52 protein-coding genes (1 of these 52 running past the window's edge) are annotated in these 56,834 nt (G+C 65.4%); 38 read left to right on the forward strand and 14 right to left on the reverse strand.

Features of this window, described 5'->3' with window-relative positions; all coding sequences use genetic code 11:
• Nucleotides 1–2: 2 nt before the first annotated feature.
• A complete protein-coding gene (locus tag E4K64_RS11095) occupies nt 3–1,397 on the forward strand; it encodes an MATE family efflux transporter (RefSeq protein WP_135163542.1) in 1,395 nt (464 codons plus the stop codon).
• Nucleotides 1,394–1,882, forward strand: coding sequence for a DUF2867 domain-containing protein (locus E4K64_RS11100; RefSeq protein ID WP_135163543.1), 489 nt, complete (start codon nt 1,394–1,396; stop codon nt 1,880–1,882). Before E4K64_RS11095 ends, E4K64_RS11100 begins: the two co-directional genes overlap by 4 nt.
• Nucleotides 1,883–1,916: 34 nt before the next feature.
• On the opposite strand, the gene E4K64_RS11105 is transcribed toward E4K64_RS11100, so the two are convergent.
• Both E4K64_RS11105 and E4K64_RS11110 read right to left on the reverse strand, forming a co-directional pair.
• Nucleotides 1,917–2,411: a septal ring lytic transglycosylase RlpA family protein gene (locus E4K64_RS11105; protein WP_209311958.1), complete on the reverse strand. Its 495-nt coding sequence runs from the start codon at nt 2,409–2,411 to the stop codon at nt 1,917–1,919.
• 310 nt (nt 2,412–2,721) lie between these two features.
• Entirely contained in the window at nt 2,722–3,837 is a 1,116-nt protein-coding gene (locus tag E4K64_RS11110) for an FUSC family protein (RefSeq protein WP_135163545.1), read from the reverse strand.
• A 119-nt stretch (nt 3,838–3,956) separates the two neighbouring features.
• On the opposite strand from E4K64_RS11110, the gene E4K64_RS11115 reads away from it, so the two are divergent.
• The gene (locus E4K64_RS11115) at nt 3,957–5,324 is read left to right on the forward strand and encodes an MmgE/PrpD family protein (RefSeq protein ID WP_135163546.1); all 1,368 of its coding nucleotides are present in this window, start codon (nt 3,957–3,959) and stop codon (nt 5,322–5,324) included.
• Nucleotides 5,325–5,418: 94 nt separating this feature from the next.
• Here the strand turns inward: E4K64_RS11115 and E4K64_RS11120 are convergent, their stop codons facing one another.
• On the reverse strand, nt 5,419–6,888 hold the full coding sequence (locus E4K64_RS11120; protein ID WP_135163547.1) for a serine hydrolase domain-containing protein: 1,470 nt from the start codon (nt 6,886–6,888) through the stop codon (nt 5,419–5,421).
• A gap of 145 nt (nt 6,889–7,033) precedes the next feature.
• Nucleotides 7,034–8,092, reverse strand: a complete 1,059-nt coding sequence (locus tag E4K64_RS11125) for an AraC family transcriptional regulator (RefSeq protein WP_135163548.1) — start codon at nt 8,090–8,092, stop codon at nt 7,034–7,036.
• Between the two features lie 314 nt (nt 8,093–8,406).
• Here E4K64_RS11125 and E4K64_RS11130 point away from each other — a divergent pair, with 314 nt between their 5' ends.
• Together E4K64_RS11130 and E4K64_RS11135 are read left to right on the forward strand one after the other, a co-directional pair.
• Complete coding sequence (locus tag E4K64_RS11130) at nt 8,407–9,324, forward strand: pirin family protein (protein WP_135163549.1); 918 nt, start codon at nt 8,407–8,409, stop codon at nt 9,322–9,324.
• A 77-nt stretch (nt 9,325–9,401) separates the two neighbouring features.
• Complete coding sequence (locus tag E4K64_RS11135) at nt 9,402–10,316, forward strand: phosphoribosylaminoimidazolesuccinocarboxamide synthase (protein ID WP_135163550.1); 915 nt, start codon at nt 9,402–9,404, stop codon at nt 10,314–10,316.
• A gap of 136 nt (nt 10,317–10,452) precedes the next feature.
• Here the strand turns inward: E4K64_RS11135 and E4K64_RS11140 are convergent, their stop codons facing one another.
• Both E4K64_RS11140 and E4K64_RS11145 read right to left on the reverse strand, forming a co-directional pair.
• Nucleotides 10,453–11,946: an NAD-dependent succinate-semialdehyde dehydrogenase gene (locus E4K64_RS11140; RefSeq protein WP_135163551.1), complete on the reverse strand. Its 1,494-nt coding sequence runs from the start codon at nt 11,944–11,946 to the stop codon at nt 10,453–10,455.
• A 154-nt stretch (nt 11,947–12,100) separates the two neighbouring features.
• The gene (locus tag E4K64_RS11145; protein WP_135163552.1) at nt 12,101–12,421 is read right to left on the reverse strand and encodes a hypothetical protein; all 321 of its coding nucleotides are present in this window, start codon (nt 12,419–12,421) and stop codon (nt 12,101–12,103) included.
• Nucleotides 12,422–12,764: 343 nt separating this feature from the next.
• Here E4K64_RS11145 and E4K64_RS11150 point away from each other — a divergent pair, with 343 nt between their 5' ends.
• Both E4K64_RS11150 and E4K64_RS11155 read left to right on the forward strand, forming a co-directional pair.
• Complete coding sequence (locus E4K64_RS11150; RefSeq protein ID WP_135163553.1) at nt 12,765–13,958, forward strand: serine hydrolase domain-containing protein; 1,194 nt, start codon at nt 12,765–12,767, stop codon at nt 13,956–13,958.
• Between the two features lie 197 nt (nt 13,959–14,155).
• Complete coding sequence (locus tag E4K64_RS11155; RefSeq protein ID WP_135163631.1) at nt 14,156–15,850, forward strand: AMP-binding protein; 1,695 nt, start codon at nt 14,156–14,158, stop codon at nt 15,848–15,850.
• 241 nt (nt 15,851–16,091) lie between these two features.
• Here E4K64_RS11155 and E4K64_RS11160 read toward each other — a convergent pair whose 3' ends face one another.
• A complete protein-coding gene (locus tag E4K64_RS11160; protein ID WP_135163554.1) occupies nt 16,092–17,093 on the reverse strand; it encodes an adenosine kinase in 1,002 nt (333 codons plus the stop codon).
• A 125-nt stretch (nt 17,094–17,218) separates the two neighbouring features.
• Here E4K64_RS11160 and murJ point away from each other — a divergent pair, with 125 nt between their 5' ends.
• The 17 genes from murJ to trmB all read left to right on the forward strand — a co-directional run bounded on the left by murJ (nt 17,219) and on the right by trmB (nt 32,916).
• A complete protein-coding gene (gene murJ / locus E4K64_RS11165; protein WP_135163555.1) occupies nt 17,219–18,754 on the forward strand; it encodes a murein biosynthesis integral membrane protein MurJ in 1,536 nt (511 codons plus the stop codon).
• A gap of 110 nt (nt 18,755–18,864) precedes the next feature.
• Nucleotides 18,865–19,917 (forward strand): tryptophan--tRNA ligase, encoded by a 1,053-nt coding sequence (gene trpS, locus E4K64_RS11170; RefSeq protein WP_135163556.1) that lies wholly within the window; start codon nt 18,865–18,867, stop codon nt 19,915–19,917.
• 93 nt (nt 19,918–20,010) lie between these two features.
• Nucleotides 20,011–20,505: a universal stress protein gene (locus E4K64_RS11175; RefSeq protein WP_164718524.1), complete on the forward strand. Its 495-nt coding sequence runs from the start codon at nt 20,011–20,013 to the stop codon at nt 20,503–20,505.
• A gap of 249 nt (nt 20,506–20,754) precedes the next feature.
• On the forward strand, nt 20,755–21,324 hold the full coding sequence (locus E4K64_RS11180) for a NifU family protein (protein WP_135163557.1): 570 nt from the start codon (nt 20,755–20,757) through the stop codon (nt 21,322–21,324).
• Between the two features lie 202 nt (nt 21,325–21,526).
• Nucleotides 21,527–22,222, forward strand: coding sequence for a tRNA (adenosine(37)-N6)-threonylcarbamoyltransferase complex dimerization subunit type 1 TsaB (gene tsaB, locus E4K64_RS11185; protein WP_135163558.1), 696 nt, complete (start codon nt 21,527–21,529; stop codon nt 22,220–22,222).
• Entirely contained in the window at nt 22,219–22,704 is a 486-nt protein-coding gene (rimI, locus tag E4K64_RS11190) for a ribosomal protein S18-alanine N-acetyltransferase (protein ID WP_135163559.1), read from the forward strand. Before tsaB ends, rimI begins: the two co-directional genes overlap by 4 nt.
• 39 nt (nt 22,705–22,743) lie before the next feature.
• A complete protein-coding gene (locus E4K64_RS11195; RefSeq protein ID WP_126257018.1) occupies nt 22,744–23,199 on the forward strand; it encodes a Fur family transcriptional regulator in 456 nt (151 codons plus the stop codon).
• A gap of 106 nt (nt 23,200–23,305) precedes the next feature.
• Complete coding sequence (locus E4K64_RS11200) at nt 23,306–23,983, forward strand: HAD family hydrolase (RefSeq protein ID WP_135163560.1); 678 nt, start codon at nt 23,306–23,308, stop codon at nt 23,981–23,983.
• A 22-nt stretch (nt 23,984–24,005) separates the two neighbouring features.
• Entirely contained in the window at nt 24,006–24,410 is a 405-nt protein-coding gene (locus E4K64_RS11205) for a hypothetical protein (protein WP_135163561.1), read from the forward strand.
• Nucleotides 24,411–24,574: 164 nt separating this feature from the next.
• The gene (gene miaB / locus E4K64_RS11210; RefSeq protein WP_135163562.1) at nt 24,575–25,969 is read left to right on the forward strand and encodes a tRNA (N6-isopentenyl adenosine(37)-C2)-methylthiotransferase MiaB; all 1,395 of its coding nucleotides are present in this window, start codon (nt 24,575–24,577) and stop codon (nt 25,967–25,969) included.
• Nucleotides 25,970–26,033: 64 nt separating this feature from the next.
• Entirely contained in the window at nt 26,034–27,029 is a 996-nt protein-coding gene (locus E4K64_RS11215; RefSeq protein WP_126257015.1) for a PhoH family protein, read from the forward strand.
• Between the two features lie 61 nt (nt 27,030–27,090).
• Complete coding sequence (ybeY, locus tag E4K64_RS11220) at nt 27,091–27,600, forward strand: rRNA maturation RNase YbeY (protein ID WP_135163563.1); 510 nt, start codon at nt 27,091–27,093, stop codon at nt 27,598–27,600.
• Nucleotide 27,601: 1 nt separating this feature from the next.
• On the forward strand, nt 27,602–28,720 hold the full coding sequence (locus E4K64_RS11225; RefSeq protein WP_167771942.1) for a hemolysin family protein: 1,119 nt from the start codon (nt 27,602–27,604) through the stop codon (nt 28,718–28,720).
• A complete protein-coding gene (gene lnt, locus E4K64_RS11230; protein ID WP_135163565.1) occupies nt 28,717–30,324 on the forward strand; it encodes an apolipoprotein N-acyltransferase in 1,608 nt (535 codons plus the stop codon). The genes E4K64_RS11225 and lnt overlap by 4 nt, the downstream gene beginning before the upstream one ends.
• A gap of 228 nt (nt 30,325–30,552) precedes the next feature.
• A complete protein-coding gene (locus E4K64_RS11235; RefSeq protein ID WP_028133651.1) occupies nt 30,553–30,966 on the forward strand; it encodes a helix-turn-helix domain-containing protein in 414 nt (137 codons plus the stop codon).
• 115 nt (nt 30,967–31,081) lie between these two features.
• Entirely contained in the window at nt 31,082–32,209 is a 1,128-nt protein-coding gene (locus tag E4K64_RS11240; protein WP_135163566.1) for a M20 family metallopeptidase, read from the forward strand.
• On the forward strand, nt 32,206–32,916 hold the full coding sequence (trmB, locus tag E4K64_RS11245; RefSeq protein WP_135163567.1) for a tRNA (guanosine(46)-N7)-methyltransferase TrmB: 711 nt from the start codon (nt 32,206–32,208) through the stop codon (nt 32,914–32,916). The genes E4K64_RS11240 and trmB overlap by 4 nt, the downstream gene beginning before the upstream one ends.
• Before the next feature lie 119 nt (nt 32,917–33,035).
• Here the strand turns inward: trmB and E4K64_RS11250 are convergent, their stop codons facing one another.
• Complete coding sequence (locus E4K64_RS11250; RefSeq protein ID WP_135163568.1) at nt 33,036–34,118, reverse strand: DUF2336 domain-containing protein; 1,083 nt, start codon at nt 34,116–34,118, stop codon at nt 33,036–33,038.
• Nucleotides 34,119–34,477: 359 nt separating this feature from the next.
• On the opposite strand from E4K64_RS11250, the gene rimP reads away from it, so the two are divergent.
• The 8 genes from rimP (at nt 34,478) to pnp (ending at nt 44,902) form a co-directional block, all read left to right on the forward strand.
• Nucleotides 34,478–35,233: a ribosome maturation factor RimP gene (gene rimP / locus E4K64_RS11255; protein WP_126257008.1), complete on the forward strand. Its 756-nt coding sequence runs from the start codon at nt 34,478–34,480 to the stop codon at nt 35,231–35,233.
• 2 nt (nt 35,234–35,235) lie between these two features.
• On the forward strand, nt 35,236–36,846 hold the full coding sequence (gene nusA, locus E4K64_RS11260; protein ID WP_126257007.1) for a transcription termination factor NusA: 1,611 nt from the start codon (nt 35,236–35,238) through the stop codon (nt 36,844–36,846).
• A gap of 77 nt (nt 36,847–36,923) precedes the next feature.
• Nucleotides 36,924–37,607: an RNA-binding protein gene (locus E4K64_RS11265; protein ID WP_135163569.1), complete on the forward strand. Its 684-nt coding sequence runs from the start codon at nt 36,924–36,926 to the stop codon at nt 37,605–37,607.
• 70 nt (nt 37,608–37,677) lie between these two features.
• Complete coding sequence (infB, locus tag E4K64_RS11270; protein ID WP_135163570.1) at nt 37,678–40,377, forward strand: translation initiation factor IF-2; 2,700 nt, start codon at nt 37,678–37,680, stop codon at nt 40,375–40,377.
• Between the two features lie 154 nt (nt 40,378–40,531).
• Nucleotides 40,532–40,978, forward strand: a complete 447-nt coding sequence (rbfA, locus tag E4K64_RS11275) for a 30S ribosome-binding factor RbfA (protein ID WP_135163571.1) — start codon at nt 40,532–40,534, stop codon at nt 40,976–40,978.
• On the forward strand, nt 40,975–42,093 hold the full coding sequence (gene truB, locus E4K64_RS11280; protein WP_167771943.1) for a tRNA pseudouridine(55) synthase TruB: 1,119 nt from the start codon (nt 40,975–40,977) through the stop codon (nt 42,091–42,093). The genes rbfA and truB overlap by 4 nt, the downstream gene beginning before the upstream one ends.
• A gap of 2 nt (nt 42,094–42,095) precedes the next feature.
• Nucleotides 42,096–42,365: a 30S ribosomal protein S15 gene (rpsO, locus tag E4K64_RS11285; RefSeq protein ID WP_028133641.1), complete on the forward strand. Its 270-nt coding sequence runs from the start codon at nt 42,096–42,098 to the stop codon at nt 42,363–42,365.
• A 380-nt stretch (nt 42,366–42,745) separates the two neighbouring features.
• Nucleotides 42,746–44,902, forward strand: coding sequence for a polyribonucleotide nucleotidyltransferase (gene pnp, locus E4K64_RS11290; RefSeq protein ID WP_126257003.1), 2,157 nt, complete (start codon nt 42,746–42,748; stop codon nt 44,900–44,902).
• 213 nt (nt 44,903–45,115) lie between these two features.
• On the opposite strand, the gene katG is transcribed toward pnp, so the two are convergent.
• Complete coding sequence (katG, locus tag E4K64_RS11295; RefSeq protein ID WP_167771944.1) at nt 45,116–47,281, reverse strand: catalase/peroxidase HPI; 2,166 nt, start codon at nt 47,279–47,281, stop codon at nt 45,116–45,118.
• A gap of 114 nt (nt 47,282–47,395) precedes the next feature.
• Here katG and E4K64_RS11300 point away from each other — a divergent pair, with 114 nt between their 5' ends.
• The 4 genes from E4K64_RS11300 (at nt 47,396) to E4K64_RS11315 (ending at nt 50,430) form a co-directional block, all read left to right on the forward strand.
• A complete protein-coding gene (locus E4K64_RS11300; protein WP_135163573.1) occupies nt 47,396–48,322 on the forward strand; it encodes a hydrogen peroxide-inducible genes activator in 927 nt (308 codons plus the stop codon).
• A gap of 6 nt (nt 48,323–48,328) precedes the next feature.
• Entirely contained in the window at nt 48,329–48,784 is a 456-nt protein-coding gene (locus E4K64_RS11305; RefSeq protein ID WP_135163574.1) for a GNAT family N-acetyltransferase, read from the forward strand.
• Between the two features lie 81 nt (nt 48,785–48,865).
• Nucleotides 48,866–49,699 carry a hypothetical protein gene (locus E4K64_RS11310; RefSeq protein WP_135163575.1) on the forward strand — a complete coding sequence of 278 codons (834 nt, stop codon included), beginning with the start codon at nt 48,866–48,868 and terminating at the stop codon, nt 49,697–49,699.
• Between the two features lie 134 nt (nt 49,700–49,833).
• A complete protein-coding gene (locus tag E4K64_RS11315) occupies nt 49,834–50,430 on the forward strand; it encodes a glutathione S-transferase family protein (RefSeq protein ID WP_135163576.1) in 597 nt (198 codons plus the stop codon).
• Nucleotides 50,431–50,481: 51 nt separating this feature from the next.
• Here the strand turns inward: E4K64_RS11315 and fabI are convergent, their stop codons facing one another.
• From fabI to fabA, 3 genes are all read right to left on the reverse strand, one after another.
• The gene (gene fabI / locus E4K64_RS11320) at nt 50,482–51,282 is read right to left on the reverse strand and encodes an enoyl-ACP reductase FabI (protein ID WP_135163577.1); all 801 of its coding nucleotides are present in this window, start codon (nt 51,280–51,282) and stop codon (nt 50,482–50,484) included.
• A 137-nt stretch (nt 51,283–51,419) separates the two neighbouring features.
• A complete protein-coding gene (fabB, locus tag E4K64_RS11325; RefSeq protein WP_126256997.1) occupies nt 51,420–52,643 on the reverse strand; it encodes a beta-ketoacyl-ACP synthase I in 1,224 nt (407 codons plus the stop codon).
• 50 nt (nt 52,644–52,693) lie between these two features.
• Nucleotides 52,694–53,215, reverse strand: a complete 522-nt coding sequence (gene fabA, locus E4K64_RS11330; protein ID WP_135163633.1) for a bifunctional 3-hydroxydecanoyl-ACP dehydratase/trans-2-decenoyl-ACP isomerase — start codon at nt 53,213–53,215, stop codon at nt 52,694–52,696.
• A gap of 350 nt (nt 53,216–53,565) precedes the next feature.
• Here fabA and irrA point away from each other — a divergent pair, with 350 nt between their 5' ends.
• Nucleotides 53,566–54,057, forward strand: a complete 492-nt coding sequence (gene irrA / locus E4K64_RS11335) for an iron response transcriptional regulator IrrA (RefSeq protein ID WP_135163578.1) — start codon at nt 53,566–53,568, stop codon at nt 54,055–54,057.
• A gap of 134 nt (nt 54,058–54,191) precedes the next feature.
• Here irrA and E4K64_RS11340 read toward each other — a convergent pair whose 3' ends face one another.
• Nucleotides 54,192–54,722 carry an SH3 domain-containing protein gene (locus tag E4K64_RS11340; protein WP_135163579.1) on the reverse strand — a complete coding sequence of 177 codons (531 nt, stop codon included), beginning with the start codon at nt 54,720–54,722 and terminating at the stop codon, nt 54,192–54,194.
• 326 nt (nt 54,723–55,048) lie between these two features.
• Here E4K64_RS11340 and E4K64_RS11345 point away from each other — a divergent pair, with 326 nt between their 5' ends.
• Entirely contained in the window at nt 55,049–56,050 is a 1,002-nt protein-coding gene (locus E4K64_RS11345; protein WP_135163580.1) for a 2-hydroxyacid dehydrogenase, read from the forward strand.
• Nucleotides 56,051–56,053: 3 nt separating this feature from the next.
• Here E4K64_RS11345 and E4K64_RS11350 read toward each other — a convergent pair whose 3' ends face one another.
• On the reverse strand, nt 56,054–56,834 hold the 3' portion of the coding sequence (locus E4K64_RS11350) for a LysR family transcriptional regulator (protein ID WP_135163581.1). It continues 131 nt past the right edge of the window; the window shows 781 of its 912 coding nt (coding positions 132–912); its start codon lies beyond the right edge, outside the window; its stop codon occupies nt 56,054–56,056.

The raw sequence follows: 56,834 nt of genomic DNA on the forward strand, positions 1-56,834 counted from the left end.
TCATGCTCGACACCGTGCAACATCATGCGCAGCCGCAAGCCGGCGTGCCGCCAAACCATCTCGCGCAGGAATTCGTCGAGACGCTGCGGCTGGCCGTGCCGCTGATGCTGACGCAGCTCGGGCAGATCGCGATGATCACCACTGATCTTGCGCTGATCGGGCGGCTCGGCGAGGCTGCGGTGGCCGCGGCGGCGCTGGCGCATACGGTCTATTTCGTCAGCTTCACCTTCGGGCTCGGATTGATGGCTGCGGTGTCGCCGCTGGCGGCGCAGGCATTCGGTGCCGGCGACGTCAGGCTGATCCGGCGCTCCCTGCGTGTCGGATTGTGGGCCGCGTTCCTGATCTCGCTGCCGATGATGGCCTCGCCGATCTATGGCGAGCAGATCCTGCTCGCGCTCGGCCAGGTGCCGCAATCGGCCGCGCTGGCGCAGCGCTATCTCAACGGCCTCGCCTGGGGCATCGCGCCGGCGCTCGGTTTCATCGCGCTGCGCGGCATGATGAGCGCGGTGAACCGGCCGCAGGCGCCGCTGTGGATCACGGTGGCGGCGATCCCGGTCAATGCCGTCCTCGTCTACGTCCTGATCCACGGCCTGTTCGGCCTGCCGGAGCTCGGCCTGTTCGGCGCGGGGCTTGCGACCACGCTGGTCAATCTCGGTACCTTCATCGCCGCGCTCGCGATTGCCGCATGGCGGAAGCCGTTCGCGGACTATCATCCGCTCGCCCGTCTGTGGCGGATCGACTGGCCGCTGATGCGCCAGCTGATTGCGATCGGCGCGCCGATCTCGTTCTCATTGCTGATGGAGTACGGCCTGTTCTCCTCGGCGGCGCTGCTGATGGGACTGATCTCGACAACCGCGATTGCCGCGCACCAGATCGCGCTCCAGGTCACGGCCGTGCTGTTCATGGTGCCGCTCGGCATCGGCATGGCGGCGACGGTGCGGGTCGGCCATGCCTTCGGCCGCAACGATCCGGCGGCGGTGAGGCGCGCAGGACTCGCCGCGGGCGTGCTCGGAGCAGCTCTCGTCTCGGCCCTGACCGTCGCGATCATCCTCGGTCGCTACGAACTGGGCCGACTGTTCTTCGGCAGCAGCGGGGCGAGCGCAGCGACCGTCGAGCTGACAGCGACGCTGCTGGTGGTCGGCGCCACCTTCTTCATCGCCGACGGCCTCCAGACCATCGTGGGCGGTGCGCTGCGCGGCCTCAACGACACCAGGATGACGCTGGTGTTCGCGGTGATCGGCTATTGGTGCGTCGCCTTTCCCGTCGGTTGGCTGCTGGCATTCCACACGGAGCTGGGCGCGACCGGCGTCTGGGTCGGGTTCTCGGTCGGCACCTTCGTCTATGCCGGCCTCCTGATCTTGCGCTTCCGCATGCTGGCGCGCAGACTGATGGCATGACCAGCACGGTCCGCGCAGTCACTCCCAATGTCGATGCCGGCAAGCTGCTGACCGGAGCGCAGTTCGCCGACGCATTTCGCGTGGAGATCGGAGCTATGGCGATGAACGCCCGCGAGGCCTGCGTCCGGATGGTGCTGAACGGGCCGCGCTGGATCGACGCCCTGCTACGCCTGCGCAACATTCTGGTGAGGCCGTTCGGGCTGAAGACATCCGGCCAGGGCGCGCCGGCGCCGGGCGGCATGATCGGCCTGTTTCCGGTGCTGAGCGAGACGCCCGAGCGGCTGGTCGCCGGCTTCGACGATTCCCACCTCGACTTTCGCATCGTGGTCGACGTTTCAGGCGATGCCGCGAGCCGTCAGGTGACCTCGACGACGCTGGTGCGCACCCACAACCTGCTCGGCCGCACCTATCTCGCGCTGATCATGCCCTTCCACAAGCTCGTGGTGCGCAACATGATGGGACGCATCGTGGAGCCTGTCCGATGAACCATGCGGGCCGACACTGACGAACACGCCGTATTCAGCCCACCGGCCCTGGAGTCCAATTGTCCCCTGCGAGCGGACTGACTTTCACGTCAGGAATGACACCGAGGTCCATGCTCGGATCGAAATGGCGCATCGTCCGCTCATTGAGGTCGATGATGCGGCCAGGTCTTAGTGGCCCCACGTCGTTTATCTTGACGATGACCTTCTTGCCCACGGCCTCGACGAGAGCATATTTCGGCCTCGCGCCAAATTCGACCCCACCAAACTTCCGGCGCAGACCCGTCTTGATGGCGGCCGTCCAGGCAGAGGGATCATAACGCTCGCCGGAGGCCGTCTTCGGACCGCCCTCCTCCTTGCCGGGCTTGAACGGATTGTAGGTGGATGCCGCGCCAATGATCGCATCGCCGGAGGCGGCATCGACGACGGCACTTGAGTGATCCCCACGCGTTTCACTTCGAGCAATGGCAACCGAAATTGCGAGCGCAACCAGGGCGCCGCAAATTGCGGCGCTCGAGCGGAATAGCATCATAAGTCCTGTGATTTTTTAGATTGCCGGTTCCAGAACTGCAAACGTGGTCAAGCGAACGCAGCAGCGTTCATCAACTTGCGCCGATCGTTTTGCGGATTCGACCCAGCCCTGGGTACGGAACCGTTGTGTGAACCGGAGTGGTCCTCACGTCGTGTTTAGCTTCTCGCCGATTAAGACAGAGATTGCGTCAGCAACATGACCCGATGGAACCTTGCGCGTGCAGCGTCAGAACACGCAGGCAGCGATCACGGTTGAGCTGTGCGATGTATGCATCGCTGCCGAAACGGGCGTTTACGATGACGCTCCCGACTCACTCCGCCACACGCACCGACTTGTCGGTTGCGATTTCCGACCATTCGCCGACGACACGGTCGAGATCGCAGAGATTCTGATGCATCTGCTCCAGCGAGAAGCCGAGCGCGAAGAAGCGTTCGGCGGTGTCGCTGGCGTGGCCGCGGATCAGGCCGTCCTGGCGCACGGCGGCAACGGCTTCGGAATAATGCTGGAGCGCGACGTGCACCGGATGGATCGGCGGCGCGCCGGCGCCTTCGCGCAAGGCGCTGGCTGCCGAACGCAGGAAACGGGCGATCGCGGTCGACACCTCCGTCAGCGGAGCAGCTAACCGCATCTGCACCTCGACCGGCAGCGGCACTACGGTGGCGCGGCCGATCATCACGACGTCATGGCGCAGCCGCAGGACGGTGCGTAGCAGCGGACCGGTGTCAGGCCCGCTCGACAGCCGCGCGGCGCGCTCGCGTTCGGCTTCGGTGCCGATCGCATTCATGCCGACCATCGCGGTGCCGATGCCGTCCTGGATCCGGTGCAGCGCGTCGTTGTCGCGGCCGCGGGTGAGGCCCGCGAGCAGCTCGGTGAAGGCGTCCGCAATCAGCTCGAGCAATTGTGCCGCCGCGGCACGGATCTGGCGCACCGCGCGCGAGGGCAGCACCAGGAACGACACCAGCAATCCCGTGACCGCGCCGACCCCGACCTCGCTGACGCGGTCGATCGCCGAGGTCAAGGGATCGGCATGATGCATGGTCGGAACCAGCAGCACGATCACGGCCGTCACCGTGGCCGCGCTGAGGCTCGGATTGATCGCAGCGATGAAGGCGAGCGGGGCGACCGAGAGCACCAGGAGCCCCAACAGTCCCGCCTCGCTGGAATAGGGGATCAGGATCGCGATGGCGCCGCCATAGATCGCGCCGCCGATGGTGCCGAGCATGTAGTCGCGCGTCGCCTTCAGCGAGCGGCCGACGCTCATCTGGGTCACGATCAGCGAGGTCAGCACCGCCCAGAGCGGCAGCAACAGATGCAGCGCGGTGGCGAGCGCATAGGCCGCGGTCGCGGCGACGGTGACCCGGATCGCCAAACCCAGTTGCGTTCGCCGCGACCTGATCCGGTCGAGCAGCTCCCTTGCGAATGCCATCGTCTGAAGTCCCGATCCTCTCGAGGGCAGGCAAAAGCATGGCTGATGCCCGCGGCCGCAAGGCCGCTTGAAAGGCCAAATCAGCCCGCCTAACTTGCCGGCCAAAACGAGGAAACACGATGGCTCACGAAACCGCAACGCTCGCCGCCTATGTCTTCAATCTGAAATACCAGGATATTCCGGCGGAGGTGCTGGATCGCGCCAAGGTGCTGACGCTGGACTTCCTCGGCAGCGCGATCCGGGCACGGCGCGAGGCGGAATCGACCCCGTCGATGCTGAAAATGCTGGAGGCGCTGGCACTCGACACCAAGGGCGAATCCACCGTGTTCGGCGACAGCAAGACCTGGACGCCGGCGGTCGCAGCCCTGCTCAACGGCGCGCTCGGCCATTCCCTCGATTTCGACGACACCCACGCCGATTCCTCGCTGCATCCGAGCGCGCCGGTGGTCCCGGCCGCCTTCGCCGTCGGCGAGATGGTCGGCGCGTCGGGCCGCGACGTGCTGACCGCGATCGTCGCGGGCTATGAGGTCTGCTGCCGGCTCGGCAACGCGCTCGACCCGACCTCGCATTATGCGCGCGGCTTCCACCCGACCGCGACCGCCGGCACCTATGGCGCCGCCGCGGCGGCCGGCAAGCTGTTCGGCCTCAGCGAGAAGCAGCTCATCGCTGCGTTCGGCGTCTCCGGCAGCCAGGCCGCGGGCTCGCTGCAATTTCTTGTCAACGGCGCCTGGAACAAGCGCTACCAGGTCGGCGCCGCCGCGATGAACGGCGTGATCGCCGCGACGCTGGCGCGCAACGATTTCGTCGGCGCGACGGAATCGGTCGAGGGCAAGCACGGCCTGCTCGCCGGCTACACCGACGCCGCGCATCCGGACAAGGCGGTGGCCGAGCTTGGCAAGACCTACGAGACCATGAAGATCGGCGTGAAGCCGTATCCGAGCTGCCGCTACACCCATGCCGCGATCGACGCGCTGATCGCGATGCGGCGCGAGCACAATCTGACGCCTGACCAGGTCAAGCGCGTCGAGATCGGCCTGCATCGCAACGGCATCACCTTGACCGGCGATGCCGCGACCAAGCGGCATCCGCGCTCGATCGTCGGCGGCCAGTTCTCGATGTTCTTCACCGGCGCGCTCGCACTCGACCAAGGCTCGTTCGGCTGGGACGATTACAACCGTCTGGGCGATGCCGCGATCGACGCCCTCGCCGACAAGTTCGACGTGGTGCAGGACGACCGGCTCGAGATCGGCCGCACCCATCCGTTCGGCGCCCGAGTCAGCATCACCACCGACGACGGTGTGCACGAGCGGCTCTATGCGGATCCCTCGGGCGAGCCGACCTCGTTCCCGGATACGCAGGCGATGCAGCAGAAATTCCTGACGCTGGCGCGCCCCGTGCTGAACGCGCGCGCGGAGAAATTCGCGGACGCGATCATGACGCTGGAGCGGTTCGACCGCGTCGCGCAGGCGACGGAATTGGGGAGGTAGTGGATCTCTTCGCCTCTCCCCGCTTGCGGCGAGAGGCCGGAATCCGAGCGCCGCTTGGATTCCGGGTGCGGGGGACTCTCCGCGAGTCCAACTTTCACCTCCCTTGCGGAGACTCCCCCTCACCCCAACCCTCTCCCCGCAAGCGGGGAGAGGGAGAAGGGACGGGGCGCGTTGCCGCCACCACATCGCGCACGAGGTCGAACACGCCGTCCGCTTCGGGCGGCCCATTCGGCGATCGTCCCATGCGCACGATCACCAGCTGCTCCGACGGGATCACGATGGTATATTGCCCGATCGTGCCCTTGGCGAAGAAGGCATCGCGCGGCCAGCCATGGGTGACGCGGAAGTTCGCACCCAAGCTGTCGCCCTGGTTGGTCCAGAAGCCGGCGCCGATGCCGACCCAGGCATTTGGCGTGGCCGTCGCCGAATAATTCACCCAGCCTTCCGGCAAGATGCGTTTGCCGCCGGCGACGCCGTCATTGAGATAGAGCTGGCCGAAGCGCGCCCAGTCGCGCGCGGATGCGAGCATCTCGCTCGACCCTTCGATCGTGCCCGAGCCATCGAGCTGAAGCGTGACTTGGCGCATGCCGAGCGGGGCGAACAATTCGCGGCGCGCAAAGCGGAGCGCGCCTTCCGCTGTGCCGCCGGCCGCATCGCGGATCAGATGCGAGAGGATGAGAAGGTTGCCGTCGTGATAATTCCACGCCGTACCTGGCGCGGTGGCGAGCGGGATGCTCTCGGCATAGGCCGCCATGTCCGATTCCATGAACTTCATCCGGTTGACCGGCTCGAAGGCGGAGCCGAGCGAGGCCTGCAGCGAGCTGCCGAGCGCAAGGCCGGCGGTGTGGCGCAGCAGCTGATCGACCGAGATGGCGTGGCGCGGATCATCGGCATCTTTCCAGGCCGCGACCGGCGCGGGCCCGTCGAGCTTCAGCTTGCCCTGGCGCACCAGCACGCCGATCAGGGCCGAGATAACCGATTTCGTCATGGAGAAGCCGAGCAGCGGCGTCTCCGGTCCAATGCCGTCCGCATAACGCTCCGCGATGACGCGGCCCGACTTCATCACGACCAAAGCGCGGGTGCGCCGGTAAGGCGGCTGCACGGGCTCGGTGAAGGCGCGGTCGAGCGCGGCGGCAAGCAAGGGGCTTTGCGGCGGCACGATCGCTGGGCCGGCGATCTCGGGCAGCAGCGCGGGCTGCCTGTCGGTCGCGGGCGGCTCGACGGGAGCAATTCCAGCGCCATGGTCGAGCGTGCAGCCGAGCCCCTCGCGATAGACGGCGTGGCTGCGGCCGATGCCGAACAACGTCACCGTGACATCCCTGCGGACGCGGTCGACCCGGTAGTCCATCGCCCAGGTGATCAGGCCGGTCCCGGGCATGGCATCGTTGGTCTCGGCAAAGTTGCGCTCCGGATCGAGTCCGGAGACGAACGTCTCCGCGCAGAGGATGTCGGCGACGAAGCCGGTGGCGACCTTCGGGACATCGCGGGCCCGCGCGGCGCCGAGCGCGATACCGGCAGCGGCGATGGTGGTGGCGAGGAGGACGATCTTGCGGCGGCGGGTCACAGGCTTTCTCTCCGGCTTGGGGGCATGCAGGGAAGAAGCCGGAGCCGGCTGAGGCGCGCTCGCCGAATTTGGAAAATGGCCTGCCGGGAACTGTATCGCGGCTCGCCGATTCTGAAATTACTTCGATATTTAAATAACCTATGAATCAGATCGCATTTACCTTCAGCCGCCGATATTCCGTCGGCGTCACGCCCGTGACCGCCTTGAAGGCGCGGTTGAACGGACCGAGCGACTGGAAGCCGGTGTCCATGGCGATGGTGATGACGGGGACCTCGGCCTGGGCGGGATCGGCGAGCGCGGCCTTGGCCTCCTCGATGCGGTGATTGTTCAGGAACACATTGAAGTTGCGGTAGCCGAGGCGCTGATTGATCAGCCGGCGCAGCCGGTATTCCGGGATCTTCAGCCGCCCTGCCAACACGCCGATGGTGATATTCTCCTGGCGATAGACCCGCTCGTCCGCCATCAGCCGCATCAGGGCATCGATCAGCTTCTGGTCGGCGGATTCATCGACCGGTGCGGGCCGGGCCAGAATCGCCGGCGCGGCCGCCGACGCCGGAAACAGATCGGCGCCATCGACGCGCATCATCGCACAGGCAATGGCCGCGACGACGCAGGCAAGCACGCCCGTATTGATCGTGTCGGCGACACCGCCGACCTCGCTGCCGGCGACGGCAATCTGGAGAACCGCATTCAACCCGCCATAGAGCGCGGCTGCGCAGACGATGAAGACGCGAACGCGCCGGCGGCGCTCGACCAGATCAGCCGGCCACGAGGCGATCGTCTGCCCGATCGCAACCGCGATGAAACCGAGGACGAGCAGATTGACTGCGGTCACGGAGAATCGCGCGTAGCCGCCCGGCGCGATCCAGACGCAGCCCGCGAAGCTGAAGGCCGTCACCAGCGCCCAGACCAATCCGTGCCACCTGCGCAGGCGAAATTCGTCGTCGAACAGCGCGCGCGTGAACAACCAGAATACCACGATGTTGCCGGTCGACAGCGCGATCAGCGGCGCGTGCCAGCCCGCAACCAGGGAAGAGACGCCAACCGAATAGCTCGCCGCATGCGCGGCCGAGCCGAGTGCGAAGGCCGCGCCGAGCCGGGCTGCGAGCACGTTGCGGAAGTCGGAGAGCAATGACGCCGCCAGCACCAGCAGCAGCGCGACGCTGGCGGCGCGAAAGGCGAGCTCGGTTGCGGCAAGGGTCATCGGGTGGTGCGATCGGTCGCGTTTGAAGGCCGCCAAACATCGTTGGTTGCGCCAGGTTTTTCAAGGACCATCCGCATGCCACGCCTAGAGTCACCTCCAGCGCTGTCATCCCCCGGCCTGACCGGGCGATCCAGTAATCCGAGACGGCAGTGATGAATCGAGAGGCTGCGACGTACTGGGTCGCCCGCCTTCGCGGGCGATGACAGCGGAGTATGAGGCCTCATTGCGACACGACGTCTTGTCCGGGCTTTGTCGCGACGACGCCGCAGATTCCTGCTAGGCTCGCGTCCAAGAAAGTCAAAAAGGAGTCCACCATGAGCTGGCAGCCCTCTAACGATCCCGTGCTCGGCGATCCCATGTCCTGCGATGCGCTCGATCTCGTCATCGTGCCGCGCACGCGCGATCTCGGCGACGGCTTCGCGGTCCGGCGCGCGCTGCCGCACGGCAAGCGGCAGATGGTCGGGCCGTTCATCTTCTTCGACCATTTCGGGCCGGTGCAGTTCGTCTCCGGCAAGGGCATGGACGTGCGGCCGCATCCGCATATCGGCCTTGCCACCGTCACCTACCTGTTCGACGGCGCGATCATGCATCGCGACAGCGAGGGCAATGTCCAGGAGATCGCGCCCGGCGCGATGAACCTGATGACCGCCGGACGCGGCATCGCGCATTCCGAGCGCACGCCGGATGCGCAGCGCGCCTCGGGCCAGAAGATGCTGGGCCTGCAGAGCTGGATCGCGCTGCCGGCCGGGTCGGAAGAGATCGCGCCGTCGTTCCAGCACTACGGCGCGGGCGATCTGCCCATGATCTCGGAACGCGATTTCACCGCACGCGTGATCGCGGGCTCCGCCTTCGGCATTGCCTCGCCGGTGTCGATGGTCTCGCCCTGGTTCTACACCGAGGTCACGGCCGCGCAAGGCGCCAGCGTGCCGCTCGACCCCGACCACGAGGAGCGCGCGATCTATGTCGTCGATGGCGAGGTCGAGATCGCGAACGAGCGCTATGAGGGGCCGCGGCTCCTGATCTTCCGGCCCGGCGACCGCATCACCGTGAAGGCGCTCAAGGCGACGCGGATGATGTTTCTCGGCGGCGATGCGCTGGAAGGCCCGCGCCACATCTGGTGGAATTTCGTCTCCTCCAGCAAGGAGCGGATCGAGCAGGCCAAGCAGGACTGGAAAACCGGCCGCTTCGCCGCAGTTCCGCAGGAACACGAGTTCATTCCGCTGCCGGAATAGGCTAATCGGGTTTCCGGCTGCGCCATCCGGCGCGGCCGGTTCATTGCCTGAAGGCCCTGCCTGCGAAAGCCATACCGATGTCCACCATGCTCTCCAGCGACCTGCCCCTGCCCAAGATCGGACGCGGCAAGGTGCGCGATATCTACGCCGTCGACGACGACCGCCTGCTGCTCGTCACCACCGACCGCATCAGCGCCTTCGACGTGGTGATGGGCGAGACCATCCCGATGAAGGGCGCGGTGCTGACGCAGATCAGCGCGTTCTGGTTCAACGAGCTCGAGGGCGTGGTGCCGCATCACATGATCAGCGCCGACACCGACGAGATCGTCGCCGCCGTGCCGGCGCTGAAACCGCACCGCGCCGAGATTCTCGGCCGCGCCATGCTGTGCAAGCGCACCACCGTGTTCCCGATCGAATGCGTGATCCGCGGTTATCTCTCAGGCTCGGCCTGGAAGGAGTACGCGGCCAGCGGTACGCTCGCCGGCGAGAAGCTGAAGGCCGGCCTGGTCGAGAGCGAGAAGCTGGAGCCGGCGATCTTCAGTCCGGCGACCAAGGCTGAGACCGGCCACGACGAGAACATCACCATCGCCAAGATGCGCGCGGTGGTCGGCGACGGGGTCGCCTACACGCTGGAGAGCATGACGCGCGCGATCTACACGCTGGGCGAGGAGCTGGCGCGCGAGCAGGGCATCATCATCGCCGACACCAAGTTCGAGTTCGGCCGCGACAAGGACGGCCGCATCATCCTGATCGACGAAGTCATGACGCCGGATTCGTCGCGCTTCTGGGCGGTCGATTCCTACAAGCCCGGCCAGCCGCAGGCGAGCTTCGACAAGCAACCCTTGCGCGACTATCTCGACGTCGAGCGCCGCGCCGGCCGTTGGAACGGCGACGCCCCGCCGCCGCCGCTGCCGGCGAGCGTGGTGGAAGCGACGAGCAAGCGGTATCTGGAAGCTTATCGGCGCGTGACGGGGACGGAGCTGAAGATTTAGGCTGATATGCTGCCGCCGCGCGCTCCGTCATTGCGAGGAGCTCTTGCGACGAAGCAATCCAGTCTGGCTGTGCGGAAAGATTCTGGATTGCTTTGCTTCGCTTCGCTCGCAATGACGTGGAGAGAGAACGGCGGCCTCACACCCCAGCCATCATCACGTATTTGATCTCGACATATTCTTCCATGCCGTGGCGGGATCCTTCACGGCCGAGGCCGCTTTCCTTGACGCCGCCGAAGGGCGCGACTTCGGTGGTGATCAGGCCGGTGTTGACGCCGACCATGCCTGACTCCAGCGCCTCGGCGACGCGCCAGACGCGGCCGAGATCGCGGGAGTAGAAATACGAGGCCAGGCCGAACGGCGAGGCATTGCACATCGCGATGACGTCGGCCTCGTCCTTGAAGCGGATCACCGCCGCGAGCGGACCGAAGGTTTCCTCCTGCGACACAAGTGAATCCGGCTTGACCTCGGCCAGCACCGTCGGCTCGAAGAACGAGCGGCCGAGCTCGCTGCGCTTGCCGCCGGTCACGACCTTGGCGCCGCGCTTCACGGCGTCGGCGATGTGGCGCTCGACCTTGTCGACCGCCTTCATGTTGATCAGCGGGCCCTGCGTGACACCGCTCTCGGTGCCATCGCCGATCTTCATCGCCGCGACCTTTGCCGACAGCTTCTTCACGAACTCGTCGTAGATCTTGTCCTGGGCGTAGATGCGGTTGGCGCAGACGCAGGTCTGGCCCATGTTGCGGTATTTCGAGACGATCGCCCCCTCGACCGCGGCGTCGATGTCGGCGTCGTCGAACACCACGAAGGGTGCGTTGCCGCCGAGCTCGAGGCCGAGCCGCTTCACGCCGACGGAAGCCTGCTGGTAGAGGATCTTGCCGACCGCGGTCGAGCCGGTGAAGCCGACGAAGCGCACCGCCGGATGCTCGCACAGCACCTTGCCGATCGGCGGCGCATCGCCGGTGACGATGTTGAGCACACCCTTGGGGATGCCGGCCTTCTCGGCCAGCACGGCCAGTGCCAGCGCCGACAGCGGCGTCTCGTTGGCAGGCTTGAGCACCACGGTGCAGCCGGCCGCGAGCGCCGGCGACACCTTGCGCGTGATCATCGAGTTCGGGAAATTCCATGGCGTGATGGCGCCGCAGACGCCGATCGGCTGCTTGATCGCGAGCAGCCGCGCATCGGGCCGCTGCGTCGGAATGGTCTCGCCATAGACGCGCCTCGCCTCCTCGGCGAAGAACTCGATATAGGCAGCGCCGATATCGACCTCGCCGAGCGCCTCCGAGAGCGGCTTGCCCTGCTCCGAGGTGAGGATCAGCGCGAGGTCCTCGCGGTTGGCGACGATCAGCTCGAACCATTTGCGCAGGATGTTGGAGCGCTGCTTGGCGGTGTGCTTGGCCCAAGCCGGAAAGGCGCGCTGAGCGGCTTCAACCGCCTTGGTGGTTTCGTCCGCGCCGAGCTGCGGGACTTTCGCCAGCTCGACGCCGGTCGCGGGATTGTTGACGGCAAACACCGGCGTGCCGACCCAGGCGCCGTCGATGTAGCAGGCCTCCTTCAGGAGCGCGGGGTCCTTCAACCGGTCGCGCAGGGTGGCGGTGGCTTGCGGGGCGCGTGCGGCGGCGGTCGGTGTCATGGCGTACTCCCTGAGGGCGATCGGATTGGCACGGAATATAGGGGCAAGCGGTGCCCGATGCACCGCCACGCAACGCACATCTGATGGCAATTAAGCTGGGAGCGCTGTCCCTTCACCTCTCTCTGGGAAAGGTGTGACACCGCCGCGGAGAGGATCAGGCCGCACCGCTCATATAGGTTTCGCGCCGGCCGATCATGCGCTCGGCCGCGGCCTTGGCGTCAGCCTTCGAGGAGGTCGCGCAGGTCCGGTACTCGAGATCGGGCACGTCCGACGCGTTGCGACGTCCGAACCACGATTTCGAGCCGACCGGCAGCAGCGCCAGGGATTGCGCCAGATTGTCGACTGCGCCGAAGGAATAGAGCGCGCCGGTGCCGGCGACACGGACCTCGTAAATGCCAGGCGAGATCGGCGCCTCCAAATTGTCGCCCCGTCCGGGACGGGGATAGCGCTTCCATTCGCTCCAGGTCGAAATCATCTGAGGTCCCCCCGCGGCCGCTTCAGGGCCGCCAATTTGCATCAAGTCTTAACGTCGCCGGCCGATTGGCCGCGTGCTGAAACGCCGCAACGCACAAAATGTTTCAAGTGCTTCAAACAGGTGAAACATATCGCCTGAGCCCATCCACGGTCACTGCGACGTGCGGCCATCCACCGAAGATTGTGCCGGCGTGTCGCGTTCAGCCCTCTGTCGTCCTGCGTGGGGCACGGACCGTCAAGTCACGACATCGCGACCGCCGCGGGCATCCCGACTCGCTTGCCGCGCGGAGCGTGCGGGAGGACAATCGGTTGCTACCAACAATAATCAAATCCGAGGAAACGCCATGCAAAGCAAAGCTGAGATCGATGGGATTCTGCGTCAGAAGAGCGAGGCCAAGGAGATCCCCGGCGTCGTCGCGATCGCCGCGAGCGGTAACGACGTGCTGTATCAGGGCGCGTTCGGCAAGCGCGACCTGTCCAAGCCCGATCCGATGACCGCCGACAGCGTGTTCTGGATTGCATCGATGACGAAGGCGGTGACGAGCGCAGGCGCGATGCAGCTGGTCGAGCAAAGCAAGCTGTCGCTGGATGCGCCGATCGGTGAGGTATTGCCCGATCTCGCCAATCCGCAAGTGCTTGAAGGCTTCGATGCCAAGGGCGAGGCGAAGCTGCGGCCGGCCAAGCGGCCGATCACGCTGCGCCAGCTCATGACCCACACTGCCGGCTTCTGCTACAACATGTGGAACGGCGATCTCGCGGTCTATCTGGACAAGCACGGCATTCCCGCCATCACCACCTGCCAGAACGCGGCGCTGAAGACCCCGATCATGACCGATCCCGGCACGCGCTGGGAGTACGGCACCAACATCGATTTCGTCGGCAAGGCGGTGGAAGCCGTCAGCGGCAAGGGGCTGGACGCTTACTTGCGCGACAATCTGTTCAACCCGCTCGGCATGAGCGACACGGCGTTCAAGATCACCGAGAGCATGCGCAAGCGCCTCGTCGGCATGCATGCGCGCGGCGAGGACGGCCAGCTCGCATCGATTCCGTTCGAGCTCGAGCAGGAGCCGGAATTCCATATGGGTGGCGGCGGCCTCTATTCGACCGCGGCCGACTACATCAAGTTCACCCAGATGATCCTCAACAAGGGACGCGGCAACGGCAACCAGGTGCTGAAGGCCGAGACCGTCGCGACGATGGGGCAGAACCACATCGGCGATCTCGCCATGGGCAAGATGACGACATCGGCGCCGATGTACACCAACGACGTCGACCTCTATCCGGAGCAGGTGAAGAAGTGGGGCCTCAGCTTCATGATCAACACCGCCAAGACCGCGGAAGGCCGCAGCGCAGGCAGCCTCGCCTGGGCGGGCCTCGCCAACACCTATTACTGGATTGATCCTGCGCGCGACGTCACCGGCGTGATCCTGATGCAGCTGCTCCCGTTCGCCGACGCGAAATGCCTGGAGGCGTTCGCGGGATTCGAGCGCGGGGTTTATGCCGGGCTCGATGCGGGCAGCGGGCAGAAGGCGGCGTGAGGGGCGCGGCTCCCACCCCGCGTCATGGCCGGGCTTGTCCCGGCCATCCACGTGCAGCCGCAGGCACAAAGACGTGGATGCCCGGGCCTTCGCCGCGCCGAAGCGGCTTCGGCCGCGCAGGCGGGTCAAGCCCGGGCATGACGAGTGAGAGACTATGCTGGGCATTTTGACGGGAGGATTTCGACTTGGCTGACAATTTGGCTGACAAAGCGGACAGTTACGTTTGCGGCATCTCGGACACGCCGCTGCTCGGCGACACCATCGGTCGCAGCCTCGACCGTGCGGTACGGCGCTGGGGCAACCGCGAGGCGCTGGTCTCGCCCAGCCACGGCGTCAGATGGACCTGGAGAGAATTCGCCGAGCGGGTCGACGCGCTCGCCGCGGGCTTTCTCGCGCTCGGGCTCGAACGCGGCGAGCGGATCGGCATCTGGTCGCTGAACCGGCCAGAATGGACGCTGACCCAGTTCGCCGCCGCCAAGGCCGGCCTGATCCTGGTGACGATCAATCCTGCCTACCGCCTCAGCGAACTTGAATTCGCGCTCAAGAAGGTCGGCTGCGCGGCGATCGTCACCGCCACCGCGTTCAAGACCAGCAATTACATGGAGATGCTCAACGCTCTGCTGCCGGAGCTGGCGGGTGCCACGCCCGGACAATTGCAAGCGGCGCGATTGCCGGCCTTGCGGATGGTGATCCAGATCGGCGCCCCGGCGGCCTCAGGCACGATCCCGTTCGACGAGGTCGCGGGGATGGGTGGGGCCGCGCATCGCGAACGGCTTGCCAAGCTCGGCGCTGCGCTGCAATTCGACGACCCCGTCAACATCCAGTTCACCAGCGGCACCACGGGATCACCGAAAGGCGTGACGCTGACCCACCACAACATCCTCAACAACGGCTATTTCACGGGACGCGCGATGCGCCTGACCGAACAGGATCGCATCTGCATTCCGGTGCCGCTCTATCATTGCTTCGGCATGGTGATGGGTAACCTTGCCTCGGTCACGCTCGGCGCCACCATGGTTTACCCGGGCGAGGGCTTTGATCCGCTCGCGACGCTGCGCGCGGTCGAACAGGAGAAATGCACCGCGCTGTACGGCGTGCCGACCATGTTCATCGCCGAGCTCGATCACCCCGAGTTCAAGACGTTCAATTTGAAATCACTGCGCACCGGCATCATGGCCGGCGCGCCCTGCCCTATCGAGGTGATGAAGCGCGTCAACACCGAGATGAACATGCGCGAGGTCACCATTGCCTATGGCATGACCGAGACCAGCCCGGTCAGCTTCCAGAGCGCAACCGACGATCCGCTCGAGCGGCGCGTCTCCACCGTCGGCCGCATTCACCCGCATGTCGAGGTCAAGGTCGTCGATCTCGAAGGCAGGATCGTCAAGCGGGGCGAACGCGGCGAGCTCTGCACCCGCGGCTACAGCGTCATGCTGGGCTATTGGGAGGAAAAGGAAAAGACCGCCGACGTGCTCGACGCCAATGGCTGGATGCACACCGGTGATCTCGCCACCATCGACGACGAGGGCTATTGCAACATCGTGGGCCGTATCAAGGATCTGGTGATCCGCGGCGGCGAGAACCTCTATCCGCGCGAGATCGAGGAGTTTCTGTACCGTCACCCCAAGATCCAGGACGTGCAGATCTTCGGCGTGGCGGACATGCGCTACGGCGAGGAGCTCTGCGCCTGGATCCGCGTCAGGCCGGGCGAGACGCTAACGGCCGAGGAGGTGCGCGCCTTCTGCGACGGCCAGATCGCCCACAATAAGATCCCGCGCTACGTCGAGTTCGTCGACGAGTTTCCGATGACGGTGACGGGCAAGATCCAGAAATTCGTGATGCGCGATGCGGTGGAGCAGCGGCTGGGATTGAAGGCGGCGAAGACGGCGTGAGGGGCTTGCACTGCCTCCCCAATCACGCTGTCATTCGCCGCGAAAGCGGGGAATCCAGTACGCCGCGGCTTCCCGGCTGAACCACTGACGCCTCTGGAATACTGGGTCGCCCGGTCCCGGCTCCGCTAAGGCTACGCCGAGGCCCACACGAGCGCTCGGCACGCCGAAGCTTCAGCGAAGGCGGCAAGCCGGGCGACGACAGCGGAGAATGAGCTCGCAATGACAGGGAAAGAGACGCGCCCTAACCCGTCAGCCCGCGCTGGCCGGCCAGCTCCTTCAGCGACACCAGCGGACGGGCGCCGATGTGCTGGATGACTTCGGCGGCGGCGAGTGCGCCGAGCTCGCCGCACTGCTTGTAGGCGAGATTGCGCGCCAGGCCGAACAGGAAGCCGGCAGCGAACAGATCGCCGGCGCCGGTGGTGTCGACCACCTTGTCGACCGGGAAGGCCGGCGCGGCGACGGCATCTTCAGACGAGACCACCATGCAGCCCTTCTCGCTGCGGGTGACCACGCCGAGATTGACGTCGTTGCGCAGCTGCTTCAGCGCGGTGTCGAAGTCGGAGGTCATGTAGAGCGAATGCAGCTCGGATTCGTTGGCGAAGACGATGTCGACGGTACCGTTGCGCATCAATGAGACAAACTCGTCCCTATAGCGATCGACACAGAACGAATCCGACAGCGTCAGCGCCACCTTGCGCTTGGCATCGTGGGCGATCTTGGCCGCCTTGACGAAGGCCTCCTTGGCGTTCTTGGGGTCCCAGAGATAGCCCTCGAGATAGACGATGCCGGCGCCGGCGATCTCGGCCGGATCGATGTCGGCGGGCGACAGGTCCTGCGCCGCGCCGAGATAGGTGTTCATGGTGCGCTCGCCGTCATCCGTGACCAGGATGTAGGAGCAGCCGGTGGCGGGGCCGTCCGTCGCGGCGGGCGTGTTGAAGGCGACGCCGGCGGCGCGGATGTCGTGGACATAGAGCTTGCCGATCTGGTCGTCCTTGACCTTGCCGACATAGGCGGCGCGTGCCCCCAGGCTGCCGATGCCGACGATGGTGTTGGCCGCCGAGCCGCCGGAGACTTCCGTGGCCGGCCCCATGTCCTTGTAGATGGCCGCCGCCCGCGCCTCGTCGATCAGGGACATGCTGCCCTTGGTCATGCCGTGCTTGGCCAGAAAGGCCTCGTCGGTCCTGACCAGCACGTCGAACAGCGCGTTGCCGATGCCGAGAACGTCATATTTCACGTCAGCCATTCACCTTGATCCTGTTTGGCGGATTGCGATCCCTGCGGAAATCCGCTTCCTGTCAGCCTGAAATCCGGCTTGCGGCCTATCACGCCCGGCCGTGCGCGAGCAAGCAACGGGATGAATAAAGAGCAATGATCCGCTCCTTCCTGACCGTCTCGACGGGAACACTGGCCTCGCGGCTGCTGGGTTTTGCCCGCGATTCCATGATTGCCGCCCTGTTGGGCACCGGCGCCGTGGCGGACGCGTTCCTGGCGGCGTTCCAGCTCGTCAACGTGGTGCGCCGGCTGCTCAGCGAGGGGGCGCTGAACGCGGCGCTGATCCCGGCCTGGCTGCGCGTCCGCGACCGCGATGGCGCGAAGACCGCCGCCGCATTCGCAGGACGCGTGCTCGGCACGGTCAGCGCGGCCCTGGTCGCGATCTCGATCGTGATCGCGCTGGCGATGCCGCTGATCATCACGGTGATCGCGCCCGGCTTTCTCGGCAGCGCGACGCTCGATCTTGCCGTCGCCAACGCGCGGCTGATGCTGCCTTATCTCGCCTTCGCCGGTCCCGTCACGGTGCTGATGGGCCTGCTGAACGCGCAGGGGCGATTTGCCCTCACGGCCTTCTCGCCGCTGCTGTTCAACATCTCACTGATCGCTGCGATCGCGATGCTGCTCGCTTGGCATGCCGACGCGCGCGTCGCCGCCTGGCTGCTGGCGGCTACCGTCGGAATCGCCGGGCTGCTGCAGCTCTTGATGCTGCTGTCGCAGCGAAGCGCACGCCTCGCGATGCCGCTGCGCGTCAGCTTCGACAACGAGATGCGCGCTTTCTTCGCCAAGGCCGTCCCCGGCATGATCGCAAGCTCCGGGCCGCAATGGTTGATGGTGGCCGGCGCGATCATCGCATCCGCGACGCCGTCCGCGGTATCGTGGCTCTATTTCGCCAACCGCCTGATCGAGCTGCCGCTCGGCATCGTCGGCGTCGCCATGGGCACCGTGCTGGTGCCGGAGCTCACGCGCGCCGTCGCTGGCTCCGACCGGGAGGCGGTGGTGCATGCCGAATCGCGCGCGCTGGAGCTGGCGGCCGGGCTGGCGCTGCCGGCCACGCTCGGCCTGATCGTGCTGGCCGAGCCGATCGTGCGGCTGCTGTTCGAGCACGGCGCCTTCGGCACTGAGGACAGCATGGCGACCGCGCGAGCGCTGATGTGGCTGGCGCTGGGCCTGCCGGCCCACGTGCTGATCAAGGCCCTGTCGCCGGCCTTCTATGCCCGCAGCGACACGATGACGCCGCTTCTCGCCACGGCCCAGGGCTTTGCGGTCGCTGTCGTGCTTGCCGTGCTGCTCGGCCATTTTTTCGGCGCGAGCGGGATCGCGGCGAGCATCGCGGCCGGCGCCTGGAGCAGCGCGCTCTCGCTGCTCCGGAAAGGTGCGGCCGAGTTCGGCTTCTCGGTGGATGCGGCGGCCCGCAACCGGCTGCCGCGGATCGTGCTCGCCGCGGCTGCGATGGGCGCCCTGCTCTGGCTGACCACGGGCCTCGTGCCCTCGGAGGCCCACGGCCTCGTCCGCTTCGTCGTGCTGGGCCTGCAGATCGGGGCCGGCATCGCCGTCTATGGCGTGCTGCTGCAGATCCTCGGTGCCGCCTCCTGGCGCGAGGCGCTGAATGCATTGAAACGGCCCGCTCATTAGAGTGCGCGCCGACGGTTCTCCACCTCTCCCATCAGGAGAGGTGGAATTGCCCTTGACGGGGCAGCCCCGCTGTTGGAAACGACGGCCGAATACCTATGGGAAGGCTGACCATGCCATTCGTTGAACGGGTCTTTTCGGGCGTCCAGCCGACGGGCAATCTGCACCTCGGCAATTATCTCGGCGCGATCGTCAACTTCGTGAAGATGCAGGAAACCCACAGCTGCATCTATTGCGTCGTCGACATGCATGCGATCACGCAAGGCATCGACGTCTGGGGCGGCCCGGCCGAGCTCACGCGCAACACCCGCGAGGTCACAGCGGCGTTCATTGCAGCCGGCATCGATCCCAAGAAGCACATCGTGTTCAACCAGAGCCAGGTCTCCGGCCATGCCGAGCTCGCCTGGATCTTCAACTGCGTCGCGCGCATGGGCTGGCTCGGCCGCATGACCCAGTTCAAGGAGAAGGCCGGCAAGGACCGCGAGAACGCATCGGTCGGGCTGTTCGACTATCCCGTGCTGATGGCGGCCGACATCCTGCTCTACCGCGCCACCCACGTGCCGGTTGGCGAAGACCAGAAGCAGCATCTGGAGCTCTCGCGCGACATCGCGCAGAAGTTCAACAACGATTTCGGCGACTCGATCCGCAGCCACGGCGCCAATGACGGCCTGTTCTTCCCGCTGCCGGAACCCCTGATCACGGGCCCGGCAACGCGCGTGATGAGCCTGCGCGACGGCACCAAGAAGATGTCGAAGTCGGATGCCTCCGACAATTCCCGCATCAATCTGACTGACGACGCCGACACCATCGCGCAGAAGATCCGCAAGGCGAAGACCGATCCGGAGCCGCTGCCGACCGAGGAGAAGGGCCTGGAAGCCCGCCCCGAGGCCGACAATCTCGTCGGCATCTTCGCCGCGCTCTCCAGCCGCTCCAAGGCCGACGTGCTGCGCGAATTCGGAGGCGGCCAGTTCTCCAGCTTCAAGAACGCACTGGCGGAGCTGTGCGTCACCAAGCTGGCGCCGATCGCAGGCGAGATGAAACGCCTTGTCGCCGACCCCGGCCATATCGACGCGATCCTGAACGACGGCTCCGACCGGGCCCGCGCGATCGCCGACGAGACCATGAAGCTCTCGAAGGACATCGTCGGCTTCATCCGCCGCCGCTGAAGACGGTCGGCGCTCGAGCGCCGACCCGCATCTCCCCTCCCCAAGCTTGCGGGAGTGTGGCAGCATGCGCGCCATGCACTCGCCGGGACATGCATGACCAGCAAGCGACTTTGCTTCGAGCCGGGTCACAAGCCCAAATGCCTCGTCGTCGTCGACGACACCGCTGAATGGGATCGCGCGGTCTACTATGCCAGCCGCTGGGCGATCCGCGCCGGCGGCGGCGTGGTGATGCTGCGCATCGTCGAGCCCGAACAGCAGAGCCAGGAATGGCTGGGGGTCGCCGACATCATGCGCGCCGAGGCACAGGAAGCCGCCGAAGCCGCGCTCGACCGCGCCGCGGGCCGCGCCAACGGCATCGCCGCGATCACCCCGGAGCGGGTGATCCGCGAGGGCGCGCCGATGGAACAATTGCTCGCCGTGATCGACGAGGACCCCGACATCGCCATGCTGGTGCTCGCCGCCAATCCCGGAGCGGAGGGGCCAGGGCCGCTGGTCGCGTTGCTCGCGCACGCGGTGGGGACGTTCCCGATCCCCGTGACGATCATTTCCGGCGCGCTGAGCGACCAGAGCGTGGATTCGCTGTCGTAGATCATCCTTCCAACGGGTCACTCGTCATGCCCGGGCTTGTCCCGGGCATCCACGTTCCTGGTGTCGCGAAGCAAGGCGTGGATGGCCGGGTCAAGCCCGGCCATGACGGCGCGGAACCGTTGGACCACCCTAACCAACTGATATTCATAGACTAATATCCCACCTCCCCTTGATCGTGCGTTCGCCATCGCCATCTGCTAGGGAATGGAGCACGCGCCGGCCTTGAACCGGCGACGTCTGGAGAAAACCATGTTCATTCAAACCGAAGCCACCCCCAATCCCGCCACGCTGAAATTCATTCCCGGCCGCGTCGTCGTCGACGGTAGCCCGGTGGAGTTTGCGAGCCGCGAGGCCGCTACGCGCTCGCCGCTGGCCGAACGGCTGTTCGAGGTGCCCGGCGTCACCGGCGTGTTCTATGGATCGGATTTCATCACCGTGACCAAGGCGAGCGGTGAATGGCAGCAGCTCAAGCCCGCGATCCTCGGTGCCATCATGGAGCACTACATGTCCGGCGCGCCGCTGCTCGCAGACGGCGCGGCACAAAGCGATGCCGATCTCGACGACGAGGACGAGTTCTTCGACGAGGCCGATGCCGAAACGGTCGACATGATCAAGGATCTGATCGAGACCCGCGTGCGGCCGGCGGTCGCCAATGACGGCGGCGACATCACCTTCCGCGGCTTCAAGGACGGCATCGTCTATCTCAACATGAAGGGCGCCTGCTCCGGCTGCCCGTCATCGACCGCGACGCTCCAGCACGGCATCCAGAACCTGCTCAAGCACTTCGTGCCCGACGTGGTCGAAGTCCGGCCGATGTGACGACGAAGTCGTCATTCCGGGGCGGTCTGGAGGACCGAACCCGGAATCTCGAGATTCCGGGTCTGGTGCTAACGCACCATCCCGGAATGACGGTTGACGTAGGCGGCATATCGGGGGCCCTGCAAATCGTGCGAGACGAATGGCGGATGGGCGTGTGGTCCGCTAGACTACTCGCCATTCGCCACTCGCCATTCGCTTTTCCATGCTGATCCTCGCCATCGATACTGCGCTCGACGCCTGCTCCGTCGCCGTGCTCGACACCGAAGCGGCCGAGCTCCTTGCGCAGGAGCAGCTTCTGATGAAGCGCGGCCACGCCGAAGCCTTGATGCCGATGATCGCGCGCGTCATGCGGTCGGCCAATCTCGCCTTCACCGCGCTCGACCGCATCGCGGTCACCGTCGGTCCCGGAAGTTTCACCGGCCTGCGCGTCGGCATTTCGGCGGCGCGCGGCCTTGCGCTCGCGGCCGAGAAGCCCGCCGTCGGCCTCACCACCTTGTCGGCCTATGCCGCCGCGATCGTCGGCCAGAGCAAATCAGCGCCCGTGATCTCCGCGATCGACGCGCGCCACGACCACGTCTATTTCCAGATCGTCGCCGGCGACGGCAGCCAGTTGGTGCGGCCGCGCGTCGCTGCCATCGACGAGGCGATCGCGGCCTCGCAGTTCGGCGCGCCGCATCTGGTCGGCAATGCCGCAAACATCCTCGCCGAGCGCTGGCCGAAAGATGGCGAGCAGCCGGTCGCGGTCGACGCGCAAGCAGCGCCGGATATCGGCTGGGTCGCATGGCTCGGCGCCGCGGCCGATCCCGAGACAAATCCGGCGCGGCCGTTCTACCTGAAGGCACCCGACGCAAAGCCCGCCGCGCAACCGCCGTTCGCAGCACAAGCTGCAACCTCATGATGAGATGGCTGTCGCAATGGTGGCGCGGCGGCACCGCCGCCGTCGAGCCCGCATCCATGCGCGACGCCGCGCAGCTGGCGCAGCTGCATGGCGCCTCCTTCGCGCACGGCTGGGGCGAAGGCGAATTCGAGACCATGCTCAATGAGCGCAACACGCTGGTGCACCGCTTGCGCCTGGGACGCAGGACCATCGGCTTCGCGGTATCCCGGATCGGGGCGGACGAAGCGGAGATCCTCTCGATCGCGGTGGACGAGGCCTATCGCGGTCGCGGCCTCTCCCGCATGCTGCTGATGACCCATCTAGGCCACCTCGCCGGGCGCGGCGTCCGCACAATATTTCTCGAAGTCGAGGAAAACAACCAGCCGGCACGGCGGCTCTACGCCGGGTGCGGATTCATGGTGGTCGGGCGCCGCGAACGCTACTATAAGCAACCGAACGGGGAACAATTGAACGCCCTTCTGATGCGACGTGACTTGTCGTAACATCGGTGCCAGAAAGCGCCCCCGGCAGGCAGACAAACAATGACCGCACTGAAACCTTCTTCCGCATCCAAGGCGTCCGGCATCGAGGCGCGCTGTGCCGCCACCGGCATGCGCATGACCGAGCAGCGCCGCGTCATCGCCCGCGTGCTTGCGGAAGCGATCGACCACCCCGATGTCGAGGAACTGTACCGGCGCTGCGTCGCGGTCGACGACAAGATCTCGATCTCGACCGTGTATCGCACCGTCAAGCTGTTCGAGGATGCCGGCATCATCGAGCGCCATGACTTCCGCGAGGGCCGCGCGCGCTACGAGACGATGCGCGACAGCCATCACGACCACCTCATCAATCTGCGCGACGGCAAGGTGATCGAGTTCACCTCCGAGGAGATCGAGAAGCTGCAGGCGGAGATCGCCCGCAAGCTCGGCTACAAGCTGGTCGACCACCGGCTCGAACTCTATTGCGTCCCGCTCGACGACGACAAGCCGACCAGTTAGTGCCCTTGCGAATTCGGCACAGCGGCGACGTCGCTTCACCTCTCCCGGCGGGGAGAGGTGGCACCGTCCGCACCGCACCAAGTCGCCTCAACCTCACCGCCAACTGATGTCCATCGATCTCATCATCTTCGATTGCGACGGCGTGCTCGTGGACAGCGAGGTGATCTCCTGCCGCGCCCATGCCGACGTGCTGACGCGGCACGGCTATCCGATCACCTCGGAGCAGGTGCTGATCCGCTTCCTCGGCGTCTCCGAGAAAGACGCGCGGCGGATGGTCGAGCAGGAAATCGGCCGCAGCCTCCCGGACGACCTGGAGAGCCAGGTGAATGCGGCCACGCTGCAATTCTACGCCAGCGATTTGCAGCCGATCACCCACGTGGCCGCGGCGATCGCCGCGATCGATCTGCCGAAATGCGTCGCATCGAGCGGCACGCCGGAGAAGATCCATCACGGCCTGACATGCGCCGGGCTCTACGACCTGCTCGCCCCACACATCTTCTCGGCAAGCCAGGTCGCACGCGGCAAACCCGCGCCCGATCTGTTCCTGTTTGCCGCCGCGCAGATGAAAGTCGCGCCGGAGCGGTGCCTCGTGATCGAGGACAGCGTGCCCGGGGTGACCGGCGCGCACGCCGCCGGGATGACCGTGCTGGGCTTTCACGGCGGCGGTCACTGTCCGCCGGGTCACGCCGAAAGGCTACGTGCCGCAGGCGCCGCACTGACATTCGACGATATGCGGCAATTGCCGGAGCTGGTCCGGCGAAACGTCGGTATGGCTAAGCTTTGATCATGAGGAGCGTGTCGGCACCATGGACGAGCAACACCACATCGCTCTGATCGGCGCCGGCGACGACGAAAGGGCCGTGTTCACGGAGTACGAAATCGGTCCCGTCTGCAAGCTGACCTGCGCCTACCGCGGCAAGACGATCGAAGCCGAGGCCCCCGATTTCTTCGAGGCGCTCTGCCTGATCCGCCGTCAGCTTGAGCCCGAGGGCCTCATCCCGTTCTGCTACGGCGCCAGCCTCAACGTGTATCCGTCCGGAATGGCGAGGGACATGGGCGCGGGGCTCAAGGCATATCGGATGAAGAAAGGCGTCCATGCGCGCATGGCCGACCTCGTCGAAATCTTCACGTCTGGGCCCGATGTGATCCCGGCCTCGGTCGACGCGCAGGAAGCATTTTGGCGGGAATGGCTCGCCACTCCTCGCGTGTAGCGCGAAATCCACGCAAAGAGAGCCACTTTCGGGGTTTTGGAGCAAGATTCGGCTCCGCCCCCCTCTGGGAGTACCTAGAATGCCCCCTTGAGGCCCCATTCGCTGGATTTTCGCCCCTCCAGCCTATATTTGAGGGCCGTCCTCCACCGCCATTTTCGGGTTCCATGACGCCGCCGCGCAAGCTGCACATCAAATCATACGGCTGCCAGATGAACGTCTACGATGCCCAGCGCATGGTGGACACGCTGGCTCCGGAGGGATTCGTGGAGACCGCGAGCGCCGAGGAGGCCGATCTCGTCATCCTCAACACCTGCCATATCCGCGAAAAGGCGTCCGAGAAGGTCTATTCCGAGCTCGGGCGCCTGCGCGTCGCCAAGGACGAGGCCGCGCGTGGGGGCCGCGCGATGCAGATCGCGGTCGCCGGCTGCGTGGCGCAGGCCGAGGGCGAGGAGATCGTGCGCCGCGCGCCGGTCGTGGACGTCGTGGTGGGGCCGCAGAGCTATCATCATCTGCCGGAGCTCTTGAAGCGCGCCGGCAACGAAGGCCGTGCGATCGAGACCGAATTTCCGGCCGCGGACAAGTTCGGCTTCCTGGCCCAGCCCAGGCCCGATGCGATCCGGGCGCGCGGCATTTCGGCCTTCGTCACCGTGCAGGAAGGTTGCGACAAATTCTGCACCTTCTGCGTCGTGCCGTATACGCGGGGCTCGGAAGTCTCGCGCCCTGTCGCGAAGATCGTCGACGACGTGAAGCGGCTCGCCGACAACGGCGTGCGCGAGCTCACGCTGATCGGGCAGAACGTCAACGCCTATCACGGCGAGGGGCCTGACGGAAAAACCTGGTCGCTCGGCCGATTGCTCGAACATCTTGCGACCATTCCTGGCATCGCGCGGCTGCGCTACTCGACCAGCCATCCCCGCGACGTCGACGACAGCCTGATTGCGGCCCATCGCGATCTCGGTGCCCTGATGCCGTTCGTGCACCTGCCGGTGCAGTCGGGCTCGGACCGGATTCTGGCGGCCATGAACCGCAAACATACCGCCGATGATTACCTTGGGGTCATCGACCGTTTTCGCACCGCCCGCCAAGACATTGCTTTTTCATCAGATTTCATCGTCGGCTTCCCCGGCGAGAGCGAGCAAGATTTTCTCGCCACCCTCGCGCTTGTCACGCAAATCGGTTACGCTGCGGCTTATTCGTTCAAATACTCCGCCCGGCCGGGAACGCCGGCCGCGGACATGCAGGAGACGGTGTCCCCCGCCGAGATGGACCAGCGATTGGAGCGGCTCCAGGAACTGATCGACAGCCAGCAATCGGCCTTCAACAAGGCTGCGATTGGCTCAACGGTCGACGTGCTGTTCGAGCGTCCGGCGCGCAAGGAGGGCCAGATCGTCGGCCGCACCGCCTTCCTTCAGCCCGCCCATGTGATGGCCTCGCCCGACATCATCGGACAGATCCTGCCTGTGCGGATCGACAGCCTCGAGCGCTATAGCTTTCTCGGCGAGCTCGCCATTCCGCGCAACGCGGGCGAGCCCGCTTTATCGCAAGCCAGTGGAGCCTGAACCCTTGCCAAAAAGCGCATCGGATTCGTCTTCGTTCGCTCCCAGCCGCAAATTTGACCGCGACATGCAAGTTCCGCCCGAGACCCAGGTCGTCATCGACTTCGACGACAATCGTGCCGCTTCGGCACTGGTCGGCCCTTACGGCCAGCATCTGGCGCAGGTCGAGCGGCGGCTCGGCGTCGTCGTCGATTCCAAGGGCAACCACATCACGATCGGCGGCACCCGCGACGGCTGCGACGCCGCACGCCGCGTGCTCGAGATGCTCTACGCGCAAGCCGTGAAGGGACAGGATCTCGACCAGGGCGAGGTCGAAGGCGCGATCCGCGCCGTGATCGCCCAGGGCTCGCTGTTCGAGTTCGACGCCAAATCGGCCAAATCGGCCTTCGACAGCATCAACTTGCGCAAGCGCCCGGTGCGCGCGCGCACCGCCGCGCAGGACTCCTACATTCGCGCGCTGAAGCGCCACGAGCTGGTGTTCGGCATCGGCCCGGCCGGCACCGGCAAGACCTGGCTCGCGGTGGCGCATGCCGCGCAGCTGTTCGAGCGCAAGGAGGTCGACAAGATCATCCTGTCGCGCCCGGCGGTGGAAGCCGGCGAGCGGCTCGGCTTTCTGCCCGGCGATCTCCGCGAGAAGGTCGATCCTTATCTTCGCCCGATCTACGACGCGCTCTACGACCTCATGGATGCGCGCATCGTCGAGCGCGCGCTGCAGACCGGCGAGATCGAGATCGCGCCGCTCGCCTTCATGCGCGGCCGCACCCTCACCAACGCCGCCATCATCCTGGACGAGGCGCAGAACACCACGTCGATGCAGATGAAGATGTTCCTGACCCGCCTCGGCGAGAACAGCCGCATGATCGTCACAGGCGATCCCTCGCAGATTGACCTGCCGAACGGCCAGACCTCGGGCCTCGCCGAAGCGACCCGCCTGTTGAACGGCGTCGAGGGTATTGCCCAAGTTCATTTCAAGGCCGAGGACGTGATCCGCCACGAACTCGTGGCGCGGATCGTCGCCGCCTACGAAGGTTCGCCGCAGCGGCCGGCCACTGGCCAATCCTGACGAGGCAACAGCTGGACCCCGGAGGGCGCGGACACGGCGCCTTTTCGTCCCAGACAACACCATGTCCCATCCCAACCTTCCCATGACCGAAGTCCTCGTCGTCGCCGATTGCTGGCAGCACGAGCCCGATTCCGAAGCCGTGATCCAGCGCGCGGTCGCGGCCGCCGCCGAAAGCGTCGATGAAGACGTTGCCGACGCCGAAGTGGCCGTGATGCTGACCGATGACGCCGGCATCCGCACCCTCAACAGCAACTGGCGGGGCATCGACAAGCCGACCAACGTGCTATCGTTTCCCGCACTCCAGCCGGAGGGCGGCTGGAAGCCGGGCGATGCGCCGCGCATGCTCGGCGATATCGCGATCGCCTACGAGACCATGCGGCGCGAGGCGGACGAGGAACAGAAGCCGTTCGACCACCATTTGAGCCATCTTGCCGTGCATGGTTTCCTGCACCTGATCGGCTACGACCACGAGAACGAGGGCGACGCCGAAGAGATGGAAGCGCTGGAGACCCAGATCCTGGCGCACCTTGGAATCCCCGATCCCTATGCAGACCGCGCGGGGACGCACTGAGATGCCCGATTCCGACCCGGTCCACGACAATCCGCGCAACACGGCCAATCTGCCGGCCGTGGTGACGCCGGGCGAGGTGTTGCGCCCGACCGCCGATGGCTGGCTGTTGCGCGCCATCCGCACGCTGTTCGGCTGGAAGGCGGGATCGGTACGCGACGACCTCCAGGTCGTGCTCGATGCAACGACGCCTGGCGATTCCGGTTTCTCGGCGGTCGAGCGCACCATGCTGCGCAACATCCTTGGTCTGCACGAGCGCCGCATCGCCGATGTCATGGTGCATCGCGCCGACATCGTCGCGGTGAAGCGGGATATCCCGCTCGGCGAGTTGATGGACCGCTTCGAGAGCGCCGGACATTCGCGCCTCGTGGTCTACAACGAGACGCTCGACGATCCCGTCGGCATCGTCCACATCCGTGACCTGCTCGCCTTCATGACCGCGCGCGCCCGCGTGTCGGAAACCACCAAGACCAAGCGCAAGAAGCCGCTGCCGGCCGGGCTCGACCTGCGCGCCGTCGATCTCGCGCTGCCACTCGAGGAAGCGCGCATCATCCGCAAGCTGCTCTACGTGCCGCCGTCGATGCGGGCGATCGACCTGCTCGCGCAGATGCAGGCCACGCGCATTCACCTCGCGCTGGTGGTCGACGAATATGGCGGCAGCGACGGGCTGGTTTCGCTCGAGGACATCGTCGAGCAGATCGTCGGCGAGATCGACGACGAGCACGACAGCGACGAGCCGCCTTCGATCGTGCGCCTGCCCGACAACGCCTTCATCGCCGACGCGCGCGCCAGCCTCGACGACGTCCGCTCGGTGATCGGCGAGGATTTCGTCACCGGCGAAGCCGGCGAGGAGGTGGAGACGCTGGGCGGCTATCTCGTCAGCTTCGTCGGGCGCCTGCCGGTGCGCGGCGAGGTGATCTCGGGCCCCGGCACTTACGAGGTCGAGGTGCTCGATGCCGATCCGCGCCGCGTCAAGCGGCTGCGCATCTCGACGCGGAAGGAGCGTCCCGCACCGCGAACCCAGCGCGAGAGAAGCCGCCGCGAGGCCACGCCGGACAGCGGCCAGCCGCCCGCCAGCGACACGCCCAGCCCGCCGCCGAGCGACGGGACCGGCCAGCAGTGAGTCCGTTCCAGCGAGTTCGGCAAATCGCGCTCGCCATCATCCTCGCCTGGGGATGGAAGCGCGCGGCCATCGCCATGGGGTGCGGAGCGCTGTCGGTGCTGGCCCTGGCGCCGTTCAACCTCTTCCCCGTGCTGTTCATCACCTTCCCGGTGCTGGTCTGGCTGATCGACGGCGCGGGCGCCGGCCGATATGGCGGCGTTCCCGTTGCCGCGCTGACCGGCTATTGGTTCGGGCTCGGCTATTTCGTGCCCGGACTCTACTGGATCGGCTACGCCTTCTTCGTCGATGCCGATGTATTCGCCTGGCTGACGCCGTTCGCCGTGCTCGGCCTGCCGGCCTATCTGTCCATCTTCACGGCGATCGGCTTTGCGCTGGCGCGCCTGCTCTGGACCAAGAACGCCACGCGCGTGCTTGCGCTCGCAGCAAGCCTCACCGTCAGCGAGTGGTTGCGCGGCCACGCGCTGACCGGCTTCCCCTGGAACGCGTTCGGCTATGCGCTGTCCGAGCCGCTGGCGCTGGCGCAGGCGGCGTCGCTGATCGGCCTGTGGGGCATGACATTCCTGGCGGTTGCGATTTTCGCGAGCCCGGCAACGCTGATCGACCGCACGCCGGATCGCCGCCTGCCGTGGCGCGTGCCGGCGGCGGCGATCGGGCTCCTGATTGTCATGGGCATTTTCGGCGCGATCCGCCTGTCGCTGCATCCGACCACGATGGTCGCAGGCGCCAAGCTGCGCCTGATGCAGCCGAACCTTCAGCAGGACGCGAAATTCAACTACGCCGCCAAGACGGAGGTGATGAAGAAATACCTGGCGCTGTCGGACCGCGCCTCGGGCCCGCAATCGACCGGCGTGCGCGATGCCACCATCCTGATCTGGCCGGAATCCGCCTTTCCGTTCTTCCTGACCCGCGAAGCCGACGCGATGGCGCAGATCGCCGACCTTCTTCCGAAAGGCACCGTGCTGATCACGGGTTCGGTCCGCGCGCCCGACCTGCCGCGGGGCACGCCGATCACGCGTGCTTATAATTCGATCTATGTCATCGACCACGACGGCAGCGTGCTGGCCGTGTACGACAAGTTGCATCTGGTGCCGTTCGGCGAATTTCTGCCCTACCAGTCGTTGATGGAGAAGCTCGGATTCGAGCAACTGACGCGTGTGCGCGGCGGCTTCATTCCCGGCACGGTACGGCATGCGCTGCAAGTCCCCGGCGCACCGCCCGCGCTACCGCTGATCTGTTACGAAGCGATCTTTCCCGGCGAGGTGGCCGGACGCAACGAACGTCCGGGCTGGATCGTGAACCTCACCAATGACGGCTGGTTCGGCATTTCGACCGGTCCCTATCAGCATCTGGAGCAGTCGCGGATGCGCGCGATCGAACTCGGATTGCCGCTGGTCCGCTCCGCCAATACCGGCATCTCCGCAGTGATCGATCCGGTGGGCCGCACCGTTTCCAGCCTCGGACTTGGAATCGAGGGCATTTTGGATACAAATTTGCCCGCCGCGATCCCGCCGACCGTCTATGCGCGGGTGGGCGATGCGCCCGCAGCCATGCTTGTCGCGCTGGCCGTGTTTCTGGCCCTCCGCCGACGCGTCAGCAAGCGATAGAGCTGATCGCGCCATCGCCGCGGAGGTAGCCGGAAACTTTTGACAACCGTAGTCCCACGGTTGACAGACTGCACGCGGGCTCCCCATTCTGCACCGGCTGCAAAAGACAGTGGTGCGTTGCTAAATTTCTCCGCAATGTTTCCCAATAACAGGGTTTGATTTGACGTTGCTTACACCTGAGGCACTCCGATTGATTGCGCTGAAGGTGGTGTTTGGAGGGCTGAGGAAATGTCGAAAGCGCCCAACCCTGTTGACAAATATGTCGGCAGTCGCGTGCGTATGCGCCGCATCATGTTGGGCATGAGCCAGGAAAAGCTCGGTGACGCTTTGGGCCTGACTTTCCAGCAGATCCAGAAATACGAGAAGGGCACCAACCGGGTCGGCGCGAGCCGCATCCAGCAGATCGCCGAAATTCTGCAGGTGCCGGTGTCGTTTCTGTTCGAGGGCGGTCCGAGCGGCGTGCCGGGGCCGGATGGCTTCAGCGAAGGCGCCTCGCCCTCTTACGTCTCGGATTTTCTCGCGACCTCCGAAGGCCTGGCCTTGACCAAGGCGTTCACGCGAATCACCGATTCGAAGATGCGCCGCTCGATCGTCGATCTCGTCGAGCAGATCGCGGCCCGGGAAGGCCCCGACAAGCGCTGACGCGCCGTCCCGATGGCGATTTGAGACCGCGCGAAATCTGGCCTATGTCGTCATTTGTGGCCGCGCTTCGACGTGCGTCCGCTCCGATGATGTGATTCAAAGGCACAGATGCACCATGGCCAGCACCAATTGGTTCGATTCCCAAACTATCCTCGATGGCATCCGCCGCTGGGTCGAGATCGAGACGCCGACGGAAGCGCCTGAGCAGGTCAACAAGCTGGTCTCCGAGGTAGCGGCGCAATATCGCGACTTGCCCGTCACGCTCGAGCGTGTCGCCGGCGTCGACGGCTGCGGAGATCATCTCCTGGCGCGCTCGACCTGGGGCCAGGACCAGCCGGGTATTCTGGTGCTGAGTCACCTCGATACCGTCCATCCCATGGGATTCATCGAACGCCTGCCGTTCAAGGTCGAAGGCGACGTCGCCTTCGGTCCCGGCATCTACGACATGAAGGGCGGCGCCTACATCGCCCATCACGCGTTTGGCGCGCTGTGTGCGACGGCCGATCGCTCGCCGCTCGGCATCACGCACCTGTTCACCTCCGACGAGGAGATCGGCAGCCCGACCTCGCGCGCGCTCATCGAGCAGGAAGGACGCAAGGCCAAATACGTGCTGGTGACGGAGCCGGCGCGCGACGGCGGCAAGATCGTCACCGGACGCAAGGGCGTCGGACGCTTCCGCGTGTTCGTCAAGGGCGTGCCGGCGCATGCCGGCTCGCGGCCCGAAGACGGCCGCAGCGCCGTCCGCGAGCTCGCCAACGTCATCCTGGCACTGGAAGGGATGAACGACCTTGCGCGTGGCGTCTCCGTCAATGTCGGCGTGGTGCGCGGCGGCACGCGCCCCAACGTCACGCCGGAAGAGGCCTATGCTGAAGTCGACCTGCGCGTGCTGAGCCTCGGTGACGCAGACGAGTTCGTCGGCAGGATTCTCGCCCTGACCTCGAAAACCGAGGGCGTCGCTGTCACCGTCACGGGCGAGCTCAACCGTCCGCCCTATGAGAAGAGCAATGCGGGCGCCTCGCTGTTCGAACACGCGAAGACGCTCGCCGGCGAGATCGGCTTCGAGCTGATCGATACTCACACCGGCGGCGGCTCGGACGGCAATTTCACCGCCCCGCATACCGCAACGCTGGACGGGCTCGGCGTCGACGGCAAGGGCGCGCACACCCATTATGAGCAGCTCTATGTCTCCTCGCTTGCGCCGCGCGCGCGGCTGCTGCATCGCCTGTATCAGACGCTGCGATGAGCGAGCGCAAATCGAATCCCGATCGCGACGACAGCGAGCGCGCCTTCTTCGGGCGCCGCAAGGGTCACAAGCTCAGGGAGCACCAAGCCGAGCTGGTCGATCATCTGCTGCCGCATCTTGCGCTCGACATTCACACTGAGGCGCCGGCGGACGCCCGCGAGATCTTTGGCGCCGAGACCGAAGATGTGCGGATCGAGATCGGCTTCGGCGGCGGCGAGCATCTTGCGGCCGAGGCGCAGAAATTCCCCACGACCGGCTTCGTCGGGTGCGAGCCCTACGTCAACGGCATGGCCAAGATCCTCGCGCAGATCGAGGCCGCCAATATCGGCAACATCCGCCTGTTTGCGGGCGATGCCGCCGAGCTGCTGGCCTGGTTGCCCAGGGCATCGCTGTCGCGGATCGACCTGATCCACCCCGATCCCTGGCCGAAGCGGCGGCACTGGAAGCGACGCTTCGTTCAGGACCGCACGATCGCCGCGATGGCGCGCGTGCTGAAGCGAGACGGCGAATTCCGCTTCGTCTGCGATATCGACGATTACTGCGCCTGGACGCTGTCGCATCTTGCGCGCTCGCAGGACTTCGTCTGGCTTGCCGAACGCGCCGACGACTTCAGGCAGCCATGGGCCGGCTACACCATGACGCGCTACGGCCGGAAGGCCGCGCGCGAAGGGCGCAAGGCGGCTTACTTGCGGTTCAGGAGAGTGTAAATTCTTCGCGGCTGTCGCCATGCCCGGGCTTGTCCCGGGCATCCACGCACTTTCTCTCCGCGGGACGAAAAACGTGGATGGCCGGGACAAGCCCGGCCATGACGAAGACTGTTCGTGATTCAAATCGTCTGCCGGTTGCGCCAGAAATTCACGACGCGCTCGGCGGTCGTCGGCATCAGGCGCGTGAAGTTGACGCGCGCGGCCTCGATGTCGGCATCGGCCGGAATGCGATGCGGCCCGTACCAGAGCAGGATGAGCGCGCGCACCGTGGGCCAGCCCAGATTCAGCACGCGGCCGACGATGAGAATCGGATCGTAGCGGTCGCCTGAGATCAGGCGGTCGAGAACCGAGAGGCGGACGCCGGACATCGCCGAGAGCGAGGCGATCGATTCCTCGTATTTGTTCGCCTTGGCGAAACCGAGCAGCGCGCTCTCGCCGAGATGGCCCTCGCGATGCAAGGAGAGCACCGTGCGCTGGGCCGCCGAGAAGTCGCGCCGGGGCCCGGGCGGCAGCGCGGCTTCCTCGATCGCCGCCAGCGCGCGCTTGATCTCGACCTGGCGCGCGGGATTGACCACAGTGGAGAGGCGCCGGCGGATGACGTCGAGCGTCCCGTCGAGAAGCTCTTTCAGGTTCTCGCCCGAAAGGTCGTTGCGCTGGCCGATCTTGAGCGTCAGCACGCCGTCCCGCGCCGCGCGCTTGATCATCTCGGAATAGCTGCCCGGCGAGAACGACGCGCCGGCATTGCCGGCGGCGCGACGCACCACGTCGCGATCGCCGCGCTCGACCAGCACATCGGTGATGGCAGCCGACAATGTCGGGCGCTCCGTCATCGCCAGCAGATGGCCCTGGCCCTTCAACCGCGCGATCTCGACCAGAGCGGCGTCATCGAGCACGGGCGAGCGGCGCAGCACGGGGCCCGCCACCATGATCTCGTTTTCGCGCGCGAGTTGATTGATCAGGTGCGGCGGCGCGTTGTTCAGGTGCGAGAAGCGCTCGGCGAGGTCGGCGCGCGAGGCAAGCTCCGCATGCGGGACGAGATCGATCAGGAGATTGTCGAAGAGATCGATGAGTTCGGGCCGAAGATTGGCGGAATCCTGGAAGTACAATTCGGAGATGGCGCGCGCGATCTCGCCGCGCCGCCGCGGATCGCCGCGTTTGACGATATCGTCCAGTCCGGGAATGAGCGACGTGGCAACGGTCATGAAAACGCAACTCGATCAGGGCACGCCGCGGGTGCGCCCTTGGTCCAAGCCGCCCCACAATCGGGGAATTTAGCCTCCCCAGGTGAAGGAAGCGTTGCCGCAGGTTGGTCGCGGACCGGCGCAAAAAGGCCCCGTTCCCCCGCAATGGGCCTTGTCCGGGCAGGGGGAAAGCGCTATATCAGCGCCAATTCATCTTCTCATGCGATCCGCGTAGTGAGAGTGGGCCCGAAAGGACCCGCTCTTTTTTATTACCTGAACGCGGCGTGGCGGAAGATGCGGCCCGACGCGTGTCGGGGAAGTTCCGAAGCGGGCTTTGAAACCTTAACCAAGCCTTAACCATCGAGCGCCTGACCCTGGACATGACCGAGCCGAACCCTGGTTCCACGGACGCCGAATTGCTGGCCGAGCCGAGACTCGTGGTCGAGCCGGGCGTGGCGGCACGGGTGTCCGCGGTCGCAGCGCCGGTGCTGGAAGGCATGGGATATCGGCTGGTGCGGATCCGCATTTCCGGCGAGGCCGGCTGCACCGTGCAGATCATGGCCGAGCGGCCGGACGGCTCGATGCAGCTCGAAGATTGCGAGGCGATCTCGCGGGCGCTCTCCCCCGTGCTCGATGTCGCCGACCCCATCGATCGCGCCTATCGGCTGGAAATTTCCTCGCCGGGGATCGACCGTCCGCTGGTCCGCCGCTCCGATTTCGAGCGCTATTGCGGCCATCTGGTGAAGATCGAGATGGCGGTCGCCCATGAGGGACGCAAGCGGTTCCGCGGCACGCTCGGTGCCGTCGAAGGCGACCGCGTGCACCTGCGTCGCGACGACGCCAAGCCGGGTGACAACCCCGACGTGCTCCTGACCATGGAGGATATCGGCGAGGCGCGCCTGGTGCTGACCGACGAGCTGATCGCCGAATCCATGCGCCGCGGCAAGGCCGAGGAGCGCAAGATGCGCAGGGATCTCGGCCTGGAGCCGCCGGCTCCGCCGCACGCGGAGATCAGCGCGAAGATCACCAAGAACACCAAGCCGAAGAAGAAGCCGGCCCCGACCAACACGAAGAAGCATCGCCTTGCCGCCGAACGCGCGCGGCGCGGCGAGATCGATCCTGACCAAGGAGACTAGCCATGGCAGTCAGCGCCAATCGACTTGAATTGCTCCAGATCGCCGACGCCGTCGCGCGCGAGAAATCGATCGATCGCGGCATCGTCATCGCGGCGATGGAGGACGCCATCGCCAAGGCCGCGCGCGCCCGTTACGGCAGCGAGACCGACGTTCACGCCGAGATCGACCCGAAGAAGGGCGAGCTGCGGCTGTCGCGCCACATGCTGGTGGTCGACAAGGTCGAAAATCATTCCAACCAGATCTCGCTGGTCGACGCGCAGCGCGCCAATCCCGGTGCCCAGGTCGGCGACACCATCGCCGATACCCTGCCGCCGCTGGAATATGGCCGCATCGCCGCGCAGTCGGCCAAGCAGGTGATCGTGCAGAAGGTGCGCGAGGCCGAGCGCGACCGGCAATACCAGGAATTCAAGGACCGCATCGGCGACATCGTCAACGGCGTCGTCAAGCGCGTCGAATATGGCAGCGTGATCGTCGATCTCGGCCGCGGCGAAGCCATCATCCGCCGCGACGAGATGCTGCCGCGCGAAGTGTTCCGCAACGGCGACCGGGTCCGCGCCTACATCTTCGACGTCCGCCGCGAAACCCGCGGCCCGCAGATCTTCCTCTCCCGCACCCATCCGCAGTTCATGGCGAAGCTGTTCGCGCAGGAAGTGCCGGAGATCTATGACGGCATCGTCGAGATCAAGGCGGTCGCCCGCGATCCGGGCTCGCGCGCGAAAATCGGCGTGATTTCCCGCGATTCCTCGGTCGATCCGGTCGGCGCCTGCGTCGGCATGCGCGGCTCGCGCGTGCAGGCCGTGGTGAACGAATTGCAGGGCGAGAAGATCGACATCATCCCCTGGTCGCCTGACATCGCCACCTTCGTGGTTAACGCGCTGGCGCCGGCCGAAGTGTCCAAGGTCGTCATCGACGAAGACCGCGAGCGCATCGAGGTCGTCGTGCCCGACACCAACAACCAGCTTTCGCTGGCGATCGGCCGCCGCGGCCAGAACGTGCGTCTGGCTTCGCAGCTCACCGGCTGGGACATCGACATCCTGACCGAGCAGGAGGAATCGGAGCGCCGCCAGGCCGACTTCGAGAACTCCACCCGCGTCTTCATGGAATCGCTCAACGTCGATGAAGTGGTCGGCCAGCTGCTGGCGTCCGAGGGCTTCACCTCGGTCGAGGAACTCGCCATGGTGGACCTCAAGGAACTCGCCGGCATCGAGGGCTTCGACGAGGAGACCGCGCAGGAGCTCCAGAGCCGTGCCCGCGAATATCTCGAGCAGCAGGAAGCCGAGATCGAGGCGAGGCGCAAGGAGCTCGGGGTCGAGGACGCCGTCAAGGACGTGCCCGGCGTCACCTCCAAGATGCTGGTGAAGTTCGGCGAGAACGACATCAAGACGGTCGAGGACCTTGCCGGCTGCGCCACCGACGATCTGGTCGGCTGGACCGAGCGCAAGGAAGGCGGCGAGCCCACCAAACATCCGGGCGCGCTCGACGGCATCGATATCTCCCGCGACGATGCCGAAGCGATGATCATGCAGGCCCGCGTCAAGGCCGGCTGGATCACCGAGGCCGATCTCGCCAAGCCCACCGAGGAGGCTGAGGCGACCGAAGATCAGCCGGCTTGAGGCGTATTCAGCGAAAGCGGAGGCCGGTCTTGCTTAGAGAACACGCGATTTAGAAGGCGAAGGAGGATGTCGCCCGGATGCTCGCCAATATGGACAGCGAACTCGACCATGGACCGCGGACCGAAAGGTCCGCGACCATGCGGATGTGCGCTGTCAGTCGGCAGGTCCGGCCGATCGACGAGCTGATCCGCTTCGTTATTTCGCCGCAGGGCGACGTAGTTCCAGATCTCAAGCGCAAGCTGCCCGGACGCGGCATGTGGCTCACGGCCTCCCGCGGGGTGGTTGCGGAAGCGGTACGGCGTCACCAATTTAGCAAGGCCTTCAAGCGCGAGCTGCGCATCCCCCAGACGCTTCCTGCCGACATTGAGGCGCTCCTGGTTCGGAGCGTGACGGAAGCCCTTGGGATCGCCGCCAAGGCCGGCCAGATCGTGACCGGCTTCGGCAAGGTCGAAAGCGCCCTGAGGGAAGGCACGGTCGAGGTCCTGATCCACGCCAGCGACGGGGCCGCGGACGGAATCCGCAAATTGGACATGCTGGCACGTCAAAATGCCGGAAATCGCGGCGCCAAGCCGCAGATTCCCGTCGTCACCGCGCTGAAATCGATAGAATTGGATTTGGCACTGACCCGGTCAAATGTGATACATGCTGCCCTGCTCGCGGGTCCGGCGAGCAAGTCATTCCTGTCACGTAGCCAGATGCTGGTCCGATACCGGATGGCGGACGATGACAAGACTGCCGAAGAGCACGGCCAGGATTTCTGAGCGACAACGACGACCCAATTGGACGGTGCGGCAACGCACAACACCGATAAATCAGGATTAGGACTGCTGAATGGTTGATACCAAGACCCCTGGCGACAAGAAGCTGAGCGTTCCGAGCAAGACGCTATCGCTCAAGCCGCGCGTCGAAACGGGCACTGTGCGCCAGAGCTTCAGCCATGGCCGCAGCAAGCAGGTCGTGGTCGAGAAGCGCGGCAAGCGCCGCATCGACGGTACCCCCGAGCCGCAGGCTGCCGAGGTGGCGAAGCCCGCGCCGGCTGCGCCCACGCCCGCCCCGTCGCGTCCCGCGCCGCCGCGCAACGCCGGCTCCGGCGTGGTGCTGCGCACGCTGACCGAGGACGAACGCTCCGCCCGCGCCAGCGCGCTGGCCGATGCCAAGGTGCGCGAAGTCGAAGAGCGCCGTCAGGCCGAGGAAGAGGCCCAGCGCCGCGCGGTCCGCGAAGCCGCCGAACGCGCCGAGCGCGAGGCCGCCGAATCCCGCCGCAAGGCCGAGGAAGAGCGCCACCGCCACGAGGACGAGGCCAAGCGCAAGGCCGAGACCGAGGCCAAGAAGCGTTTCGGCGAAGGCGAGCAGCCGCAATCTGCGCCGCGCGCCGCGGTGGCGGCCCCGGCCGCTGCAACATCGCGGCCCGGAGCGCCCGCAGCGCGAACCGGAACCGCGACAGCACGCCCGGCCGCGACGACAGCGCGCCCCGGAACCAACACGCCGCGACCGGCCGGCGGACCTTTGGGTCGCGCACCCGCGGTCGCAGCCGGACCCGACGAGGACGATGGTCCGCGCCAGATCCGTCGCGGTCCCGGCGGCGCCGCGCGTCCTGCCGCGGCTCCCAAGACCACCCACAAGCCCGGCCCGCAGAAAGAGCGCGGCCGCCTGACGGTCGTCACCGCGCTCAACGCCGACGAAGTCCGCGAGCGCTCGATCGCCTCGTTCCGCCGCCGCACCCAGCGCCTGAAGGGCCATGCCTCGAACGAGCCCAAGGAGAAGCTGATCCGCGAGGTGGTCATCCCGGAAGCGATCACCATCCAGGAACTCGCCAACCGCATGGCCGAACGCGCGGTCGACGTCATCCGCATGCTGATGAAGCAGGGCGCGATGCACAAGATCACCGACGTGATCGACGCCGACACCGCGCAGCTGATCGCGGAAGAGCTGGGTCACACCGTCAAGCGCGTTGCCGCCTCCGACGTCGAAGAGGGCCTGTTCGACCAGGTCGACGATTCCACCGACACCGAGACGCGCTCGCCGGTGGTGACCGTGATGGGTCACGTCGACCACGGCAAGACCTCGCTGCTCGATGCGCTCCGTCACGCCAACGTCGTCTCCGGCGAAGCCGGCGGCATCACCCAGCATATCGGCGCCTATCAGGTGGTGTCGCCCGAGAGCGGCAAGAAGATCACCTTCATCGACACGCCCGGCCACGCCGCGTTCACCGCGATGCGCGCCCGCGGCGCCAAGGTCACCGACATCGTCGTGCTGGTGGTCGCGGCTGACGACGGCGTGATGCCGCAGACGGTCGAAGCCATCAATCACGCCAAGGCCGCGCGCGTGCCGATCATCGTCGCCATCAACAAGATCGACAAGCCCGACGCCAAGCCCGAGCGCGTGCGCACCGAGCTGCTCCAGCACGAGGTGCAGGTCGAATCCTTCGGCGGCGACGTCGTCGACGTCGAGGTGTCCGCCAAGAACAAGACCAATCTCGACAAGCTGCTCGAGATGATCGCGCTCCAGGCCGACATCCTCGACCTCAAGACCAATTCGGAACGGCCGGCCGAGGGCACCGTGATCGAGGCCAAGCTCGACCGCGGCCGCGGCCCGGTCGCGACCGTGCTGGTCCAGCGCGGCACGCTCCGCGTCGGCGACATCATCGTCGCGGGCGCCGAGATGGGCCGCGTCCGCGCGCTGATCTCCGATCAGGGCGAGACCGTGCAGGAAGCAGGTCCCTCGGTGCCGGTCGAAGTGCTCGGCTTCAACGGTCCGCCGGAAGCCGGCGATCGTCTCGCCGTGGTCGAGAACGAAGCCCGCGCCCGCCAGGTCACCAGCTACCGCGCGCACCAGAAGCGCGAGAACGCGGCGGCCTCGATCTCCGGCATGCGCGGCTCGCTCGAGCAGATGATGTCGCAATTGAAGACCGCGGGCCGCAAGGAATTCCCGCTGATCATCAAGGCCGACGTGCAGGGCTCGCTGGAGGCGATCCTCGGCTCGCTGGAGAAGCTCGGCACCGACGAAGTCGCAGCCCGCATCCTGCATGCCGGCGTCGGCGGCATCTCGGAATCCGACGTGACGCTGGCCGAAGGCTTCAACGCCGCGATCATCGGCTTCTCGGTTCGTGCCAACAAGGAAGCCGCTGCGGCCGCCAAGCGCAACGGCATCGAGATCCGCTACTACAACATCATCTACGATCTCGTGGACGACGTGAAGAAGGCGATGAGCGGCCTGCTCGCGCCGACCTTGCGCGAAACCATGCTCGGCAATGCCGCGATCCTGGAGATCTTCAACATCTCCAAGGTCGGCAAGGTCGCAGGCTGCCGCGTCACCGACGGTACCGTGGAACGCGGCGCCAATGTGCGCCTGATCCGCGACAACGTCGTCGTGCACGAGGGCAAGCTCTCGACGCTGAAGCGCTTCAAGGACGAAGTGAAGGAAGTCCAGTCCGGTCAGGAATGCGGCATGGCCTTCGAGAACTACCACGACATGCGTGCCGGTGACGTGATCGAGTGTTACCGCGTGGAGACGATCCAGCGCTCCCTGTAAGTCCAAATCTTACCGAAGCGCCCGGATCTTTTTGAGCTGAAATTGCGGGAGTGCGATGGCCGGATTTTTTCCGGCCATCCACCCCTCTTCGTTTCAACAGGACAAGTGACAATGCCCGTGTCCCGAACACGGGCATGACGAGGTGATTTCGAGAATGCCACGCCATCATCAGAAGAAGAGTTCCGGGCCCGGCGGAGGCTCGCAACGTCAGTTGCGCGTCGGCGAGCAGGTTCGCCACGCGATGGCCGATATTCTGGCGCAAGGCAATGTGCATGATGCCGATCTCGAGGGTCACATCATCACCGTGCCGGAGGTGCGGATGTCGCCCGACCTGAAGCTCGCGACGGTCTACGTGATGCCGCTCGGTGGCCGCGACACCGAGATCGTTCTCGCTGCGCTCGCACGCAACAAGAAGTTCCTGCGCGGCGAGGTCGCGCGGCGCGTTAACCTGAAATTTGCACCCGACATTCGCTTCCGCGTCGACGAACGATTCGACGAAGCGGAACGGATCGAGAAGCTTTTGCGAACACCTGCGGTGCAGAAGGATCTCGAACAGGACTTGGAACAGGATCCGGAGACGGATCGGGAAGAAGAACGATGACGATGGACCCGGCTCACGACACGATCAGCGGCGAACAGGCCGATCAGCGCGACGTGCAGAAAAATAATTTCGCGGAGATGGACGGCAATTCGGAGCCGCATCACGAGCCGCGCCGCGTCAACAACGATCCGCGTGCCAAACAGCAGAAGGGCAATCAGGTTCGCCGCGACCGGCGCGACGTCCACGGCTGGGTCGTGCTCGACAAGCCGATCGGCATGACCTCGACGCAGGCGGTTGCGGTGCTCAAGCGCCTGTTCAACGCCAAGCGTGCCGGACACGCCGGCACGCTCGATCCGCTCGCCTCGGGCGGGCTGCCGATCGCGCTCGGGGAGGCCACCAAGACCGTTCCCTTCGTCATGGACGGCCGCAAGCGCTACCAGTTCACGGTGTGCTGGGGCGAGGAGCGCGACACCGACGACATCGAGGGCCGGGTGACCGCGACCTCCGACCAGCGTCCGACCCGGGAGGCCATTCTGGCCCTGCTGCCCCGCTTCACCGGGGTGATCGAGCAGATCCCGCCGCGCTATTCCGCGATCAAGGTCCAGGGCGAGCGCGCCTACGACCTTGCCCGCGACGGCGAGGTCGTGGAGCTGGCCCCCCGCCCGGTCGAGATTCACCATTTAACCCTTGTGGATCAACCGGATAACGACCACGCCGTGTTCGAGGCCGAATGCGGCAAGGGCACCTATGTCCGCGCGCTGGCCCGCGATATGGGCCGGATTCTCGGCACTTTTGGCCATATCTGCGCGCTGCGGCGGACCCTGGTCGGCCCATTTGGCGAAAACGACATGATTCCGCTGGATCAGTTGGAGGCTTTGTGCGATAGAGCCGCGTCCGGCGAGGGCAGCCTCGCCGACGCGCTTTTGCCCGTTGAGACCGCGCTGGACGACATCCCGGCACTGGCCGTCACTCGGGCTGATGCGGCAAGGCTCCATCGGGGCCAGGCCGTTTTGTTGCGCGGACGGGATGCGCCCACTTGTAGCGGCACAGTCTATGTCACGGTGGCAGGCCGGCTTCTCGCGCTTGCTGAAGTCGGCAATGGCGAAATCATCCCCAAGCGTGTGTTCAACCTGACCGGCCTGACTGCCAGCCCCGGTCGCAACGAGAGAAATTGACGATGTCGATTGCCGCAGAACGCAAAGCGGAAGTCATCAAGACGAATGCCACCAAAGCCGGCGACACCGGCTCGCCCGAGGTTCAGGTCGCAATCCTGTCGGAACGCATCAACAACCTCACCAGCCATTTCAAGACCCACGTGAAGGACAACCATTCGCGTCGCGGTCTCTTGAAGCTGGTCTCGACCCGCCGCTCGCTTCTCGACTACCTCAAGAAGAAGGACGAGGCGCGGTACAAGGCGCTGCTCGAGAAGCACAACATTCGTCGTTAAGAGTTCCTGCGCGCGCCACCGGCGCGCGTTTTCGCACGCGGTTTCGAACGAAGGCGCTTATTTTAAGCTTTTTGATCGAGGCTGCGCGCGCGTCGGATGCGGGCCGTCGACGGCCGGCATCCGGGGCATGAAGGGCGAAGACCGAAGGTTCGGTGTTCGCGTTCGTGCCGACTGACAGTCCAGCAGCAATCCGGCGGCTGGGCACAACGGGCAAGGCGCCCGTATGACCCGAAAGGATGGACGCCATCCGAAATCCAAAAACCATGGCAGGATCGCAGGACGCTGATCATCCGCTCCGATCAGCGTCCCGCAATCTTGCGCATGGTTTTTGTTTTTCGAGAGCCGTCCCCACTTTCGAGAACCCATGAAAGAAGACCTCTATGTTCAATAAGCATTCAGTCGAGATCGACTGGGGCGGACGCCCTCTCAAGCTTGAAACCGGCAAGATCGCCCGCCAGGCCGACGGCGCCGTCGTCGCCACCTATGGCGAGACCGTGGTGCTTGCCACCGTCGTCGCGGCGAAGGCGCCGCGCGAAGGCGTCGACTTCCTGCCGCTGACCGTCGACTACCAGGAAAAGACCTACGCTGCGGGCCGCATTCCCGGCGGCTATTTCAAGCGCGAGGGTCGTCCGACCGAGAAGGAGACGCTGGTCTCCCGCCTGATCGACCGTCCGATCCGCCCGCTGTTCGTCGACGGCTGGCGCAACGAGACCCAGGTGATCGCCACCGTGCTGTCGCACGACATGGAGAACGACCCTGATATCGTCGCGCTGGTGGCCTCGTCCGCTGCGCTGACCCTGTCCGGCGCGCCGTTCAAGGGCCCGATCGGCGCGGCCCGCGTCGGCTTCGTCAACGACGAATATGTGCTCAACCCGACGCTCGACGAGATGGTCGACACCCAGCTCGACCTCGTCGTCGCCGGCACCGCCGACGCCGTTCTGATGGTGGAATCGGAGGCCAAGGAGCTGAACGAAGACATCATGCTCGGCGCGGTGATGTTCGGTCACCGCCACTTCCAGCCGGTGATCAACGCCATCATCGAGCTGGCCGAGAAGGCCGCCAAGGAGCCGCGCGAAGTCACCGTCATCGACAACGCCGCGCTCGAGAAGGAAATGCTCGGCCTCGTCGAGCAGGAACTGCGCGCCGCCTACGCCATTCCGGTCAAGCAGGATCGCTACGCCGCGGTCGGCAAGGTCAAGGAAAAGGTGATCGCCCACTACTTCCCCGAAGGGCAGGAGCCGAAATACGACAAGCTGCGCATCGGCGCCGTGTTCAAGGAACTCGAAGCCAAGATCGTTCGCTGGAACATCCTCGACACCGGCAAGCGCATCGACGGTCGCGACAGCAAGACCGTGCGCAACATCGTCGCCGAAGTCGGCGTGCTGCCCCGCGCCCACGGCTCGGCGCTGTTCACCCGCGGCGAGACCCAGGGCCTGGTCGTCACCACGCTCGGCACCGGCGAGGACGAGCAGTACATCGACGCGCTGTCGGGAACGTACAAGGAGACGTTCCTGCTGCACTACAACTTCCCTCCCTACTCGGTCGGTGAGACCGGTCGCCTCGGCGGCACCAAGCGGCGCGAGATCGGCCACGGCAAGCTGGCCTGGCGCGCGATCCACCCGGTGCTGCCGCCGCATCACGAGTTCCCCTACACGATCCGCGTGGTCTCGGAGATCACCGAATCGAACGGCTCGTCCTCGATGGCCTCGGTCTGCGGCGCCTCGCTGGCGCTGATGGACGCCGGCGTGCCGTTGAAGCGGCCGACCGCGGGCATCGCGATGGGACTGATCCTCGAAGACAAGCGCTTCGCGGTTCTCTCCGACATCCTCGGTGACGAAGACCATCTCGGCGACATGGACTTCAAGGTGGCCGGCACCGAAGCGGGCATCACCTCGCTCCAGATGGACATCAAAATCGAGGGCATCACCGAAGAGATCATGAAGGTGGCGCTCGGCCAGGCCAAGGAAGGTCGTATTCACATCCTCGGCGAGATGGCGAAGGCGCTCACCAACGCGCGTGCCGAGCTCGGCGAATACGCGCCGCGCATCGAGACCTTCAAGATCGCCACCGACAAGATCCGCGAAGTGATCGGCACCGGCGGCAAGGTGATCCGCGAGATCGTCGAGAAGACCGGCGCCAAGGTCAACATCGAGGACGACGGCACCGTGAAGGTCGCCTCCAGCGACGGCGAGGCGATGAAGGCCGCGATCAAGTGGATCAAGTCGATCGCGTCCGATCCGGAAGTCGGCCAGATCTACGACGGCACCGTGGTCAAGGTGATGGAGTTCGGCGCGTTCGTGAACTTCTTCGGCTCCAAGGACGGCCTCGTTCACATCAGCCAGCTCGCTGCCAACCGCGTGCAGAAGACCTCCGACGTCGTCAAGGAAGGCGACAAGGTCAAGGTCAAGCTGCTCGGCTTCGACGATCGCGGCAAGACCCGCCTGTCGATGAAGGTGGTCGACCAGACCACCGGCGAAGACCTCGAGGGCAAGGGCGGCGAGGGCGAGAAGGCCCCGCGCGAAGCCGCCGGCGAGTAAGTCTCGCGACTTATCGAAAACACGAAGGGCGGCCGAAAGGCCGCCCTTTTTGTTTGTGCCGTTGTTCATGCTCCGGCCGATATGCGCTCCCTCTCCCGCTTGCGGGAGAGGGCTGGGGAGAGGGTGTCTCCTCAGAGAGACTTCCAATGCGGAGAGAACCCCACCCGCGCCTTCGGCGCGACCTCTCCCGCAAGCGGGAGAGGTGTACCGGCCTCACGCCACGATGTCGTAGCGGTCGAGGTTCATCACCTTGGTCCAGGCCTTGGCGAAATCCTGCACGAACTTCTGCTTCGCATCCGAGGTCGCATAGACCTCGGCGAAGGCGCGGAGCTGCGAGTGCGCGCCGAAGATCAGGTCGACGCGCGTTCCCGTCCACTTCACCGCATTGGTCTTGCGGTCGCGTGCCTCGTAGCTGCCGTCGGCGACCGGCGTCCACTGCGCGCTCATGTCGAGCAGGTTGACGAAGAAGTCGTTGCTGAGCGTACCCACCTTCGACGTGAAGACGCCATGCTTCGAACCGTTGGCATTGGCGCCGAGCACACGCAGGCCGCCGACCAGCACGGTCATCTCCGGACCGGTCAGCCGCAGCAGCTGCGCGCGATCGACGAGGGCTTCCTCCTGCTGCATGAACTGATGCTTCTTGCCGACATAGTTACGGAAGCCATCGGCCCGCGGCTCGAGCGGTGCGAAAGATTCCGTGTCGGTCTGCTCCTGCGAAGCATCCATGCGGCCCGGCGTGAAGCCGACCTTGACGTCGACGCCGGCATCCTTCGCGGCCTTCTCGACCGCAGCGGTGCCGCCGAGCACGATGAGGTCCGCCAGCGAAACCTTCTTCGCGCCCGACGAGGCGTTGAAGTCCTTCTGGATCGCCTCCAGCTTGCCGAGCACCTTCAACAGCTGCGCCGGTTCGTTCACCTCCCAGTCCTTCTGCGGAGCCAGGCGAATGCGCGCGCCGTTGGCGCCGCCGCGCTTGTCCGAGCCGCGGAACGTCGAGGCCGACGCCCAGGCGGTCGAGACCAGCTCGGACACCGACAGGCCCGATGCCAGGATCTTGGCCTTCAGCGCAGCGATGTCCTGATCGCTGACCAGCTCGTGGTTCACGGCCGGAATCGGGTCCTGCCAGATCAGCGTCTCCTTCGGCACCAGCGGGCCGAGATAGCGCTGGATCGGACCCATGTCGCGATGGGTGAGCTTGAACCAGGCGCGGGCGAAGGCGTCCGCGAACTGAGCCGGGTTCTCGAGGAAGCGGCGCGAGATCTTCTCATAGGCGGGATCGAAGCGCAGCGAGAGGTCGGTCGTCAGCATCGTCGGCCGATGCTTCTTCGACTTGTCGAAAGCATCGGGAATGATCGCGTCGGCGCCCTTGGCCGTCCATTGCTGCGCACCGCCCGGGCTCTTGGTCAGCTCCCATTCGAAATTGAACAGGTTCTCGAAGAAGTTGTTGCTCCACTTCGTCGGCGTCGTCGTCCATGTCACCTCGAGACCGCTGGTGATGGCATCGCCCGAATGACCCGACGCGTGCTTGCTCTTCCAGCCGAGGCCTTGATCCTCCAGCGCGCCCGCTTCCGGCTCCGGTCCAACCAGCGAGGGATCGCCCGCGCCGTGGGTCTTGCCGAAGCTGTGGCCGCCGGCGATCAGCGCGACGGTCTCCTCGTCGTTCATCGCCATGCGCGCGAAGGTCTCGCGGATGTCCTTGGCCGCGGCGACCGGATCCGGCTTGCCGTTGGGGCCTTCCGGATTGACGTAGATGAGGCCCATCTGCACCGCGCCGAGCGGCTCGGCGAGCTGGCGTTCGCCGCTGTAGCGCTCATCGCCGAGCCAAGTGCCCTCGGGGCCCCAATACAGCTCTTCCGGCTCCCAGACGTCGGCGCGGCCGCCGGCGAAACCGAAGGTCTTGAAGCCCATCGATTCCAGCGCGACGTTGCCGGCGAGCACCATCAGATCGGCCCAGGAGAGCTTGCGGCCATATTTCTGCTTGATCGGCCACAGCAGACGGCGCGCCTTGTCGAGATTGGCGTTGTCGGGCCAGCTGTTGAGCGGTGCAAAGCGCTGCTGTCCGGCGCCGGCGCCACCGCGGCCGTCGGTGATGCGGTAGGTGCCCGCGCTGTGCCAGGCCATGCGGATCATGAGGCCGCCATAATGACCGAAATCGGCCGGCCACCATTCCTGCGAATCCGTCATCAGCGCGGTCAGGTCCTTGATCACCGCGTTGAGATCGAGCGACTTGAACTCCTTGGCGTAATCGAAGTCCTTCCCCATCGGATCGGACTTGTCGGAATTCTTGTGCAGCACCTCGATATTGAGCTGCGTCGGCCACCAGTCGCGGTTCACGCGCGTGGGTTTTCCGCCCGAAAACGGGCACTTCGAAGTGTCGTCCATGAATACCTCCTCTGGTGGCGTCGAACTCGCGCCTTTGACCAGGTAGAACCACTCTAAGCGTCGCGTTCGATCAGGGGAAGTTGACTTTAATGATCGCTGCAATAAGATTTGCTGATGCTCAACGTGACGCTCCGCCAGCTCCGGTATTTCGATGCGCTGGCGCGTCACGGCCATTTCGGCCGCGCGGCCGAGGCCTGCTCCATCTCGCAGCCGGCCTTGTCGATGCAGATCAAGGAGTTGGAGGAGGCGCTGGGCGGGCTGCTGCTGGAGCGTAGCGCGCGCCAGGTGGCGCTGACGCGGTTCGGCGAGGAGCTTTCCCAGCGCGTCCGCGACATCCTGCGCTCGGTCGATGAGCTCGGCGATTTCGCCCGCGCGTCGCAGGACCGGTTTGCCGGCCGCTTGCGCATCGGCATGATCCCGACCATCGCGCCTTACCTCCTGCCGACGATCACCAAGAATCTCACGCGCCTGCATCCGGAGCTCGATATCCGCGTGCGCGAGACCATGACGCCGCGGCTGATTCAGGAGCTGGTGGAGGGGCGGCTCGACACCGCCATCGTCGCATTGCCGGTTTCGGAGCCCTCGCTCACCGAGGTCGCCCTGTTCGAGGAAAAATTCCTGCTGGTCCGGCCGGGCGCCGACGAGGGCACACCGGCCCCCTCGCGCGAGATGATGCGCGAGATGCGGCTGTTGCTGCTCGAGGAGGGACACTGCTTCCGCGATCAGGCGCTGTCGTTCTGCAACATGCAGTCGGCGCCGCCACGCGAGATGCTCGATGCTAATTCGCTGTCGACGCTGGTGCAGATGGTCAGCGCCGGCATCGGCGTGACGCTGATCCCGGAGATGGCAGTGCCGGTGGAGACGCGATCGGCCTCGGTCTCGCTCGCGCGCTTCCGCGATCCGCAGCCATCCCGCACCATCGGCATGGTCTGGCGCAAGACCAGCCCTCTGGCCCGGCAGCTGCTGCAGATTTCCGAGGTGGTGTGCCTGTCGGCCGGCAAGGTGCGGGCGCGGCAATCCGTGCGCAGCCAGAGACTCTAGCGTCCGATGTCGCCTCCGCTCATCCGTCCCGCCGGCGCAGACGAATACGATGAGGTCGGGCGCGTCTGGATGGAGAGCTGGGTCTCGACCGGGCTCGGCGAGGCCAGCGACTTCCTGCTGGCAAACCTGCGCGCGCGGATCCGGCGCGAGATCGAGGACGGCTGGAGCCTGTTCGTCGCCGACGATCGCGGCACCATCGCCGCCATGCTGGCGCTGCATGCGCCGAGGCGCTATCTCGACATGCTCTTCGTCGCGCCCGCCTATCAGGGCCAATCGCTCGGCCGGCAATTGCTCGCCTTCACCCGCACGCAAATGCCGGATGAGATGTATCTGCGTTGCGTCCGCGAGAACGAAAAAGCCTGGCGCTGGTACGAGCGCGAAGGTTTCGTGTTCGAGAAGGAAGAGATCGAGCCGTCAAACGGATTCATGATGAAATATTATCGGTGGAAGAAGGCAGATTGAAACCTCGCGCTACACTTGCGGGCGCGGCTTGCACGCTCTAGTTTTGCAACTCTCGCATTCTCAACCGCTCATTCCCCGATCATGTTACGCAGTTTCGCCGTCGCCGCCATCTTCGTGTCGTTTTGCGCTACGACGGGGTGGGCCCAGTCCCCCTCTGCTCCACCCACTGCCGCGACTCCGGCGACGACCAAGCCGGCTGCGAAGAAGGCGGGGCCGAAGGCCAAGCAACCGGCAGCGAACAAGCCGCAAGCGGCGGAAATCGGCCCCTGCAAGCTCGGCGTGATCTCGGTGATCGGCGAACGCTACTCCGTCCAGAAGTTCGGGCTGACCATCTTCGAGAACGAGGAGAGCGAAGTTGCCATCGACTGGGGTCTTGACGATCTGGTGTTTGCGCGGGTGAAAGCCGCAACGGGTGGCGATCCCGGTGTTCGCAGGATCACCTATCCCAAGGGAGCCTTCGAACCCTTCTACAATCCGAAATCGCGATTCATTCCCGATCCCAACGAACGCCTGCCAGCGATCGTGCGCGGCATCACGCCGAACGCGAGCTGCGATCGATATCTCGTTGCGACCACGTACAAGGGAGAATTGCCGGGCACGCGACTGATGCTGAATGGTATCGGCACGTTCAATCAGGGGCTCGGGATCCGGCATTCGCATCTGTTCGCCAACATCTCGATCAACCTGATCGACGGTAGAAGCTACGAGCAGATCAACCGTCCGTTCGTGAATTTCGGTGCCAACCTCGCAGCAAGCATGCGGTTGACCGAGGATCCACTCACCAAGCTCGACAACGATCACTTCCCCAATCCGCCCGCGACCGCTTCGAGCAGCGCGATTCTGCGCGAGAGAACACGTGCTCTCGTGACCGACAGGCTCGATCGGGGACTTCCCGGCTATCTGAAGCAAGAGTGACACGCGCTCATTCGGATTGACCAAGATATTGCGCACGGAACACAGCATCCGCCCATGCGTAGGGCGTTGCGGATTCGAAGCAGACACGCGATGAATTAGACTTGGTCTCTCGCACGTTGAGGAGGTTCCTCCCCATGATCAAGCTCTATTGGTCGCCCCGCTCGCGCTCGTTCACGACGCTCTGGCTGATGGAGGAGAGCGGCCTGCCCTATGAGCGGGTGCTGACAGACATCTCGACCGGCGCGCAGAAGGCGCCGGATTATCTGAAGATCAATCCGATGGGCAAGGTGCCGGCGCTGACCGATGGCGATGCCGCGCTCGGCGAAGCCGCGGCGATCTGCGCCTATGTTGCCGACCGCTATCCAGAGACGAAGCTTGCGCCAGGCCTGACCGATCCACGCCGCGCACGCTATCTGCAATGGCTGTTCTTCTCGCCGGGCTGCATCGAGCCGGCCATCATCCAGATCTTCACCAAGATCGAGATCCCGAGCTCGACCGCGGCCTGGGGCAGCGCCACGCAGGTGTTCGACGTGCTGGAAGCCGCGCTCGCCAAGGGGCCGTGGATTCTGGGCGAGGACTTTTCCGCGGCCGACATCGTGGTCGGCTCGGGCCTGAACTTCGCGGTGCGCCAGTTCAAGATGGTGCCGACGCGCCCCGCCTTCGATGCCTATCTGGCGCGCTGCACCGCACGGCCGGCGTTCCAGCGCGCGGAGAAGATCGCGGCGGGGTGAGATCGCGCGAAGGGAGCGCGCCTTTGCCCAAGCTGCGAAACTTGCTCGAAGCTACTCCGAGGACTTCAAATCGTCGGGCCGCGGCATCAGCACGATGTTGTAGCCGGAATCGACATAGTGGATCTCGCCGGTGACGCCGCCGGACAGATCCGACAAGAGGTACAGCGCCGAGCCGCCGAGCTCGTCGAGCGTGACGCCGCGGCGGAGCGGCGAATGCTTCTGCATGAAGGCGAACATCGCACGCGCCTCGCCGATCCCCGAGCCCGCGAGCGTGCGGATCGGACCTGCGGAGATCGCGTTGACGCGGATGCCGCGCGGTCCGAAATCCGAGGCGAGATAGCGCACCGAGGCTTCCAGCGCCGCCTTGGCGACGCCCATCACGTTGTAGTTCGGCATCGCGCGCTCCGAGGCGCCGAAGGTCAGCGTGATCATGCTGCCGCCCTCGGTCATCAGCTCGGCGGCGCGCTTTGCGACCTCCGTGAACGAGAAGCAGGAGATAACCATCGTGCGCGAAAAGTTCTCGCGGCTGGTGTCGGCGTAGCGGCCTTTCAATTCGTTCTTGTCGGCGAAGCCGATCGCGTGGATGACGAAATCGAGCTTGCCCCATTTTTCGCGAAGCACGGCGAAGGCGGCATCGACGCTGGCGATGTCCTCGACGTCGCAAGGCAGCACCAGATCGACACCGAGTTGCTCCGCCAGCGGCTTGACGCGCTTGCCCAGCGCTTCGCCCTGGAAGGTGAAGGCGAGCTCGGCGCCGTGGGCGTGCAGCGTCTTCGCCATGCCCCAGGCGATCGAATGATCATTGGCGATGCCCATGATCAGACCGCGCTTGCCTTTCATCAGACCTTCCATTGCGAAATTACTCTCCGCTCTTCGTCATGCCCGGGCTTGTCCCGGGCATCCACGCCCTTTGCAGCCAGAACGTAAGACGTGGATGGCCGGGACAGGCCCGGCCATGACGAGAAATCACGAACGCGTCGACGACGTCGTCACACATCCATCCGGCTGAACACCAGCGTGGCGTTGGTGCCGCCGAAGCCGAAGGAGTTCGACAGCACGGTGCCGACCTTGACGTTGTCGATGCGCTTGCGCACGATCGGCATGTCGGCAAACACGGGATCGAGCTCCTGGATGTGGGCGCTCTCGCAGATGAAGCCGTTGTTCATCATCAGCAGCGAGTAGATCGCCTCCTGCACGCCGGTGGCGCCCAGCGAGTGGCCGGTCAGTGCCTTGGTCGCCGAGATCGGCGGGCACTTCTCGCCGCTGCCGAACACCCGGCGAAGCGCGTCGATCTCCGGAGGATCGCCGGCCGGCGTCGAGGTCGCATGCGGATTGATGTAGTCGACCTTGGTCTTCACCGTCGACATCGCCATGCGCATGCAGCGCTCGGCACCTTCGCCCGACGGGGCCACCATGTCGTAACCGTCCGAGGTCGCGCCGTAGCCGACGATCTCGCCGTAGATGCGGGCGCCGCGCGCCTTGGCATGCTCGAGCTCTTCCAGCACCAGCACGCCGGCACCGCCGGCGATGACGAAGCCGTCGCGGTTGACGTCGTAGGGACGCGAGGCCGTGGCGGGCGTGTCGTTGTACTTCGAGGACATCGCGCCCATGGCGTCGAACAGCACCGACAGCGACCAGTCCAGCTCCTCGCAGCCGCCGGCGAAGATGACGTCCTGCTTGCCGATCTGGATCGTCTCGTAGGCATTGCCGACGCAATGATTCGACGTCGCGCAGGCCGAGGAGATCGAGTAGTTCACGCCCTTGATCTTGAACCAGGTCGCAAGCGTCGCGGAGGCCGTGGACGACATCGCCTTCGGCACTGCAAACGGTCCGACGCGCTTCGGTCCCTTGGTGCGGGTGATGTCGGCGGCCTCGACGATGGTGCGGGCGGACGGGCCGCCGGAGCCCATGATGATGCCGGTGCGGATGTTGGAGACTTCGTCAGGCGACAGACCGGAATCCTGGATCGCCTGCTCCATCGCGATGTGATTCCACGCCGCGCCCTGGCCGAGGAAACGCATGGCGCGGCGGTCGACCACCGTCGCAGGATCCAGCGTCGGTGCGCCCTGCACCTGCGAACGGAAGCCGAGCTCGGCATATTTCTCAGCCCGAGAAATGCCCGATTTCGCCTCGTGAAGGCTCGCAAGCACTTCCTGGGTGTTGTTTCCGATCGACGAGACGATGCCCATCCCGGTGACCACAACCCGCCTCATGACAGCCTCGCCCTGCTCGTTGTCTTCTCGTTCTCTTCGTGGTGATGCGCTCAGCCCAGGCTCGTGCCCTGCTTGAACAGGCCGACCTTCAGGTCCTTGGCGCGATAAATAATCTGCTCGTCGACCGAAAGCCACCCGTCGGCAATACCGAGCACCAGCTTTGAACGCATCACGCGTTTGATATCGACGTTGTACACAACCTTGCGCGCCTCGGGCAGCACCTGGCCGCTGAACTTCAGCTCGTTCAAGCCGAGCGCGCGGCCGCGACCTTCACCCCCGGTCCAGCCCAGATAGAAGCCGACCATTTGCCACAGCGCGTCGAGGCCGAGGCAGCCGGGCATCACCGGATCGTTCTTGAAGTGGCAGCCGAAGAACCACAGATCGGGCTTCACATCGAGCTCGGCGCGCACCAGCCCCTTGCCGAACTCGCCGCCATTGTCGTTGATCTCGGTGATGCGGTCGAACATCAGCATCGGCGGCAACGGCAGCTGGGCATTGCCCGGGCCGAACATCTCGCCGCGGGCACAAGCCAGCAGATCTTCGTATTCGTAACCGTTGCGCCTGTTCAGCATGCACGAGCCTCTGTTTGTATTCCGATTGAGCGGCGTTTTTTGGCGAAATGGGCCCCGTCGGTCGGAGAGCAACGCCAATTGCCACCGTCAGGCGCGACTCCCGCATGCCCCCGGATGGACTGTCTGCCGGGCCTCCATGCCCGGCTGCGCCAAAATCGGCTAAGCGGAACCGGGCGCTCTCTAACACAGGCTAATCGGGTGGCAAAGTGCATCCATGAAGGTAAAATGACGTGATCCCGGCACGGTTCCAGGCCTGATTAGAACCTCTCTAGTTGCGAGAAACTTGCATCTGCATCTTTCTATTCTTATATTGCAGAGAGATATTGTTCACGCGTGCCCGAAATCTGGAAATGAACGAGAACACCGCGTCCCATCACAACGACGACGTCCACGCCGCGGCCCTCTTGTCCGGCCGTCAGCCGGCTTTGACCGGCTGCCCCTGGCACGACGTCAATGAAATGCTCCAGTCTGCCGGGCTGCGTCCGACGCGCCAGCGCATGGCGCTGGGCTGGCTGTTGTTCGGCAAGGGCGCACGCCACCTGACGGCTGAAATGCTCTACGAGGAAGCGACGCTGGCCAAGGTTCCGGTGTCGTTGGCAACCGTTTACAACACGTTGAACCAGCTCACCGATGCCGGCCTGCTCCGCCAGGTCAGCGTCGACGGCACCAAGACCTATTTCGACACCAACGTCACCACCCACCACCATTACTACCTCGAGAACAGCCATGAGCTGGTCGACATCGAGGATCCGCATCTGGCGCTGTCCAAGATGCCGGAGGTGCCGGAGGGTTACGAGATCTCCCGCATCGACATGGTCGTGCGCCTGCGCAAGAAGCGCTGAACCGGTCCTACATCGCTGATGTGATCGTCATTCCGGGGCGGTGGGCGGCGCCGAGCTCTGGTGCGCGCTTGCGCAGCTGAGAACCTCGAAATCCCGGATTCGATGCTGCGCATCGCTCCGGGATGCCCTTCGGGTCAGTTGACCTGCTCGTCCGAATAGACGCCCCAGAGGCGCTCTTGCTGGATCCAGCCGTCGAAGCCGTTGCCGGTGACGCGGCACCAGTTTGCGGCGCACTTCTTCACCTGCGTGACGACGCCCGCCTGGAGCCTGGCTGTAACCGCACTGTCGGGATCGGCCCGATCGTAGATCGGGGCGAGATCGTCCTTGTGCTTCATGGTGACCACCGCGGTGCGGCGGCCCGAGAGCAGCGAGTGGTAGACCCAGCCCTCGGCGCCCTCGGAATCGCGCACCCGGCGCCAATTCTCGAACTCGGCGGTAATTTCGACCGGCAGGCCGGCGCGGGTATAGACCCAGGCCACGTCATTGTCCTTGGTCGGGCCGGCGCGAACATTGACGTGATCCGACTTGAGGCTGACGTAACGCGGCACCGGCAGACCGCTGGCGGTCTGCGGGGTGTTATCCTTGGCCGAAAGCGAGGGGCCGACCGAGGCGCTCCACAGGGTGCAGACAAGCGCCATCACCGAACAAAAACGCCCCAACGCCATCAACCCGTCTCCTGTCGAAGACCCGGCATTGCCGGACCCTCACCCCGAAATTCCAAACCCTTGCCGCGTCAATCCCGACCCGTCCCACGCAGGTGTTCCCGAAGCCTGGCCCGTGGTTCTTGTCTTGGCCCGGCCTTCTGCTAGAGAGGACGGGCACTTGAACAACCAGTTTGCCCCGATTTTCCGGCCGGAAATCTCGGGAGAGCTTGAAGGAAACGCCGGGGACGGACACGGCAAGGGCAGTGTCGAACAACCGGGTTAATGAGGCCTCAACGGCCGGCCTTTGGCGACAGAGGCGGGCCAGCGACGCCTCATGAGAGCAGGACATGTCGGTGAAGAAAAAGCCCCTCGTCGTCGTGACGCGCAAGCTGCCGGATTCGATCGAGACGCGGATGCGCGAATTGTTCGACGCGCGGATCAATCTCGAGGACACGCCGATGTCCGCCGAGCAGCTCGCGGAAGCGGCGCGCACCGCCGATGTGCTGGTTCCCACGGTCACCGACCATGTCAACGCCGAGATCGTCAACCAGCCGGACTGCAAGCTGCGGCTGATCGCCAATTTCGGCAACGGCGTCGACAATATCGACGTGGAGGCTGCGCACGCCCGCGGCATCACCGTCACCAACACGCCGAAGGTTCTGACCGAGGACACCGCCGACATGACCATGGCGCTGATCCTGGCCGTGCCCAGGCGGATGATCGAAGGCGCCTCGATCCTGACCGAAGGAAAACCCTGGCCGGGCTGGTCGCCGACCTGGATGCTCGGCCACCGCATCGGGGGAAAGCGCCTCGGCATCATCGGCATGGGCCGCATCGGCCAGGCGGTCGCGCGCCGCGCCCGCGCCTTCGGCCTTCAGATCCACTATCACAACCGCCGTCCCGTCGCGCCTATCATCGCCGAAGAGCTCGGCGCGACCTATTGGGAAAGCCTCGACCAGATGCTGGCGCGGATGGACATCATCTCGGTGAATTGTCCGCACACGCCGGCGACCTATCATCTGCTCTCGGCGCGACGACTGAAGCTGATCCGCAAAGACGCCTACATCGTCAACACCGCGCGCGGCGAGGTGACCGACGAGGACACGCTGATCAAGTTGATCGAAGGCGGCGAGATCGCCGGCGCCGGCCTCGACGTCTACGAGCACGAGCCCGCGGTCAACCCGAAGCTGGTGCGGCTCGCCAGGGCCGGCAAGGTGACGCTGCTGCCGCATATGGGCTCGGCCACGATCGAAGGCCGCGTCGAGATGGGCGAGAAGGTGATCATCAACATCCGTACCTTCCTCGACGCCCACAAGCCGCCGGATCGCGTGCTGCCGAGCATGCTCTGAGGCTTACGTCCCACGCCCTTCCCGCTTGCGCCAAGCCGCGACGAAATCGATGAAGGCGCGCAGCGCAGGAGGCGTCTGGCGGCGGCTCGGATAGTATAGGAACGGTCCGGGAAACGACTCGCACCAATCCTCCATCAGGCTGACCAGCGCGCCGGACTTCAAGGCGTCATGCACGTAGCCATCGAGCGTTGCCCACACGCCGACACCGTCGAGCGCGGCGCGCATGGCGAGGCCCATATTGGTCGAGATCAGCTTGGCCGGCGGATCGACCTTCATGATCTGCCCCTTCTTCTCGAACTCCCAATCGTGCATGACCCCGCTCGAATAGCGGGCGCGGATGCAGTCATGATCGAGAAGATCCTTCGGATGCTTCGGCTTGCCGCGGCGCGCGAGGTACGCAGGCGAGGCCACGATGACGTAACGCTGCGGACCACTCAGGGACACCGCCACCATGTCCTGCGCGAGGTGCTCGCCGTAACGGACGCCGGCATCAAAGCCGGCGCTGACGATGTCGACGAACCCGCTCTCGGAAACGATGTCGAGATCGACCTGCGGATGCGCCGCCAGAAACGGCCCGACCATCGGCGCCAGCACCAGATCGACCGCCGGCGGGGGCGCGTTGATGCGGAGGCGGCCCGAGGTGACCTCGCGCAGTCCGCGCACCTGATCCAGCGCATCGCCAACATCGCGCAAGGCCGGAGCGACGCGCGACAGCAGCAATTCGCCCGCCTCGGTCAGCGCGACACTGCGCGTGGTGCGGTTCATCAGGCGGACGCCGAGGCGC

Source organism: Bradyrhizobium frederickii (genome assembly GCF_004570865.1).
Taxonomy (GTDB): Bacteria; Pseudomonadota; Alphaproteobacteria; order Rhizobiales; family Xanthobacteraceae; genus Bradyrhizobium; species Bradyrhizobium frederickii.

Bases quoted from the DNA above. Each gene is read 5' to 3' on its own strand.
- ybeY (WP_135163563.1), top strand. From the start codon at position 27,091: ATGTCCCATCCCAACCTTCCCATGACCGAAGTCCTCGTCGTCGCCGAT.
- E4K64_RS11140 (WP_135163551.1), bottom strand. From the start codon at position 11,946: ATGACACCGACCGCCGCCGCACGCGCCCCGCAAGCCACCGCCACCCTG.
- E4K64_RS11215 (WP_126257015.1), top strand. From the start codon at position 26,034: ATGCAAGTTCCGCCCGAGACCCAGGTCGTCATCGACTTCGACGACAAT.
- E4K64_RS11150 (WP_135163553.1), top strand. From the start codon at position 12,765: ATGCAAAGCAAAGCTGAGATCGATGGGATTCTGCGTCAGAAGAGCGAG.
- E4K64_RS11225 (WP_167771942.1), top strand. From the start codon at position 27,602: ATGCCCGATTCCGACCCGGTCCACGACAATCCGCGCAACACGGCCAAT.
- E4K64_RS11130 (WP_135163549.1), top strand. From the start codon at position 8,407: ATGAGCTGGCAGCCCTCTAACGATCCCGTGCTCGGCGATCCCATGTCC.
- E4K64_RS11265 (WP_135163569.1), top strand. From the start codon at position 36,924: ATGCTCGCCAATATGGACAGCGAACTCGACCATGGACCGCGGACCGAA.
- E4K64_RS11100 (WP_135163543.1), top strand. From the start codon at position 1,394: ATGACCAGCACGGTCCGCGCAGTCACTCCCAATGTCGATGCCGGCAAG.
- E4K64_RS11235 (WP_028133651.1), top strand. From the start codon at position 30,553: ATGTCGAAAGCGCCCAACCCTGTTGACAAATATGTCGGCAGTCGCGTG.
- rimP (WP_126257008.1), top strand. From the start codon at position 34,478: ATGACCGAGCCGAACCCTGGTTCCACGGACGCCGAATTGCTGGCCGAG.
- E4K64_RS11125 (WP_135163548.1), bottom strand. From the start codon at position 8,092: ATGACCCTTGCCGCAACCGAGCTCGCCTTTCGCGCCGCCAGCGTCGCG.
- truB (WP_167771943.1), top strand. From the start codon at position 40,975: ATGACGATGGACCCGGCTCACGACACGATCAGCGGCGAACAGGCCGAT.
- E4K64_RS11135 (WP_135163550.1), top strand. From the start codon at position 9,402: ATGTCCACCATGCTCTCCAGCGACCTGCCCCTGCCCAAGATCGGACGC.
- fabA (WP_135163633.1), bottom strand. From the start codon at position 53,215: ATGCTGAACAGGCGCAACGGTTACGAATACGAAGATCTGCTGGCTTGT.
- E4K64_RS11300 (WP_135163573.1), top strand. From the start codon at position 47,396: ATGCTCAACGTGACGCTCCGCCAGCTCCGGTATTTCGATGCGCTGGCG.
- fabI (WP_135163577.1), bottom strand. From the start codon at position 51,282: ATGGAAGGTCTGATGAAAGGCAAGCGCGGTCTGATCATGGGCATCGCC.
- E4K64_RS11240 (WP_135163566.1), top strand. From the start codon at position 31,082: ATGGCCAGCACCAATTGGTTCGATTCCCAAACTATCCTCGATGGCATC.
- E4K64_RS11205 (WP_135163561.1), top strand. From the start codon at position 24,006: ATGGACGAGCAACACCACATCGCTCTGATCGGCGCCGGCGACGACGAA.
- E4K64_RS11340 (WP_135163579.1), bottom strand. From the start codon at position 54,722: ATGGCGTTGGGGCGTTTTTGTTCGGTGATGGCGCTTGTCTGCACCCTG.
- E4K64_RS11180 (WP_135163557.1), top strand. From the start codon at position 20,755: ATGTTCATTCAAACCGAAGCCACCCCCAATCCCGCCACGCTGAAATTC.
- E4K64_RS11315 (WP_135163576.1), top strand. From the start codon at position 49,834: ATGATCAAGCTCTATTGGTCGCCCCGCTCGCGCTCGTTCACGACGCTC.
- murJ (WP_135163555.1), top strand. From the start codon at position 17,219: ATGATCCGCTCCTTCCTGACCGTCTCGACGGGAACACTGGCCTCGCGG.
- rbfA (WP_135163571.1), top strand. From the start codon at position 40,532: ATGCCACGCCATCATCAGAAGAAGAGTTCCGGGCCCGGCGGAGGCTCG.
- E4K64_RS11095 (WP_135163542.1), top strand. From the start codon at position 3: ATGCTCGACACCGTGCAACATCATGCGCAGCCGCAAGCCGGCGTGCCG.
- katG (WP_167771944.1), bottom strand. From the start codon at position 47,281: ATGGACGACACTTCGAAGTGCCCGTTTTCGGGCGGAAAACCCACGCGC.
- fabB (WP_126256997.1), bottom strand. From the start codon at position 52,643: ATGAGGCGGGTTGTGGTCACCGGGATGGGCATCGTCTCGTCGATCGGA.
- E4K64_RS11200 (WP_135163560.1), top strand. From the start codon at position 23,306: ATGTCCATCGATCTCATCATCTTCGATTGCGACGGCGTGCTCGTGGAC.
- trmB (WP_135163567.1), top strand. From the start codon at position 32,206: ATGAGCGAGCGCAAATCGAATCCCGATCGCGACGACAGCGAGCGCGCC.
- rpsO (WP_028133641.1), top strand. From the start codon at position 42,096: ATGTCGATTGCCGCAGAACGCAAAGCGGAAGTCATCAAGACGAATGCC.
- tsaB (WP_135163558.1), top strand. From the start codon at position 21,527: ATGCTGATCCTCGCCATCGATACTGCGCTCGACGCCTGCTCCGTCGCC.
- E4K64_RS11160 (WP_135163554.1), bottom strand. From the start codon at position 17,093: ATGGCTGACGTGAAATATGACGTTCTCGGCATCGGCAACGCGCTGTTC.
- E4K64_RS11195 (WP_126257018.1), top strand. From the start codon at position 22,744: ATGACCGCACTGAAACCTTCTTCCGCATCCAAGGCGTCCGGCATCGAG.
- infB (WP_135163570.1), top strand. From the start codon at position 37,678: ATGGTTGATACCAAGACCCCTGGCGACAAGAAGCTGAGCGTTCCGAGC.
- pnp (WP_126257003.1), top strand. From the start codon at position 42,746: ATGTTCAATAAGCATTCAGTCGAGATCGACTGGGGCGGACGCCCTCTC.
- E4K64_RS11305 (WP_135163574.1), top strand. From the start codon at position 48,329: ATGTCGCCTCCGCTCATCCGTCCCGCCGGCGCAGACGAATACGATGAG.
- irrA (WP_135163578.1), top strand. From the start codon at position 53,566: ATGAACGAGAACACCGCGTCCCATCACAACGACGACGTCCACGCCGCG.
- trpS (WP_135163556.1), top strand. From the start codon at position 18,865: ATGCCATTCGTTGAACGGGTCTTTTCGGGCGTCCAGCCGACGGGCAAT.
- E4K64_RS11175 (WP_164718524.1), top strand. From the start codon at position 20,011: ATGACCAGCAAGCGACTTTGCTTCGAGCCGGGTCACAAGCCCAAATGC.
- E4K64_RS11250 (WP_135163568.1), bottom strand. From the start codon at position 34,118: ATGACCGTTGCCACGTCGCTCATTCCCGGACTGGACGATATCGTCAAA.
- nusA (WP_126257007.1), top strand. From the start codon at position 35,236: ATGGCAGTCAGCGCCAATCGACTTGAATTGCTCCAGATCGCCGACGCC.
- E4K64_RS11115 (WP_135163546.1), top strand. From the start codon at position 3,957: ATGGCTCACGAAACCGCAACGCTCGCCGCCTATGTCTTCAATCTGAAA.
- E4K64_RS11105 (WP_209311958.1), bottom strand. From the start codon at position 2,411: ATGATGCTATTCCGCTCGAGCGCCGCAATTTGCGGCGCCCTGGTTGCG.
- rimI (WP_135163559.1), top strand. From the start codon at position 22,219: ATGATGAGATGGCTGTCGCAATGGTGGCGCGGCGGCACCGCCGCCGTC.
- miaB (WP_135163562.1), top strand. From the start codon at position 24,575: ATGACGCCGCCGCGCAAGCTGCACATCAAATCATACGGCTGCCAGATG.
- E4K64_RS11145 (WP_135163552.1), bottom strand. From the start codon at position 12,421: ATGATTTCGACCTGGAGCGAATGGAAGCGCTATCCCCGTCCCGGACGG.
- E4K64_RS11345 (WP_135163580.1), top strand. From the start codon at position 55,049: ATGTCGGTGAAGAAAAAGCCCCTCGTCGTCGTGACGCGCAAGCTGCCG.
- E4K64_RS11110 (WP_135163545.1), bottom strand. From the start codon at position 3,837: ATGGCATTCGCAAGGGAGCTGCTCGACCGGATCAGGTCGCGGCGAACG.
- E4K64_RS11310 (WP_135163575.1), top strand. From the start codon at position 48,866: ATGTTACGCAGTTTCGCCGTCGCCGCCATCTTCGTGTCGTTTTGCGCT.